The 57,387-nt window shown below is 64.7% G+C and carries 55 protein-coding genes and 3 pseudogenes (1 of these 58 only partly in view); 30 read left to right on the plus strand and 28 right to left on the minus strand.

Going from position 1 to position 57,387, the window contains the following annotated elements:
• The 4 genes and pseudogenes from BST10_RS23875 to BST10_RS16590 form a co-directional block, all read left to right on the plus strand.
• A pseudogene (locus BST10_RS23875) lies at positions 1–348 on the plus strand (mammalian cell entry protein); the annotation flags it as partial.
• Complete coding sequence (locus BST10_RS16580) at positions 348–1,616, plus strand: MlaD family protein (protein WP_083039111.1); 1,269 nt, start codon at positions 348–350, stop codon at positions 1,614–1,616. The pseudogene BST10_RS23875 and the gene BST10_RS16580, both read left to right, overlap by 1 nt.
• 11 nt (positions 1,617–1,627) lie before the next feature.
• Entirely contained in the window at positions 1,628–2,323 is a 696-nt protein-coding gene (locus BST10_RS23880) for a hypothetical protein (protein ID WP_235673553.1), read from the plus strand.
• Between the two features lie 150 nt (positions 2,324–2,473).
• Positions 2,474–3,157: a DUF3298 domain-containing protein gene (locus BST10_RS16590; RefSeq protein WP_235673552.1), complete on the plus strand. Its 684-nt coding sequence runs from the start codon at positions 2,474–2,476 to the stop codon at positions 3,155–3,157.
• Between the two features lie 305 nt (positions 3,158–3,462).
• On the opposite strand, the gene BST10_RS16595 is transcribed toward BST10_RS16590, so the two are convergent.
• From BST10_RS16595 to BST10_RS16605, 3 genes are all read right to left on the minus strand, one after another.
• Positions 3,463–4,503 carry a TIGR03857 family LLM class F420-dependent oxidoreductase gene (locus BST10_RS16595; protein ID WP_083039211.1) on the minus strand — a complete coding sequence of 347 codons (1,041 nt, stop codon included), beginning with the start codon at positions 4,501–4,503 and terminating at the stop codon, positions 3,463–3,465.
• Between the two features lie 205 nt (positions 4,504–4,708).
• Positions 4,709–6,301, minus strand: a complete 1,593-nt coding sequence (locus tag BST10_RS16600) for an ABC1 kinase family protein (RefSeq protein ID WP_163762296.1) — start codon at positions 6,299–6,301, stop codon at positions 4,709–4,711.
• Positions 6,302–6,341: 40 nt separating this feature from the next.
• Complete coding sequence (locus BST10_RS16605; RefSeq protein WP_163762295.1) at positions 6,342–7,007, minus strand: TetR/AcrR family transcriptional regulator; 666 nt, start codon at positions 7,005–7,007, stop codon at positions 6,342–6,344.
• A gap of 204 nt (positions 7,008–7,211) precedes the next feature.
• Between BST10_RS16605 and BST10_RS16610 the strand changes: the two genes are divergently transcribed.
• Positions 7,212–9,239: a tannase/feruloyl esterase family alpha/beta hydrolase gene (locus BST10_RS16610; protein WP_235673551.1), complete on the plus strand. Its 2,028-nt coding sequence runs from the start codon at positions 7,212–7,214 to the stop codon at positions 9,237–9,239.
• A 48-nt stretch (positions 9,240–9,287) separates the two neighbouring features.
• Here BST10_RS16610 and BST10_RS16615 read toward each other — a convergent pair whose 3' ends face one another.
• Entirely contained in the window at positions 9,288–9,485 is a 198-nt protein-coding gene (locus BST10_RS16615; RefSeq protein WP_083039116.1) for a hypothetical protein, read from the minus strand.
• Between the two features lie 230 nt (positions 9,486–9,715).
• On the opposite strand from BST10_RS16615, the gene BST10_RS16620 reads away from it, so the two are divergent.
• Together BST10_RS16620 and BST10_RS16625 are read left to right on the plus strand one after the other, a co-directional pair.
• Complete coding sequence (locus tag BST10_RS16620; protein ID WP_083039118.1) at positions 9,716–10,801, plus strand: phosphotransferase family protein; 1,086 nt, start codon at positions 9,716–9,718, stop codon at positions 10,799–10,801.
• A gap of 146 nt (positions 10,802–10,947) precedes the next feature.
• A complete protein-coding gene (locus BST10_RS16625) occupies positions 10,948–11,184 on the plus strand; it encodes a hypothetical protein (RefSeq protein WP_083039120.1) in 237 nt (78 codons plus the stop codon).
• 35 nt (positions 11,185–11,219) lie between these two features.
• Here BST10_RS16625 and BST10_RS16630 read toward each other — a convergent pair whose 3' ends face one another.
• From BST10_RS16630 to BST10_RS22615, 4 genes and pseudogenes are all read right to left on the minus strand, one after another.
• Entirely contained in the window at positions 11,220–12,041 is an 822-nt protein-coding gene (locus tag BST10_RS16630) for a mycofactocin-coupled SDR family oxidoreductase (RefSeq protein WP_083039122.1), read from the minus strand.
• Positions 12,038–12,880 (minus strand): NAD(P)-dependent oxidoreductase, encoded by an 843-nt coding sequence (locus tag BST10_RS16635; RefSeq protein ID WP_083039124.1) that lies wholly within the window; start codon positions 12,878–12,880, stop codon positions 12,038–12,040. The genes BST10_RS16630 and BST10_RS16635 overlap by 4 nt, the downstream gene beginning before the upstream one ends.
• Before the next feature lie 419 nt (positions 12,881–13,299).
• Positions 13,300–14,121, minus strand: coding sequence for a mycofactocin-coupled SDR family oxidoreductase (locus BST10_RS16640; protein ID WP_083039126.1), 822 nt, complete (start codon positions 14,119–14,121; stop codon positions 13,300–13,302).
• A gap of 210 nt (positions 14,122–14,331) precedes the next feature.
• Positions 14,332–14,508, minus strand: a pseudogene (locus BST10_RS22615) (thiolase C-terminal domain-containing protein); the annotation flags it as partial.
• 195 nt (positions 14,509–14,703) lie between these two features.
• Between BST10_RS22615 and BST10_RS16645 the strand changes: the two are divergent.
• Entirely contained in the window at positions 14,704–15,390 is a 687-nt protein-coding gene (locus tag BST10_RS16645) for a TetR/AcrR family transcriptional regulator (protein WP_083039127.1), read from the plus strand.
• A 451-nt stretch (positions 15,391–15,841) separates the two neighbouring features.
• Here the strand turns inward: BST10_RS16645 and BST10_RS16650 are convergent, their stop codons facing one another.
• From BST10_RS16650 to BST10_RS16680, 7 genes are all read right to left on the minus strand, one after another.
• Complete coding sequence (locus BST10_RS16650; RefSeq protein ID WP_235673550.1) at positions 15,842–17,338, minus strand: class I adenylate-forming enzyme family protein; 1,497 nt, start codon at positions 17,336–17,338, stop codon at positions 15,842–15,844.
• On the minus strand, positions 17,338–18,489 hold the full coding sequence (locus BST10_RS16655) for an acetyl-CoA acetyltransferase (RefSeq protein WP_083039130.1): 1,152 nt from the start codon (positions 18,487–18,489) through the stop codon (positions 17,338–17,340). Before BST10_RS16655 ends, BST10_RS16650 begins: the two co-directional genes overlap by 1 nt.
• Positions 18,486–19,508: an acyl-CoA dehydrogenase family protein gene (locus BST10_RS16660; protein WP_083039132.1), complete on the minus strand. Its 1,023-nt coding sequence runs from the start codon at positions 19,506–19,508 to the stop codon at positions 18,486–18,488. Before BST10_RS16660 ends, BST10_RS16655 begins: the two co-directional genes overlap by 4 nt.
• A 19-nt stretch (positions 19,509–19,527) precedes the next feature.
• Entirely contained in the window at positions 19,528–20,700 is a 1,173-nt protein-coding gene (locus BST10_RS16665; protein WP_083039134.1) for an acyl-CoA dehydrogenase family protein, read from the minus strand.
• 190 nt (positions 20,701–20,890) lie between these two features.
• A complete protein-coding gene (locus BST10_RS16670; RefSeq protein WP_083039136.1) occupies positions 20,891–21,652 on the minus strand; it encodes an aldolase/citrate lyase family protein in 762 nt (253 codons plus the stop codon).
• Positions 21,649–22,473: a 2-oxo-hept-4-ene-1,7-dioate hydratase gene (gene hpaH, locus BST10_RS16675; protein WP_083039214.1), complete on the minus strand. Its 825-nt coding sequence runs from the start codon at positions 22,471–22,473 to the stop codon at positions 21,649–21,651. The genes BST10_RS16670 and hpaH overlap by 4 nt, the downstream gene beginning before the upstream one ends.
• A gap of 10 nt (positions 22,474–22,483) precedes the next feature.
• Entirely contained in the window at positions 22,484–23,395 is a 912-nt protein-coding gene (locus tag BST10_RS16680; RefSeq protein ID WP_083039138.1) for an alpha/beta fold hydrolase, read from the minus strand.
• Between the two features lie 200 nt (positions 23,396–23,595).
• Here BST10_RS16680 and BST10_RS16685 point away from each other — a divergent pair, with 200 nt between their 5' ends.
• From BST10_RS16685 to BST10_RS16745, 13 genes are read left to right on the plus strand one after another with little or no spacing between them, the layout of a single operon-like run.
• The gene (locus BST10_RS16685) at positions 23,596–23,850 is read left to right on the plus strand and encodes a hypothetical protein (RefSeq protein ID WP_083039140.1); all 255 of its coding nucleotides are present in this window, start codon (positions 23,596–23,598) and stop codon (positions 23,848–23,850) included.
• Positions 23,851–23,882: 32 nt separating this feature from the next.
• Positions 23,883–25,001, plus strand: a complete 1,119-nt coding sequence (locus tag BST10_RS16690; RefSeq protein WP_205277462.1) for a thiolase family protein — start codon at positions 23,883–23,885, stop codon at positions 24,999–25,001.
• Positions 24,998–25,447, plus strand: a complete 450-nt coding sequence (locus BST10_RS16695) for a Zn-ribbon domain-containing OB-fold protein (protein WP_083039144.1) — start codon at positions 24,998–25,000, stop codon at positions 25,445–25,447. The genes BST10_RS16690 and BST10_RS16695 overlap by 4 nt, the downstream gene beginning before the upstream one ends.
• The gene (locus BST10_RS16700; protein ID WP_205277371.1) at positions 25,444–26,742 is read left to right on the plus strand and encodes an aromatic ring-hydroxylating oxygenase subunit alpha; all 1,299 of its coding nucleotides are present in this window, start codon (positions 25,444–25,446) and stop codon (positions 26,740–26,742) included. Before BST10_RS16695 ends, BST10_RS16700 begins: the two co-directional genes overlap by 4 nt.
• A 4-nt stretch (positions 26,743–26,746) precedes the next feature.
• On the plus strand, positions 26,747–27,262 hold the full coding sequence (locus BST10_RS16705) for an aromatic-ring-hydroxylating dioxygenase subunit beta (RefSeq protein ID WP_205277461.1): 516 nt from the start codon (positions 26,747–26,749) through the stop codon (positions 27,260–27,262).
• Between the two features lie 5 nt (positions 27,263–27,267).
• A complete protein-coding gene (locus BST10_RS16710; RefSeq protein ID WP_083039219.1) occupies positions 27,268–28,875 on the plus strand; it encodes a class I adenylate-forming enzyme family protein in 1,608 nt (535 codons plus the stop codon).
• A complete protein-coding gene (locus BST10_RS16715) occupies positions 28,872–29,657 on the plus strand; it encodes an enoyl-CoA hydratase/isomerase family protein (RefSeq protein ID WP_205277370.1) in 786 nt (261 codons plus the stop codon). Before BST10_RS16710 ends, BST10_RS16715 begins: the two co-directional genes overlap by 4 nt.
• A gap of 8 nt (positions 29,658–29,665) precedes the next feature.
• On the plus strand, positions 29,666–31,156 hold the full coding sequence (locus BST10_RS16720) for an aldehyde dehydrogenase (protein WP_083039148.1): 1,491 nt from the start codon (positions 29,666–29,668) through the stop codon (positions 31,154–31,156).
• A 24-nt stretch (positions 31,157–31,180) separates the two neighbouring features.
• A complete protein-coding gene (locus BST10_RS16725; RefSeq protein WP_083039150.1) occupies positions 31,181–31,771 on the plus strand; it encodes a flavin reductase family protein in 591 nt (196 codons plus the stop codon).
• On the plus strand, positions 31,772–32,947 hold the full coding sequence (locus tag BST10_RS16730) for an acyl-CoA dehydrogenase family protein (protein WP_083039151.1): 1,176 nt from the start codon (positions 31,772–31,774) through the stop codon (positions 32,945–32,947).
• 22 nt (positions 32,948–32,969) lie between these two features.
• Positions 32,970–33,866, plus strand: a complete 897-nt coding sequence (locus BST10_RS16735; RefSeq protein ID WP_205277460.1) for an LLM class F420-dependent oxidoreductase — start codon at positions 32,970–32,972, stop codon at positions 33,864–33,866.
• A gap of 20 nt (positions 33,867–33,886) precedes the next feature.
• Positions 33,887–34,624, plus strand: coding sequence for an alpha/beta fold hydrolase (locus tag BST10_RS16740; RefSeq protein ID WP_083039154.1), 738 nt, complete (start codon positions 33,887–33,889; stop codon positions 34,622–34,624).
• Between the two features lie 7 nt (positions 34,625–34,631).
• The gene (locus BST10_RS16745) at positions 34,632–36,062 is read left to right on the plus strand and encodes a class I adenylate-forming enzyme family protein (protein WP_083039155.1); all 1,431 of its coding nucleotides are present in this window, start codon (positions 34,632–34,634) and stop codon (positions 36,060–36,062) included.
• A gap of 392 nt (positions 36,063–36,454) precedes the next feature.
• On the opposite strand, the gene BST10_RS16750 is transcribed toward BST10_RS16745, so the two are convergent.
• From BST10_RS16750 to BST10_RS16765, 4 genes are all read right to left on the minus strand, one after another.
• Positions 36,455–36,931 (minus strand): pyridoxamine 5'-phosphate oxidase family protein, encoded by a 477-nt coding sequence (locus tag BST10_RS16750; RefSeq protein WP_083039157.1) that lies wholly within the window; start codon positions 36,929–36,931, stop codon positions 36,455–36,457.
• Positions 36,931–37,743, minus strand: coding sequence for an SDR family NAD(P)-dependent oxidoreductase (locus tag BST10_RS16755; protein ID WP_083039159.1), 813 nt, complete (start codon positions 37,741–37,743; stop codon positions 36,931–36,933). Before BST10_RS16755 ends, BST10_RS16750 begins: the two co-directional genes overlap by 1 nt.
• Positions 37,744–37,781: 38 nt before the next feature.
• Positions 37,782–38,291, minus strand: coding sequence for a cupin domain-containing protein (locus BST10_RS16760; protein ID WP_083039161.1), 510 nt, complete (start codon positions 38,289–38,291; stop codon positions 37,782–37,784).
• 295 nt (positions 38,292–38,586) lie between these two features.
• Positions 38,587–39,606, minus strand: a complete 1,020-nt coding sequence (locus BST10_RS16765) for an NAD-dependent epimerase/dehydratase family protein (RefSeq protein ID WP_083039163.1) — start codon at positions 39,604–39,606, stop codon at positions 38,587–38,589.
• Positions 39,607–40,196: 590 nt separating this feature from the next.
• Between BST10_RS16765 and BST10_RS16770 the strand changes: the two genes are divergently transcribed.
• From BST10_RS16770 to BST10_RS16785, 4 genes are all read left to right on the plus strand, one after another.
• A complete protein-coding gene (locus BST10_RS16770) occupies positions 40,197–40,856 on the plus strand; it encodes a TetR/AcrR family transcriptional regulator (RefSeq protein WP_235673549.1) in 660 nt (219 codons plus the stop codon).
• 91 nt (positions 40,857–40,947) lie between these two features.
• Positions 40,948–41,817, plus strand: coding sequence for a mycofactocin-coupled SDR family oxidoreductase (locus BST10_RS16775; protein ID WP_083039165.1), 870 nt, complete (start codon positions 40,948–40,950; stop codon positions 41,815–41,817).
• A 5-nt stretch (positions 41,818–41,822) separates the two neighbouring features.
• Positions 41,823–42,638 (plus strand): SDR family NAD(P)-dependent oxidoreductase, encoded by an 816-nt coding sequence (locus BST10_RS16780; protein WP_083039167.1) that lies wholly within the window; start codon positions 41,823–41,825, stop codon positions 42,636–42,638.
• Positions 42,639–42,715: 77 nt separating this feature from the next.
• The gene (locus BST10_RS16785; protein ID WP_205277369.1) at positions 42,716–43,552 is read left to right on the plus strand and encodes an enoyl-CoA hydratase/isomerase family protein; all 837 of its coding nucleotides are present in this window, start codon (positions 42,716–42,718) and stop codon (positions 43,550–43,552) included.
• Between the two features lie 210 nt (positions 43,553–43,762).
• On the opposite strand, the pseudogene BST10_RS16790 reads toward BST10_RS16785, so the two are convergent.
• Together BST10_RS16790 and BST10_RS16795 are read right to left on the minus strand one after the other, a co-directional pair.
• A pseudogene (locus BST10_RS16790) lies at positions 43,763–44,209 on the minus strand (NAD-dependent epimerase/dehydratase family protein); the annotation flags it as partial.
• A gap of 209 nt (positions 44,210–44,418) precedes the next feature.
• Positions 44,419–45,639: a cytochrome P450 gene (locus BST10_RS16795; RefSeq protein ID WP_083039171.1), complete on the minus strand. Its 1,221-nt coding sequence runs from the start codon at positions 45,637–45,639 to the stop codon at positions 44,419–44,421.
• Positions 45,640–45,932: 293 nt separating this feature from the next.
• Between BST10_RS16795 and BST10_RS16800 the strand changes: the two genes are divergently transcribed.
• The gene (locus BST10_RS16800; RefSeq protein WP_083039174.1) at positions 45,933–46,562 is read left to right on the plus strand and encodes a TetR/AcrR family transcriptional regulator; all 630 of its coding nucleotides are present in this window, start codon (positions 45,933–45,935) and stop codon (positions 46,560–46,562) included.
• Between the two features lie 98 nt (positions 46,563–46,660).
• Here BST10_RS16800 and BST10_RS16805 read toward each other — a convergent pair whose 3' ends face one another.
• From BST10_RS16805 to BST10_RS16820, 3 genes are all read right to left on the minus strand, one after another.
• A complete protein-coding gene (locus tag BST10_RS16805) occupies positions 46,661–47,860 on the minus strand; it encodes an amidohydrolase family protein (protein WP_083039176.1) in 1,200 nt (399 codons plus the stop codon).
• Positions 47,861–48,409: 549 nt separating this feature from the next.
• Positions 48,410–48,982: a TetR/AcrR family transcriptional regulator gene (locus tag BST10_RS16815; protein WP_083039178.1), complete on the minus strand. Its 573-nt coding sequence runs from the start codon at positions 48,980–48,982 to the stop codon at positions 48,410–48,412.
• Between the two features lie 28 nt (positions 48,983–49,010).
• A complete protein-coding gene (locus tag BST10_RS16820; protein ID WP_083039180.1) occupies positions 49,011–49,991 on the minus strand; it encodes a Rieske 2Fe-2S domain-containing protein in 981 nt (326 codons plus the stop codon).
• 272 nt (positions 49,992–50,263) lie between these two features.
• On the opposite strand from BST10_RS16820, the gene BST10_RS16825 reads away from it, so the two are divergent.
• Positions 50,264–50,776 (plus strand): Rieske 2Fe-2S domain-containing protein, encoded by a 513-nt coding sequence (locus tag BST10_RS16825; RefSeq protein WP_109559554.1) that lies wholly within the window; start codon positions 50,264–50,266, stop codon positions 50,774–50,776.
• A gap of 4 nt (positions 50,777–50,780) precedes the next feature.
• Positions 50,781–51,278 carry a DinB family protein gene (locus tag BST10_RS16830; protein WP_083039185.1) on the plus strand — a complete coding sequence of 166 codons (498 nt, stop codon included), beginning with the start codon at positions 50,781–50,783 and terminating at the stop codon, positions 51,276–51,278.
• A 300-nt stretch (positions 51,279–51,578) separates the two neighbouring features.
• Here the strand turns inward: BST10_RS16830 and BST10_RS16835 are convergent, their stop codons facing one another.
• Positions 51,579–51,773, minus strand: a complete 195-nt coding sequence (locus tag BST10_RS16835; protein ID WP_083039187.1) for a ferredoxin — start codon at positions 51,771–51,773, stop codon at positions 51,579–51,581.
• A 153-nt stretch (positions 51,774–51,926) separates the two neighbouring features.
• On the opposite strand from BST10_RS16835, the gene BST10_RS16840 reads away from it, so the two are divergent.
• The gene (locus BST10_RS16840; protein WP_083039189.1) at positions 51,927–53,561 is read left to right on the plus strand and encodes a pyruvate, phosphate dikinase; all 1,635 of its coding nucleotides are present in this window, start codon (positions 51,927–51,929) and stop codon (positions 53,559–53,561) included.
• Positions 53,562–53,578: 17 nt separating this feature from the next.
• Positions 53,579–54,184 (plus strand): MarR family transcriptional regulator, encoded by a 606-nt coding sequence (locus BST10_RS16845; RefSeq protein ID WP_083039191.1) that lies wholly within the window; start codon positions 53,579–53,581, stop codon positions 54,182–54,184.
• A 241-nt stretch (positions 54,185–54,425) separates the two neighbouring features.
• On the opposite strand, the gene BST10_RS16850 is transcribed toward BST10_RS16845, so the two are convergent.
• The 3 genes from BST10_RS16850 to BST10_RS16860 form a co-directional block, all read right to left on the minus strand.
• A complete protein-coding gene (locus BST10_RS16850) occupies positions 54,426–55,955 on the minus strand; it encodes a class I adenylate-forming enzyme family protein (protein WP_083039193.1) in 1,530 nt (509 codons plus the stop codon).
• Between the two features lie 11 nt (positions 55,956–55,966).
• Positions 55,967–57,160, minus strand: coding sequence for a thiolase family protein (locus BST10_RS16855; protein ID WP_083039195.1), 1,194 nt, complete (start codon positions 57,158–57,160; stop codon positions 55,967–55,969).
• Positions 57,161–57,305: 145 nt separating this feature from the next.
• On the minus strand, positions 57,306–57,387 hold the end of the coding sequence (locus BST10_RS16860) for a MaoC family dehydratase (protein WP_083039197.1). 377 nt of this gene lie beyond the right edge of the window; the window shows 82 of its 459 coding nt (coding positions 378–459); the start codon falls outside the window, past its right edge; the stop codon is at positions 57,306–57,308.

Here is a 57,387-nt window from a genome sequence, read left to right on the forward strand (position 1 = left end):
ACTACGATCACAGGCACACCCCACCGAAGGCGGGGTGATTCAAGGAAATCAGTCCCCGGACTTACCGGGACGGCTCACAACGACGTGTCCCTGGACCCCGAAATCAGGTTGGAGAGGTTCACCTGGATAGACACGCTCTGGGCTGCATCGGCCAAGGGTCCCAACCTCGCGGCCATCGCGGATATTGCACAACTCGCGTTCGGTTCACTACCCGACATGAACTGGCCCGGCGACCCCGCGTTTCACGGGCCCGACGGCACCGATTGGCATGCGCTGATCGGCAGCCTCCGATATGAGTGGAACCTGCTGTTGAGCAGAATCTATGGCCCCGAGCATCTGCCGAGGTGATGATCGTGTCAACGAACCCACTGGAATGGTCGATGCGACTGATCGTCGACGCCATCCAAGCCGTTGCGCGCCGCCGTAACGCCGCGGCCGTGGGCGGTCTTGTCCTCACCTTGGTGGCATCGTTGACCTACATAGTGGTGGGGTCGCTAGGCATCAACCCGGCACGCTCAACGATCGTCGTGCGGGTGCTCCTGCCAGAGTCGGGTGGACTCCTACCGAACCAGGACGTCACGTTGCGCGGAGTGCCGATCGGCCGCGTGAAATCGGTCAACTTCACCGACACCGGCGTGGAGGCCGTGGCCTCGATCGACGCCGGCGTGCGGGTGCCTGACGATGGGATCGTCCGTGTCTCCGCCCTGTCTCCGGCCGGTGAACAGTATCTGGATTTCCGGCCGGTCGACGACCATGCCCCAGCCGTGACCGACGGCGCCGTGATCGACGAGAACCGGACAACAGTCCCGGTGTCGTTGGCGCGACTGCTCGCTGGCGCTGACGGGATGCTAGCTCAGCTCAACCCCGAACAGCTCGCGGCCATCACCGATGAATTGCGGGTGGGACATCAGGGTCCGCAGAAGCTGGCGGCCCTGTTGGACGGCGGCGCCTTCCTCATCTCGACCCTCGATTCGGTACTGCCGCACACCGTTAGCGTGCTCCGTACCAGCCGCACCGTGTTCACGACGCTGGCCGACGTGAACACGGGTCTGCGCCATACCGCACAGAACCTGCAGCAGACTCTGCGCGGCGTCAACACCATGGAGGGCGGCTTTCGCACCCTCGTCGATCGCGGTGATGCGCCTTTGACCGCCGTAGATCACATTGTGGCCGACAATTCCGAGACCATGGTCCAACTGCTGGGCAACCTCACTACCACCGCCCAGCTGTTATATATGCGTATTCCTGCGCTGCGAGAGATGTTCACCGCCCCCCACGGATCCGCATTTGAAGCCATAACAAGCATCTTCCATGACGGCGCTGTCTGGGCGATCGTGGACCCATACCCGCGTTACGGCTGCGACTACAACCTTCCGCGGCTGCCGCCCTCCGTGCCTGACTATCCCGAACCGTACCTTTACACCTACTGCGACAACCCGGACCCTTCCGTGCTGGTCCGCGGCGCCCGCAATGCGCCACGGCCACCTGGCGACGACACCGCTGGGCCTCCGCCCGGCTACGACCCCCTCGCCCGATCCGATCCAACGCCAGTGGGCCCCAACACAATACCGCTTCCATACGGCGGCCCTCCACTGCCCCTCAAACCCCCCAGCTAGAAGAGGCCACCATGACGACGAAAATCTCCAAGCGGGCAAGCGCGGACACCGTTTTCGACCAGGTCACCGAACAAGACGCTCCGGCAGAAGCCGAGACGCCGTCTACCGAAGTCGAACCCCCGGAAAACGCAACAGACCTCGACCCCGCCGAGCCGATCGAATCGCTTGACCGCGATGCCGACCAGGCCGAAACCGAGCAGCATGTTTCGGCGCTCTCTCGCCGCTGGCGTCGGCTTCGCCGCATCCTCCTCCGTGCCGCCGGCGTGGTTGTCGTTGCCGCGCTGGCATTGTCGACATTGTTGGCCTGGCAACTCAAACAGCAAAACGATACCGCCGCAGCCGGTCGCGCCGCGCTGGCGGCAGCGCAAAGCTATGCCAGCGTACTGACCAGCATCGATACGAGTAACGTCGACCAGAACTTCGACCAGGTACTCGACGGGGCGACCGGTGAGTTCAAAGACATGTACAGTCAGTCGGCTAGCCAACTGCGCCAAGTGCTTATCGACAACAAGGCCATGAGCAAGGGTATGGTCATTGACTCGGCCATAAAATCGGCGACCAAGACCAAGGTCGAAGTCTTGCTCTTCGTCGACCAATCGATCAGCAACGTCATCAATCCCGAACCGCGTATCGACCGCAGCAGAGTTGCGGTCACCATGGAACTCATCAACAACCGTTGGCTAGCAAGCAAAGTCGAGCTCAAATAGCCGAACCGACTATCGCCGCGGGCCGCGAGGCAGATAGCCCGACAGCGAACGTAACGAGCATGAGTTACCGCAGTGTCATCTCCTGGACGTGAAGGAAGTGCCGCAATGAAGAGGTTTCGGCGCTCAGTGTTGATATCAGCAGCGGCAGCGATGATCGCGTTGTCCGGAGTGCACACGGCCCGGGGCGAACCGGTCGCCGGTGGTGGCGGCTTCGTGGCCGTGCCCGGTGTGATCACCGGGAGCAGTCCAGATGGGTTGGGCTCCTGGGGCGTCCATTATCAACGGATCGATGGCGGCAACCCGGATATCACCGCCGCGATCAACGACGGCATCGATGCGACGGCGATGCGCGAGGTCGAAAAGAACACCTGGAACGGATCGACGAAGCGTCCCTGGATATTCGACGCAACGGGAACGGCGCACTTCGGCCCGATCACGGTCGCCGAACTCATCGTCGGCAAGTACAACACCGATGAGCCGCACATGCCGATTGACACGGTGGCCACCATCGTGTTCGACAGCCGCAGCGGGATAGTCATTACCTGGGACAATCTGTTCACGGATAAGAGCGCCGGTCTGACTCGATTATCCGAACAGACCGCAGCGATCCTGCCAACCGTGTATGCGCCCCCGCACCCCGGCGATTGGCAACGCAGTGGCGCGCTCGCCCCCATCGAGATCAACTTCAAGTACTGGATTCCCACCAGAGATGGCATCGAACTGCACTTTCCGGATAACCAATTCGGGCGAGGGCTAAAAGTCATCACCGTGCCGTGGGCCAAGGTTGGCGACCTGATCGCGCCGGAGTTTCTGCCCACGACGTCGTGGGCGTGAGCGTCGATGTAACTGACTTTTATCCCCAACTGGAGGTTCGTGACCCTGAAGTTTCCTGAAGCCGTCGACCGGAACGGCGGGCGATTCTTACGACAGTGCGTTGGCGGAGAGGGCAATTGGACTAGATCAGACCGAAGCGATCCGGAAAGACGCCCAGCATCCGGCACGACTCGCTGATCACCGCGCGTGACCCACGCCAATCCGAAGTCCACCACCCAAATGGCACGATCGCCGAGCGTTCCGGTGCCGCCGGGGATCGATTTCACGAGAGGGTGGAAATCTCGCCATGGCGATGATGACCATCCTCAGGAACCTTTCCTACTCCCCCGAAGCAGCGGCCCTAGCTGGTCGGGGGCGCTGCCGTGCAACACCAGTTCGTCAACTCCAGCCTCGCGGTACCGGTCGAAGGTGTCGTGACAGCAGCGTGCCGTCCCGATCGCCGCGGCTCCCCTGGTCCATGCCGCCGGCAGCACCGAGGCCGGCTCGGCGAGTTCTTCGCGGGTGAGCACCGCGTCCGCCGAACCCCGGACGCCCACTAGCCGCGGATGAGCGCGTAACCGCGCCAATGGCTTGGGATCCCAGCCGTTGACGGCGGCCAGTCGTTCACCGAAGCCGGGAATTTGGTAATAGGTCACCGCCCGCGCGCCCACTACGGCAAGCTCCCGTTCGGGAGGCATATCGCAGGCCACCACCACCGTGGCGTACACCCGCACGCTGCCGGGCGGCCGGCCGGCTTGTCGTTCGGCCTCGCGAACGCTTGCTACCGAGCGCCGTACCGCATCCGGCGTGAGAAAGGGGTGCAGCAGCACACCGTCGAAGTGGCCTCCGGCCAACGCCAGGGTTTTCGGGCCGATCCCCGCAAGGACCAGCGCGGGTACCGGCTGATCGGGAACATCGTTGAGCCGCAGCGACGGGAAGGTGCCCGCAGGCCCGTCATAACGCACCTTCTCGCCGCGGCACAACCGCCGGAAGATGTCGGCATGGTCAACAATCGACGCGCCGGTCGATTTCGGTAGTCCCACCGCGGCCCACATGGCATCGACCGAGCGACCCACCCCGATGATCATGCGGCCGCCCGACAGCGCCTGGGCGGTCATCGCCAGCGAGGCCAGGATGGCCGGGTGCCGGGCCTGGAAGTGGGTGATGCCGGAAGCGATCCGAATCGTCGAGGTCACCTGACTGATGGCACCGGCGAGCACGCCCAGGTCCTTGGTGCCCCACCGTTCGCTCAGCCACAGCGTCTGCAGCCCGAGTTCTTGCGCCGCCTGCGCTTGCCCGACTATCGCGCGAGGATCGGCGACGCGCCCGGGCAAGGCGTAGGCGCCAAGGGGGATCCGACCGGCCATGCTGTCCACCACCACCCTATTCTGACACTAATGTTCAGTTAGGCGGCGGAAAGGGGGTGCTGTTCGGCAAGCACGGGGCCGACGAGGGCAGATGACCGCGGCCCGGTCCGGGAAGACGCCCACGACGTCGGTCCTGCGTCCTATCGCCCGATTGAAGGCGCTCCCCGGAGGAGCGAAGGCGTGTGGGTGTCCGTTCGCCAGGGAATCACGTGCTCTTGAAGGCCTGCCGTACGGTGGCGCTGCGCTCGGCTTGGGCTTCCTGAAGCTCCTGGTAGGTGGCCGCATCGCCCTGCACGCCCGTCTGACGGCGCAGGAAATCGGTGAGCACGTCCTGTTCCGGCAGGTCGTTGACGTCGACGAACCCTGCAAGCACATCGGTGTGGGTGGTGGTGAACAAGTCGTACAGGTGGCCCATCTCCTCGAACATGTCGACGTCCGCGGCCACGGTGGAGATGGCGCCGTTCAGGTAGACCATCCCCTTCATGTAAAGGAACATCTCCTTCGGCAATTTGGCGCCGTGCAAGACCAGCCGGTGCATCGTCTCCCGCATCTGGAGCCCGAGCGCCTCCGGTGAGAGATCGTTGGGGTCCATGGACAAAAGCTCGTCGAGTTGCAATTCCTCCGCCAGCGCGGCCACGTCGGCGCCGGGCGGCAATCCGCCGAGGTCGCGGAGGTGGCCCAGCATCGCTACCCCGTCCTGGATGGTCATGGTGATCATCAGCCCGAGCAGCGCCAGTCGCTTCGTATCGGTGAACCGTCCGGTAATGCCGAAGTCGAAGATCGCCGGCCGTCCGCCCGGGCTCACCATCATGTTGCCGCCGTGCAGATCGCCGTGGAACACACCGTGGATCATGGCCCCCTCGAGGAAGGACACCATGAGGGCCCGAAACACCGGAGCGGGATCGATGCCCGCCGCGAGGAGAGCGGCTTCGTCGTCGGTGCGGTGCCCGTGCAGCCGCTCCATCACCAGCACGCGTCGGCTCACCAGTTCCGGATGTGGGCGGGGCACCACGACGGACCTCGGCTCCGTCATCGCGAGAACGGCGGCGACATCGAGCATGTTCTGCGCCTCGAGCCGGAAGTCAAGCTCCTCGACGATCGTCTCGGTGAACAGCTCGATGTAGGCGCCGAGGTTGGCCAATACGGCGAAGCGTGCACGCTTCTCGATGTGCGGGGCGAGCCACGCCATGGTGGCGATGTCGCGGGGCACGATCCGATCGATCTTCGGTCGCTGGACCTTGACCACGACCTCTTCGCCGGTGTGGAGGCGAGCTGCATGAACCTGTGCGATCGATGCGGCGGCCAACGGCGTGGGGTCGAACTCGGCGAACAGCTCGGCGATCGGGCGGCCGAAATCCGCTTCGATCACTTTGCGCACGTGGCTGAAAGGCTCGGGCGGTACCCTGTCGCGGCACTGCTTGAACTCGGAGACGAGCGCCTCGGGCAGCATGCCGTCTGCTGACCCGATCAGCTGCCCGAGCTTGATGAAGGTGGTCCCCAGGCGTTCGAAGGCCGGTCGCAGGCGGCCGGCGAGCCCGGCAAGCTCTTGCTTGGCGGCGGCTCCTCTGCGGCGGCGGAGGGCCCATGGCGCAACGCTCGCGGCCAACCGGAGCGCGACGCGCGCGCTGCGCACCGGCGGCATACGCCGTCCCCGCACCAGATCCGGTACGCGGGCGCTCGCGGCGTCACGTAGCGCGTCGACGTCCTTGCGCCAGGCCATCGACGCCGGGTCGACGTCCCACGGGCCCTCGTCGGTGAAAGCGCCGATGTGCAGATCCGATCGTGCCGAGATGACCAACGGGGAACTCCTTTTTCGGGGGAACAGGAACGCGCCGAGGCTATTGATGCAGGGAGCGCGAGCGCGATGGCTTGGGCTTCGACCGGCCGCCGATGGTGTCGAGGCGAGCCAGGATGTCGAAGGCTTGGCCGAAGGACCGCACGAGGTCGTCGCCACGGCCGGAGGACCACTGGTCCAACGTGGCGATGAGTGCGTTGCGCACGGCCCCTGCGACGATGATCGGGCGCAGATCGGTCGCCGGATCGACGCCGAGCCGCTCGGCGTTGGTCCGCACGAATCGCTCGGTGAGCTCAGCATCGCCGTTGATGGTTTCGACGAGGTCGGGATTGTCACGGACCAGCGTCTTGAGCTGCTCGATCAGAGCGAGGTCCACCTCGTTGCCGCCGCCGAGCGCGATGGCGGCTTCTCGCCAGGAGGTGAGCAGGTCCTCGTCCGCGGGTCGCCGCTCAACGGCGTCGCAGAGCAACGCGAGGCTGCGACGGGGGACGGCCAGGAGCAGGTCGCGCTTTGCGGCGAAGTACCGGAAGAGTGTCCGTACGGAGATGTTGCAGGCTTGGGCGATGTCGTCGGTCGTGACATTGTCGTAGCCCTGTTGAGCGAACAGTCGCAGCGCGACCTGCTCGATCTCGGCGGCGACCAGGCGGCGGCGACGATCCCAGACCCCTTCTCGGGCGAGCGCGGCCGGAGCGGCGGGTTTGGGCGTCACGGACACGACTCTAGACAAATATGGCAGAGGGTGTAAAGGTTGGCAGACACCCGCAAGTTTTGCTTCCGCGGGGAGTTTTGACGTGGCGACACGACTTTTGGGGAGGCACCGATGAGTGAAACCGATCAGCGTTCGGAGATCGGGAACGGCACGATCGACGTTGCGGATTACGTGTCGACGGACAGGTTCTTCGGAACTCCGTACGTGGACGTCGACGAGCAGCGGTCGGAACCGATTGCGCACCGCTACGTCCACGGTGGGTTTGCGGACACCGCTACTCGCTGGGCGTTCTCGTTCCCCGCCGACGGGCAATACCGCGGGCGGATCCTGCAGCCACTCGAAGGCGCGCACGGGGGCCACGAGAACGCTTTCGGTAACCACCTCATGGGGGACTTCCTGGGCGGACTGGCGATGTGCGCCCGCCTCGGTGGTTGCATGGTGGAGTCCAATCAGGGCCACATCGGTGACGACCTTGACCCCCGCGGGGGCGACGACCCGACGCTCTACGGACACCGGGCCAGCGCTGAGACGGCCCGACTAGCCAAGTTCGTCGCCGCCCAGGTCTACGGCGAGGCACCCCACCACGCCTATGTCTGGGGAGGATCGGGCGGAGGGCGGCGGTCGCCGCTGTGCCTCGAGAACGCGCCCGACGCGTGGGACGGCGCGCTGCCGTTCATGGGCGGCGGACCGATCGTGGAGCACGGCAGCACCGAGAAGATCGAGGGCGCGCAGGTGATGTCGTTCGCCACGATGTTCAACTGCCAGCGCCTGCTCGGCGAGAAGACCGATGAGATCGCCGACGCCATGGCGCCCGGCGGGCATGGCGACCCCTTCGTCGGACTGACCAGCCACCAGCGCGAGGAGCTGGCCAGCCTGTACCGGCAGGGTTTCCCGCGCGGCGACGAGTACATGATCGGCAAGCCCCTCGGCCAGATGTGGCTCTGGACCTCGATGGCCACGTCGCTGCTCGAGCAGGACCCCACCTACTTCGAGGACTTCTGGACCAAGCCCGGCTACGTCGGCTTCGACCAGCCGGACCTCGTCGAGCGCGACATCCTGAACACACGGGCCACCGTGGCCAAGGTGCTCACCGGCGCCGATGTTCTGGCGGATCCGCGCTTCCTCGAGCCTGGGCACCAGAACTTCCGGCTATTGATCATGGTGTTCTCCAGCCTCGGAGCAGACCCGTCATTGCCGATGGTGGTCGAGCTCGAGGGCCTCGGGGAGGCGGGCTACCGGCTCGGCTCCAGCGTCACGATGCTCACAGGCGCGGCGGCCGGGCGGCGGCTCTATTGCGGAGCCCATGCCGACGACGTCTTCTACTGCGACGGTGTGGGCGACGCCAATCTGCTCCGGTTCAGCGATGTGCGGCCCGGTGACGAGGTGCAGGTCGACAACCGCGACTTCCTGGCCTTCCATTACTTCGCCCGGCACCACCTGATGAGTGATCCACAGTTCGATTCTCTCCGCGTGGACGATCGACCCGTCTACCCGCAGCACCCTGTGCCGCGGCAGTCGGCCCTCATGGGCGTCGGTTACTCCGGGCTCTACCGCGGCAAGCTCATCTGGGTCCACCACACCAAGGACTCGTCGCTGTGGCCCTCGCAGGGGCTCATCTACCGCCAAGCCGTGCTGCGAGCCCAAGGGGAGGAGGGCGCCAAGGCGCGGTTCCGGCTCCGCTGGGTCGAGAACGCTGAGCACGGCCCTTCGATGATGGTTCCCTCGCTGCCCAACCGGGCCAGCAACACCTGGCTGATCGACTACCTCCCCTACATCGAGCAATCGCTCGCCGATCTGATCTCGTGGGTGGAAGACGGCATCGAGCCCGTCGATACGGCCTTCGACTACGTCGAGAACCAGGTGATCCTGCCTGCTGACGCCGCCGAACGCCGCGGGATTCAACCGGTCATCGCCGTGACCGTCAACGGCGGCGAGCGAGCGGAGGTGCGGGTGGGCGAAGCGGTCGACCTTCAGCTCCAGGCGACCGTCCCGCCCGGTGCCGGCACGATCGTCGCCGCCGACTGGGACTTCGACGGCACCGGCTCCTTCCCGTTCAGCCACGACGGCATCGACGGCTCGGCGACCTCCGTCACGCTCTCCACGAAGCACGCGTTCGACCGACCCGGCGAGTACTTCGTGACCGGCCGGGTCCACTCGCACCGCAACGGCGACCCGGCCGCGACCTCGTGCCGGATCGCCAACCTCGCGCAGGGCCGGGTAGTTGTCACGTGAGTCTTATCGACCTCAGCCGGTACACCTGCACCGCACAGTGTTTGGGCTTCATACACCAATCATCGGCGAGGGCTCTGCCCTGAACTTCGACTCCAGTGGTGTGATCGGCTCGGGAAACAGCAGGCACCGATGAGCATCCGTCCGCGCCGACAGCGCCGAGGCGGTCATCGCCAGCGAGGCCAGGATGGCCGGGTGCCGGGCCTGGAAGTGGGTGCTGCCGGAAGCGATCCGAATCGTCGAGGTCACCTAGCCGATGGCACCGGCGAGCACGCAAGGTCCTTGGTGCCCACCGTTCGCTCAGCCACAGCGTCTGCAGCCCGAGGTGCTACGCCGCCTGCGCTTGCCCGACTATCGGGCCAGAATCGGCGACGCGTCCAGGCAGGGTGTAGGCGCCGAGCGGGATCTGACTGGCCATGCTGTCCACCGTCACCCTATTCTGACACTAGCGTTCAGTTGTGTCGCGAGAAGGGGCGCCGATGGCTTACATGTCGTCACGTGGCGACGTCGGAGCGAACGTCGGCGAGATCATGCGCGGCTGGCTGCCGTCGCGGATCGCGCCGGGTGGCCTGACGTCCTTCGACATCTCCGGGTTTAGCGCTCCGGACGCCGGTTACTCCGGTAAGACCGCCTTCTTCACGGCATCGTGGACCGATCCGGACGGGCAGCACCACAACGACGATCTAGTGTTACGAATGCAGGCCAGCGACCATCAGTTGTTCACCAGACCCGATGCCCCGCGACAAGCGGAGGTGATGAAAAGAGTAGGTCGGCACCAGATTCCGGTGCCGCACATCGTTGCGGTCGAAACCGACGCCGCGGTGCTGGGAGCGCCGTTCTACCTGATGCGTCGTGTCCACGGCCGCACCCCGTCCGACGTCCCGAGCTGGCACAAGCGCGGCTGGACGGCAGACTTGTCAGGAGCCGAGCGAGAGCTACTGTGTGATAACGGTTTGCGCGCTCTGGTCAGGGTCCACTGCATCGACGATGAGAATGATCTCGCGTTCCTTCGCGCTGATCGCCCCGCCGGGGCCACCGCACTACAACGCTACCTGGACATGCTCGTTGGCTGGTACGACTGGTGCCGCGACGACCTGGAGGTGGGCGGTGACACGCTCGCGCGTGCGCTACAGATGATCCACGATTGCGCTCCGGACGACACAGCCGAGACCATTGTCTGGGGCGACGCGCGCGTCGGGAATATCTGCTTTGCCGACGATCTGTCGGTGGTGTCACTGTTCGACTGGGAAGCTGCCACCACCGGGCCGCCCGACATCGACCTGGGCTGGTGGCTGATGTTCGAGCGGTTCCTCTGTGAGTCCCTCGGCTTCACCCGGCCGCCGGGCATCCCCGACGACGACGAATTCGTCCGCCGCTACCAGGAATTCGGCGGGACTCTGGGCGGCGACATCGTCTATTACCAGCTGCTGGCGGCGTTCGTGCTGTCGCTGATCAACAACCGGCTCGCACTGTTGCTGGTCCGCAACGGTCTCGACCCGGGCACGGCCCGACGCTACCCGCAGACCGCGGTTGACCTGGTCGAGCGCTATCTGCGGCAGCTGTAAGCCCCGTTCAGGCCAGCGCCACCGTGGTCAAGACCTCCGGTGTGTACGCCGCTGCGGGAGCGGCCCACGGCCTGCCATATACGAAGTCCAGGGCCCCGCCCAGCTCGGGACGCCGTCAGCGCAAGCGCAGCATCCGTGATCGCTGCGTGATCGTCATCCTCGAAGACGTCCCGACCGGCCATATCGCGCGAGGCGCCACCGAAGCCCGCACCTTCGTGCAGAGCGCCCTGCGCCTTGCACCGGGTGCCAGCTATGAGGTCCTTGCGGCACTGGTCAATGGTGAGCAGTTCGCGGTGGAGTGGGTGATGCGGCCAGCCGGTCTGCACGGTGCGTCCGTCGGGACGGCGCGCACCGGCAATGTGACAACAAGCCGGGACTTCTAGGATGCCTCGCCGACGAGGAAGTGAGCCGAAAAACCTCAGTACTGCGCCATGCCCTGGTCGACCGACAGGCGGGTGGCTGTCACATAGCGCGACTCGTCGGACGCCAGCCAGCACACGGCGGCGGCTACGTCTTCCGGCTCAGCGGCCCACTGCGGTAGGAACGGCGTCCCCATCGCGTTGAGCGTCGGATTGGTCTCGATCGCGGCGAACAGCGCCGCGATCATCTCGCCGCCGCCCATCGGAGTATTGACCGGCCCAGGATGCACACTGTTGACCCTGATGTCGTGCTTGCCCAGCTCCGCGGCGAAGGCCCGGGCCATGCCCGTCACCGCATGCTTACTGGCGGTGTAATGCACCATGTACGGCTGCACCTTGACCCCGGCATAGGAGCTGATCAGGATGATCGACCCGCCCCGCCCGCCGTCGATGATCCGCTGCGCGCCGGCCATCACCGTGTTCCAGGTGCCCATCACGTTGACCTCGATGATGTCGCGGAACGACTCCGGGGTGATCTCGTTCCACGCCGCCGGTATGCAGATGCCGGCGTTGGCGACAATGACGTCCAGCCGTCCGTACGCCTGCACCCCCTCATCGACGGCCGCTCGCAGTGCTTCCAGATCACGGATGTCCGCGACAGCAGCGGTGATTCGGCCCCCTGCGGCCTGCACGGCACGCACGGTCTCCGCGAGGTCCTCGGCGGTGGCGGACGGGTAGCGCACCGAGTCGGGCAACGGGCCGGCCAGGTCGACGGCGATGACATCGGCGCCTTCCTCGGCCATCCGCACCGCGTGGGCACGGCCCTGTCCCCGGGCGGCTCCGGTGACGAACACCACCTTCCCCACCAGCCGACCTGTCATCGCGAGCTCCCTCCGCTTGCCGAATCGCCGTCGTCGAGGGCAAGCGGGCCTGTACGCGCCACCGTGCCCAGCAGGCCCAGGTCCACGGCGGCCTCGGCGGCCGCCTGCCTGCAAGCAGCGATGTCCTTGCGCAGGAACGGTCCCCCTAGCTCCGCGAACCGGTCTATCCCACCGATGCGGTCGGCATGCGAGGCGGCACCGCTTCGGGCGCTGCACACCTGAAGCGCCGACAACAGCGCGCCGGGTTCGACGCCCAGGTCATCACCTAATTGCGTTGCCGCAGCGAGAAGCTGGGCGTTGGCGGCGAACAGCAGATTGTTGATGAGCTTGATGGCCAACGCGCTGCCCAGGTCGCCGGTGGCGACCACCGGATCCGCGTAAGCGGCCAGCACGGGCGTCACCGCAGCGACGGCATCGTCCGGGCCACCGACTAGCACCGTCAACGTGCCCGCGGCGATGTTCTCCGCAGTGCCGCTGACCGGTGCATCCAGGATGACCGGTGCCGCGGCCGAACTGTCCCGCAACGCCTCCAGGGTGGATATGGTGCCGGTGGTGTGCGAGACGAAGACCGAACCGGATTTCGCATTGGCGATGAAACCGTCGCGGCCCAGGCCGGTTTCTCGCAGCTGTGTGTCGGAGAACAAACACGAGATCAGAATGTCGCTCTCCGCTGCCAACTCGGCCACCGATCCGACCGATGCGGCACCGCCGGCCGTCAGCCGGTCCCGAACTTCGTTGCGGCGGCTGTACACCAGCACGTGGTGTCCGGCTCCCACCAATCGCATGACCATCGGCTCCCCGAGCTGGCCCGCACCGATGAATCCGACCGACTTGGTCACCGTGTCCTCCTAAACATGGACAGCTGGGACTCTCACTACCGTCGGCACCCATCGTGAGACCCGGTCCCACAGGTGCGCTCGGTAGCTAGCGAAGTTGTGGCCGTGAGCTGAGTTCGCGACAACGTGCACACCACGAGTGTCGGCGGGCAGCTCGGGCGGGAAACACCTAGGCATGCGGAGCGCACTTCTGTGAGCAGGCAACGGCGACGGCAGCGACATCGGCACAACCGGCGATGTCACCCCGCTGAGCACCCGCTGCGGCAAATCATCGGAATTACCATCAGGCACAACCATTTCCACCCGGCCGGCCAAGACACCAACCGGCACAGGGTGACAACACCGGCCAAACCCGCCGTAGCGTCGCCGAAGGCGAACCAGCCGCGCAGATTTCGTTGCCGCCGGCACCATGGATATCGCCCTTACCCCTGCCGCACCGCGAAGCCGGCATCGAGCGGCCAGGCGGTGCCAGTGATGAATTTCGCCTCGTCGGAGACCAGGAAGGCCACCGCGCCGGCGATGTCTTCGGGCATCAAAACCTCTATCGGCAGCGCGTTTTTCATAGCCGCCACGGCCACATCGCCTGCCTCGAGCAGCGCTGCCATGGCTTCGTTCATCACCATACCGGTCGCGACGCCGGTCGGGTGAATAGTATTGACGCGAATGGAATACTGCGCCAGTTCATTTGCCCATACCTGCATCAGTCCGACCAGGCCACGCTTGGCTGCGGTGTAGGCCTGTCCCCCGGCCCGGTCGGTGCCAGTGCCCTTGAGGCCGGCACTCGAACTGGTGAGGACAATCGAACCACCGCGGCCTCCGTCGATCAACGCAGGGGTGGCTGCTTCGACGGTGTTCCACACGCCGATCAGGTTGACATCGATGATGTCGCGGAAGATCTGACGACGATCACCGTCACCGGTGAGCCGGATGATACCGGCGTTGGCGATCACAATATCGAGGCGGCCGAATTCACGTACACCCTCGTCGACGGTCTGCTGCAACGCGTCCGCGTCGCGAACGTCGGCTTGCCGAGCAACGATCCGCCTGCCCTCGTTCTCGACGAGCTTGATCGTTTCCTCGAGGTCGTCGGGCGTCGCATTCGGGTAGTCCATCGAATCGATGTCGCGGCAGACGTCCAGCGCGATGATGTCCGCCCCGTCTGCGGCCAGTCTGACCGCGTGTGCGCGACCCTGACCGCGTGCGGCACCGGTGATGAACGCAACTTTGCCTTCGAGATTAGTCATTACTGTCAGCTCCCTATCGTGTCACCGGTCAGGCTGCCGGTGTGAATTGTGGCCTGGCCGTCGCACGTTCCGCTCGTGTTGGCCTTGGCGGTGAGGAACCACCAAACATCTCCGGTTGGTGGCAGCCCAGAACGGCTTCGGCATCCTTGTCCACCGCGATCTGGATGTGCTGGCCGGCAGAGGTGGTCGCCAGCGTGACGGTCGGAGCGTTCACCCCACCCTCTCCAGGATCAGTCCGCTGACCGAAATGCTGGCGGTGATGCCGGTGACGAGCGCCAGCTCGGCGTCGATGATCTGGGTGGTCGCGGTACCGCGCATGTGTTCGACGCCTTTCAATATGTGGGCCATGCCGATGATGTAGGCCTCCGAAAGTTGACCGCCGACTCCATAAAGGGGGAGTCATCCGAGTTCGTCAGATCACGCTCGTTGCTCCCCCTGCGCTGGTCCTACTCCCTCAGAATCATGATGCCAGCCACGGGATCCGAAGTCCAGCATTTCTAATGGCTTGTCATTAGCATGTCGGCGAAGGGATCATGTCGACGAAGGATTCAGAGCAAGCCGTGCAGGCCAAGAGGAGGGCCGATGACCGGGCAGGGAACCGATGTACCCGCCGCCGGCCGGCGCCGCAATGCCTCGGGCGAGTCCACGCGGATAATGTTGATGGAGGTCGCTGAGCGACTGTTCGCCACCCGCGGGATCGAGGCCGTGACCCTGCGCGAGATCCAGGAGGCGGCCGGTCAGTCCAACACCTCGGTGATCCGCTACCACTTCGGTTCCCGCGATGGCCTGATCTGCGCGCTCATCGCGCACCGTCAGCGCGCGCTTGGAACGGACCGCCAGCAGATGCTGAAATCCATGCACGAGGAGGGGCGGGAAGCGGATCCGCGCGCGGTGGTGTGGCTGCTTGTGCGGCCGCTGGCGAACAGCATAAGGGCAGGCGAGATGTTCGTGCCGTTCCTGGCCCGAATCAGTGAGGATCCCCAAGCACACAGCGACTATTGGCCGCAGCATCTCGAGGACGAGTGGACCCAGGAGAGGCTGGAGGAGCTCGTCGACGCCGCCCTGCAGGATTTGCCCGAGCGGATCCGGCGCGGCCGGACGTTCCAGCTGTACACCAGCCTGATCAATGTGCTGGCCGCGGCGGCACGCTCCGGGCACGGGCTGGGCGAGGCGCAGTTACACAACTACGTCGACACCTGGGTCGGCATGCTGACCGCGCCGGTATCTTACGAAACCCGTGCGCTTTTCGCCAGCCGCAACGACGGCTGAGCTACTCAACCGCCGCTGATTACGTCACCCGCCGGCAGGGCCCCTTGCCACGTCGCATCGGCCAGTTCGCCCAGCAGGCCGAGCTCATATCGAGACTCAGATCGAGGCGATCGGCAGTGACGTGTCTCCAACGGCTGTGACTCAAGGCGTCTCCGCGCGATGCTCTCGTGCGCGCAGTCCGGTTACCGCCGCAATTAATGCGTATGCATTACTCCTGCTATCTGACACTTCGGAACGGCGGTGGCGCCGTGCAGGGCGGTGCGATCCCGCTGCTGTTCGATGAAGTCTTGCGCCGGTTGACCAGACCTCGTGGTGCGCAGCTGGTTCGTCAGCGGACGGGGGCGCAAACGCTGCGGGCTGAATCACCCACGGCAACGCGGTGTGCGCCGAAGCCGAGGGTGCCTGTACACGCGCTGCGACCGGGGCAATCCCTGAACCAAGGCTATCGCTGCTATCCAGTCGTTCGGCGACGCTGAATATCTTTGTCGTGCAGCGTGATCAACTCGCGCAGCGCGACGCGGTCAGGTTTGAGCATCGCTGTCAACGGCAGCTCATCGACGATGAGCAGTTCATCAGGGGCCTTGTAGTCGGCCAGCTCACGCGCCACATGCGTGCGTAGTTCGGCCAGTGTCGGCGGGCTGGTCGGGTCGGCCGCAACCACACATGCAACGCCGATCTCTCCGATCACCGGCGTCGGGCGCCCCACCACTGCGGCCTGGTTCACACCGGCGTGGCTCACCAACACCCGTTCCACCTCGACCGGATGCACGTTGTAGCCACCGCGGATATACATGTCGCCGCTGCGACCGACGATCGACAGGTTGCCATCCTCGCGCAGCACCCCCATATCACCGGTCCGCAGCCACCCATCCCGCAGCACTGACGCGGTCAACTCGGGGTCACGCCAGTAGCCGCGCATCAGGCAGGGGCCACTGACCTCGATGACACCGTCGCCGGCCACCCGCACCGTCATACCGTCGGCCGGGCGTCCGACCGTTTGAGATTGGACGTCGGGGGGATCGTCGGGGGCGGTGCCGCAGATCGTCGGGCATTCGGTCATCGCGTACCGCACGACCAGCGGAACCCCGATCCGCTGCGCCACCCGGCGCACCAGATCAGGCGACGCCGGCGCGGTCGCCGCTACCCCAATCCGCAGGTGCGGCAACGCTTCCGGGCAGACCCCGTCGACCTCGAGCAGCTTCGCCCACTGGGTCGGCACCGCCCCGGCCACCGTGACCCGCTCGGTACGGAGGATCTCGAACATTCCCGCTGCCGACCACGGCGACGGAGGCACTACCAGTGTGGTGCCCCAAACCAGCTGGTCCCAGAGCTTGAACATGTAGCCCGCGTGGGCGAACGGTGTGGACGTGAGCCGCCGGTCATACGGCGCGCTCATCACGCCTGCCGATAGCGCGCCTGCTTGCAGGCCGGAGGCGTCGAACACGGCACCTTTGGGCGCGCCGGTGGTCCCACTGGTGAAGATGAGGGCGACGGGGTCACGACGATCCAGCGTGACGGCGGGCGGCTCGCTTCGGCCCGAGGCGATCGACAGTGACCCGCGCGACAGCACCGGCTGCCCACCCGTCGGAATCCGCCCAAGTTGATCGTCAGCAACAATTAACGCCGGATCACTGTGATCCACAATGAATTCGATCTCCCGCGGCCCGAGCCGCGGGTTCAGCCCGGTGGTGATCGCACCGATCATCACCGCCGCGGCGTAGCAGATCGCGTAGTCGATTCCCGACGGCAGCCAGAGCGCCACCACGTCCCCTTTGCCGACCCCGAGGTCGGCGAACTGGACCGCGACGGCACGGGCCCGGTCGATCCATTGGGCGAAGGTCATTCGTCCATCCGGTTCAACATAGGCTTCCCGGTTGCCATGGGTGTCGGCGGCGGCCTCCAGCACTGACCGGGCGTCGAGAAAGACTTTGCCCAGCGGCGGAGCCACTAGGGCTCCTCGGCGCCGAGGATCATAGTGCCGCTGGAACAGAACCAGCCGCCGGTGCCGCTGACGCAGGCGATCCTCGCATCGGGGACCTGACGCGGTCCGCATTCACCGCGCAGCTGACGGACCGCCTCGACCAGCAGGAAAAGGCCGCGCTGCCCGGGGTGACAAGCCGACAGACCACCGCCGTCGGTGTTGGTGGGCAGTTCCCCTCCGAGACGCAACGTTCCCTTCTCGACGAAGTGGCCGCCTTCCCCTTTCGGGCAGAAGCCGAGATCCTCCAGCGTCAATAGCAGCATGTAGGTGAACGCGTCGTAGAGTTCGGCGACGTCGACGTCGGCGGGCCGCACCCCGGCCCGCGCGAACGCCAGCGGACCGCTGACGGATGCCGGGCCGACGGTCATGTCGTCCCACTGCGAGGTCAACATGTGCGAGGTGGTTTCGGCGGCCCCCAGCACCCACACCGGGCGCGATCGCAGATCTTTGACCCGATCGGCATTGACCAGTACGACGGCGGCGCCACCGTCGCTGCGTATACAGCAGTGCAGCTTGGTGAAGGGGTCGGCGATCATCGGACCGGCCAGCACATCGTCGATCGCGATGGGGTCGCGATAGTGCGCCTCGGGGTTGTCGGCGGCGTTGAACCGGGCCGAGACCGCGACCTCAGCGAGCTGCTCGATGGTGGTTCCGTACTGGTGCATGTGCCGCCGGGCCGCCATGGCGTATTTGGAGATCAACGTGTGACCGTAGGGGGCCTCCCATTGCAGCGGCCCACGCGCGCCCCAGTTGATGCTCGCCCCGCGCAGTCCTTTCCGGAGATCCGACCGCGCGGTGGAACCATAGGTGAGCAGGACGACGTCGGCGTGGCCGGCGGTGATGGCGTCCACGGCGTGCGCGGCCATCACCTCCCAGGCTGCGCCGCCGACGGCTGTAGAGTCCACCCAGCGTGGCCGCAGCCCCAGGTACTCGCCGACGTCGACCGGGGGCAACGTACCCTGTCCGGTCGACGCCAGTCCGTCGACGTCGGCGGGCGACAGACCCGCGTCCGCCAACGCCCGCCGGCTGGCCTGGGCGATCAGCTCGTACGGGCCCTTGTCGTCGACGCGCCCCACGTCGGACAGTGCGACGCCGGCGACCGCGACTGCCCCGCTCACTGCGCGCGTTCCTGGGCCAGCAGTTCGGCCAATACGTCGGTGGGCTCGGCAATCAGGTGGCGGAGCACGTGCGCGCGTTTGAGATACAGATGCATGTCGCTTTCGAAGGTGTATCCCATCCCGCCGAAAACCTGGATTCCGGCGGCCGCGTTATCCACCGCCGCCGATCCCGCCACCGCGACCGCCGACAGCACCTGAAGCAAGGCATCGGCGCGTTGGCTGTCCAGTGCTATTGCCGCGAACAGGGTTTGCGCGTGAGCGGCCTCGGCGGCTAGTTCCATGTTCACGCAGGCGTGTTTGACCGCCTGGTGGACGCCGATCGGCTTGCCGAACTGCTCTCGCGTTTTGGCATGCTCGGTCGCCAGAGCGGTCGCCGCTGCGGCGAGACCGGTGAGGAACGCCGCCGACAGCACCATGGCGCGGCCCCAGATCCAGTCCTCGTCGGTCGCCAGCCAATGCAGCGGTTCGGCGGACTGCACTGTCGCCGACGCTATCCGGGTGCCCGGATCAGCGGATTCCACGACAACGGGTTGGCCGAACTCGGCGATGTCGACCAGCGCGGCACCGCTGCGTGCCAGCACCAGACCGTAGCCGGCCCCGGCGGGATCGAACAGATCGAACGTGCCTTTGACCGGACGGGCCTCGCCGTCGCCGCGCAGGACCGCCAGCGCGACTAGGGCGTTGCCGGTGCCGATCCGGTGTGCCAATTCCAGATCACCGCATTTGGCCGCCACTCGCGCGGCGAGTGTGCCGGCCAGGAACGGCCCCGGGGCAAGCCGTCTGCCCAGTTCCACGTGCAGCAGCACCTCGTCGTCGATGTTGCGGCCCGACCCGCCGAGCTCTTCCGGTAGTGCAAGCGTCAGCAGTCCGAGCTCGGCGCCTTCCCGCCAGGTACTGTGCGGTACCGCTGATTCCGCGTCACGGCTGCAGCGGATATGGTCCACCGGCATCCGCTCGGTAAGAAAGTCGCTTGCGGCCGCGATGATTTCGAGCTGTTCGGCGTCAGGCAGCAAATTCACGAAGTACTCCCGGCTTTGGTCATCGAGGTAGTCCCAACACGCGCTCGCCGATGATGTTGCGTTGGATTTCTGATGTGCCCCCACCAACGGACTGCGAGAACGCGTAGTAGTAGTAGCCCACCCAACCGTCGGGATCCCATCGCGACGAGCCCCGGATCGCGGCGGGCCCGAGGATGTCCATAGCCAGCTTGCCGATCTCTTTGGCCAACTCGGCGTACATCAGTTTCACAATCGAGCCGCGCGGGCCAGGGGTTTCGGTCTCCATCGCCTCACAGATATTGGTGTAGGTCAGTGCCCGCAGCGACGCGACCGATGCCCGGGCTCGGGCCAACCGTCGCGCGATCTCGTCGTCGGCGATGGCCGGGCGGCGACCATCCGGGCCGACGTGATCGCGGGCATAGTCGATGAGGTCTTCGATGATCTTGGCGAGCCGCACCTGGTGGGCGGTGAAGGCGGTGCCCCGCTCGAATGACAGTGTCGCCATCGCGACCGACCAACCGTTGCCGATGTCGCCGACGACATTCTCCAGTGGGATGCGCACGTTGTCGTAGAACACCTCGCAGAACTCAGAGCCGCCCTCGATGGTCTCGATCGGCCGGATATCAATCCCCGGTGTCGACATATCACAGATGACCCAGGTGATCCCGGAGTGTTTGCTGCCGGTGTTGTCGGTGCGCACCAGTAACTCCTGGTAGTCGGCGAGGGTGGCGAAACTCGTCCACACCTTCTGCCCCGACACGACAAGTTCGTCACCATCGATGACCGCCTTGGTTCGTAGCGCAGCCAGGTCGGACCCGGCGTCCGGCTCAGAGAAGCCCTGGCACCAGATCACCTGACCTCGCAGGATCTTCGGCAGATGAAACGATTTCTGCGCGTCGGTGGCGCGGGTGATCAGGGTCGGTCCGGCGTGCGAGAGACCGACGAAGCACGCATCAATACCCGGGAAGCCGCGAGCGGCGTACTCCTCATACCAGATCAACTGCTGCAACAGGGTCAGTCCCCTGCCGCCATACTCAGTCGGCCAGGCGATGCCGGCCCAGCCACCTTCCCACTGGGTGCGTTGCCAGGCCAGGTCGTATTCCCGGATGCCGGCATCATCGCGCGGCCGCGGTTCGGTTGGCTTGTTCTCGTCCAGCCAGGTACGGACCTGATCACGGAAGTCGATCTGGTCAGGAGTGAAGTCCAGGTCCATAACCGTCGAGTATAGGTGACAGGATAGTCAGAAATAAAGCATCTTCGCGGCTTCCCGCCCCCGACCACAACGAACCGTCTCGCCCTCAACAAGCATGGACCATCGCGAATACCTCGTACAACACCATGGGAATGGGCCTTCCCTCACGCTGGTGACGTAACAGTCAGAACTGCCGCGTTCATGGCTGGGTTCAGCGCCGGTACCTCTCGGCTAACTGCTCAGCACCTCGGGCCAGCAGTGCTACGTCGGCACCAACGACCACAAAACTCGCCCCCGCAGCCACATATCGTCGCGCGATGGTCTCGTTGAATGCGTTCACCCCGGCGCACTTGCCGTGCGCCACGATCGTCGCCAGCGCATTCTCGATGGCGCTTACCACATCCGGGTGTTCGGGCTGCCCCAGCTTGCCCAGCGAGGCGGCCAGGTCGGCGGGGCCGATGAACACCGCGTCCACTCCGTCGACGTCGGCGATGTCATCCAGCCGAGCCAGACCCGCCGCCGTCTCCACCTGAACGGTCAGCGACACCGAGTCATCGGCGGTGCTGAGATAGTCGGTTATTCGATTCCACCGGGACGCGCGCGCCAACGCACTGCCGACCCCCCGGATTCCCGCCGGCGGGTAACGGGTGGCCGCGACCGCCGCGGCGGCCTCCTCGGCGCTGCCGATCATCGGGACGATGATGTTTTGCGCCCCGATGTCGAGCACTTGCTTGATGAGCACCGGGTCGGCCGCCGGCGGACGCACCACCACCCCGACGTCGGGATAGCCGGCCAGCACCTGCAATTGGTACAGGGTGGTGCGCAGATCGTTGGGTGCATGCTCCTGGTCCAGCAGCACCCAGTCGATGCCTGATCCGGCGCAGATCTCGGTGACGTAGCCGCTGCCCGAGGCGACCCACATGCCGAACTGAGGACGGCCACCGGAAATCCGTTGCGCCCACGGGGTACTCATGGCGCCACCTGACGTTCGAACATCACCGACACCGTGCCGAGCGGACCGTAGTCGCCGACAAAGGTGTCCCCCGGTTCGGCGAACACCGGCTTGGTGAACGATCCGGACAGGATCACCTCACCGCGTTGCAGTGAAACCCCATGCGGAGCAAGGCGATTTGCCAGCCATGCCACGCCGTTTCCCGGATGGTTGAGCACTGCTGCGGCCACCCCGGACTCCTCGATGGTGCCGTTGCGTGACAACAGTGCGGCTACCCAGCGCAAGTCGACGTCGAGCGGCCGGAACACCCGCCCGCCGAGCACCAGGCCCGCGTCAGCGGCGTTATCGGCAATGGTGTCAACGATCGTGCGCAGATGACCCGTGTCAGGGTCGGACATTTGTACGCGGGCATCGAGGATCTCCAATGCGGGGGTAACGAACTCGGTGGCCCGCAGTACGTCGAACAGCGTCACGTCCGGTCCGCGCAAAGTCTCCCCGAGCACGAACGCCAACTCCACCTCGATGCGGGGGCGAATGAAGCGGCCGGCCGGCACCCGCCCGCCGTCTTCGACGAACATGTCGTCGAACAGTGCGCCGTAGTCCGGCTCGTCGATGGAGACCGCACGTTGCATCACCTTCGAAGTCAGACCGATCTTGCGGCCCTTGACCACCCGCCCGTCGGCGACCTTGAGGTCCACCAACGCACGCTGCACCGCGTAGGCGTCGTCGATGGTCATCTCCGGGTAGTCCAGGGACAACTGGCGGATCGGCGTGCGGGTCTGCTCGGCGACGTAAAGGCGTCGCGCGATGTCGTCGATTTCAGCGGGGCCGGGCCGGCTCATCGGCACAGTCTCACTTGCTGAGGAACGCGACGGCGGCCGGATTGAACAATTCGGGATCCTCGAAATGCGGCCAGTGCCGCACATTCGGCATCTCGAAGACCTCCGCCTGGGGGATCAGTTTGGCGATCGAAGTAGCCGTCTCCTGATAGACACCGTGGTCGCGGCCCGAAGCAACGACCATCACCGGCGCGGCGATCGCCTTCCAGTCCTGTTCGGGAATGAGGTTGCGATCGCGGGCGGCGGCGTCTTGCAGGATCAGCAGATGGTCGATGGTTTCTCTGGTGTCGTCGCGCCGGTAGATCGCCTGGCGTAGCCCGATGAGGTCGGGCAACCGGTTGGCCTCATCGGCGATCAAGTGGGCAAACACCGCATGCAGCGACTCCCAGGTGGGTTCGTTGACAGCCTTCGTGCGTTCGGCGCGAATCCGCGCCATATTCGCCGCCGCCGCCTCCTTGCCCGCCGGCGACATCAGGATCACCTTCGACACCCGGTCGGGTTGGGACACCGCGATCGTCGCCGCGACCCAAGCGCCGAGCGACATCCCAACAAAGTTCGCTCGCTGGATGCCGAAGTGGTCCATCACCCCGAGCACATGCTCGACGTAGACGGGGATCTCGTAGTCGTAGTCGGGCTTAGCGGAAAAGCCGTTGCCGACCATGTCGATCGCCACGCAGTGGAAGTGTTCGGAGAGCGCCGCCAGGTTCGGTGCGAACGTCTCCCAATGTCCACCGGTTCCGTGCAGCAGCATCGCATGCGGCTTATCGGGCGATCCTGCCTCCGCGTAGCGGGTGCGCACGCGAGCACCGTTGACCTCGATATCGACAAATCCCTGCCGGACGGCAACCTCCTTGAGATACATCCAGATGCTGCGGTAGTCCTCGGTGTCGATCACCGACGCCTGCAGCGCTGCCCCTTCGCTCATCCCGCCCTCCCTCGCAACGTTGATTTCTGACATTAGTGTCAACTGATATGGCTGGCCGTCGATGACCGTCTCCAAGTCCTACTAGTCTGCATGTTCCCATGTAGAGAAAGCAACGTCGGCCCCCCAGTGCCCGCAGTTCGCCGTCGGCAACGACGTTCGATTTATTGATTCTGACAGTCGTATGCGGTATTACTGAGGGGGTGAACAGCCCCGCAGCGGGACGCCGCGTACTCGTCGACTTGATCAACGAGTTCGCGGCCGTGCGGTTGTCGCTGGACGTCAGCGGCAACGGCCCCCGACTGCTGGTCGAGGACCTCGAAAGTGGCGACCAGATCTTCTTGTGCCCGCTGGAGCTGTCGAGCTTCACCCTGGCCACCGCGCAGGACCGGGAAGACTGGCTGAAAGTGGGCAGCTACCGGGGCGATCGGCGGCCCAGAGGTGGTCAGCAATCGTGACGGCGCCACAGGTGACCCTCGTCGGGCTGGGCATGACGGCGATGTCACTACGACCCGGCGCCACAGCACTTGAGCTGGCCTGCCAGGCGACGGCCGCTGCGCTTGCCGATGTCGGCCTCGAACCTGCCGACGTCGACGGGCTGCTGGTGGGTTCATCTCAGGGCATCCGGCCGGACCGGTTGGGCGTCGGCTTTGCCGCCCAGGGCGGCTTCGCCGACTTGCGTTTGCTGGAGCACGTCGAGATCAAAGGCGCGACCACGATCGCGATGATCCAGCGCGCCCGGCACGCAATCGCGACCGGTGAAGCATCGACGGTGGTGTGCGTGTTCGCCGACGCACCGCTTGCCGAAGGCAAAGGGTCGGGTTCGCTGTACGCGCACAGTGGTGGCAATACCGGGGTGCGCGGACTGGAACGTGCCTCCGGCTTGCTCGGGTCGGTGCCGACCTACGCGTTGCTGGCCCAGCGCTGGCTGCATATCACCGGCACCAGCACCGACGCGCTCTGCGCGGTGGCCACCACAGCGCGACGCTGGGCGGCGGGGAATCCCGACGCGGTCAACCGCGAACCACTCGACGAGGACGGTTACCTCGCCAGCACGATGATCGCCGAGCCGCTGCGCTTGCTGGACTGTGCGCGACCGGTCAACGGCGCGGTCGCCGTCGTGCTCACCGGACAAGAATCGATCGGCACTACGCGGCTGAAGATCCGCGGCGCCGGCCGCGACCATCCGGTGCGACGCCGCCGCGCCGGAGCGGAATCGTGGTTCGGTGGCGGGCGTCGCGCCGTCGATAACGCACTGGCCGAGGCCGGTATCGCGCGAGCCGATCTGGACATCGCCGAACTCTACGATCCGTTCTCCATCGTCACCCTGGTGTTGCTCGATGAATACCGGCTCACCGGGGATACCCCGGTGGGGACCTTCGTCCGCGACGGTCACACCGGCCCCGGTGGAACGCTGCCGACCAATACGGGCGGCGGCCAGCTGTCCGGCTTCTACCTGCAGGGCATGACGCCGCTGGCCGAGGCCGTGATCCAGCTGCGGGGCGCCGGCGGCGGCCGTCAGGTGCCTGACGCGGCCATCGCCCTGGTCGGCGGCATCGGTGGCCGGATGGACCACCATGCCGCGCTGGTGCTGGAGCGGGCGGCATGACGACCGTTACCGATGTCGCCGACCAAGACTGGCTGCTGGAGTCGGTGCTGGCCCCGGCGATTGGGGGGGACGCGATTCGCCCGCTATACGACGCAGCCGCGCGTGGTGAGCTGGCACTGCCATTCTGCGGATCCTGCGCCCTGGCGCTCGAGCTTGAACAGCTGGTCTGTGACGGCTGCGGCCACACCGGACGGCAGTGGAGGGCGGTCGAACCACGCGGCACGGTGCACGCCGCGACGGTGATGCACCGCCGCGAGCCGGGGCTGGTCCGCTCCGCGGATCCCTACCCGATCGTCGACGTCGAACTGGACAGCGGGCATCGGATCGTGATGACCCTCATCGCACCCGGTTCCGCCCCGGACATCGGCACACGCGTTCGCGTCGGATTCCGCCACCTCGGCGACGCTGAGCTTCCCGCCATCGAGATCCTGGAGGTCCCTGAATGACGACTGCGGCAAACCCCGTTACCTTCAATCAATTCGACGATTTCGACGTCACCACGGTGGTGCGGAACGACCGTGTGCACGGCTCGGTGTACACCTCGCCGGAGATCTTCCGTCGTGAAATGAACACCATCTTCAAGACCGGCTGGGTCTACGTCGCCCACGAGAGCGAAGTCAGCGAGCGCGGCGATTACCTAACCCGGATGATCGGTTACAACCCGGTCGTAGTGGTGCGTAGTAAAGACGGTGTCGTGCGGGTGCTGCTGAACCGCTGCTCGCACCGCGCCAACAAGCTGTGCAATGCCGAGAAGGGTAACGCCAACGCGTTCCGCTGCCCCTATCACGGGTGGACATTCGGCAACAACGGCGCGCTGCAAGGCGTTCCGATGAGAGAGTGCTACGGCGACAACTTCAACGAGGTGCGTTCCGAGCTCGGGCTGGCACAGGCGCCGCGGGTGGACAGTTATGGCGGTTTCATCTTCGCGTCGCTGACACCAGACGGTGTGACACTGCGCGAACATCTCGGCGGAGCCACCCGCGCCATCGACCGGCTACTCAACCTGTCGCCCTCCCGCTCGATCGATCTACGAGCGAACTGGATGAAGCACCTGCACCATGCGAACTGGAAGATGGTGGTGGAGAACAACGTCGACGGTTATCACGCGCTGTTCACCCACGCATCGGTCTACGACGCGATCCGGCCGGCCAAGGTCTCGCACGTACCAACCAAGGTCGACGTGCTGGTCCGTGACATAGGCAATGGGCACTCCGAGATCGACTACAGCAACGAATACCGCAACCTCGACGAGGAATTCGTCTGGTACGGCCGGATCCCCCGAGCTAAGTTGCCACGCTACGTCGATGCGCTGGAACAGGAGTATGGCCCGGATCAAGCCCACGATGCGCTGGTGGTCGGCCCGCCGCACACACTGATATGGCCCAACCTGTTTCTGGCGGAGATGAACGTAATGTTCGTTGAACCGCAGTTGCCCAACCGCACGATCGCCTACACCACCGCCGTGCTGATTCCCGGGCAGGACGAGCTGAACGAGCGAACACTGCGTCGATCAGAGGGCGCCATGGGGCCGGCGGGCTTCCTGATCGCCGATGACGGCGAGATCGGCATGCGAAACCAAGCGGGGCTGGCGGCCGAGCAGCCGGAGTGGCTGGTGTTGTCGCGCGGGATGGGAAATGACGTGACGGACGAGACCGGAATCATCAACAGGGACAAGAGCGCCGAGACGCCACAACGCGGCTTCTATGCGCGCTGGGCCGAAGTTGTCGGCGGGAAGGCGTGAGGCGATGACTGTTGAATCTCAACCGGTGACCCGCCCCGCAACACGGCCGATGCCGGATGCCGACATTCTGGCATTTCTCTACCTTGAAGCCCGGCTGGCCGACGAGGGTCGCTACTCGGAGTGGGAATCGCTGTGGGCCGACGATGATGACGCGGTCGTATACCGGGTGCCGATGCACCCGGATGACGACCCACGCACCACCCTTGCCTACATCAATGACAACCGAAGGCGGATCAAAAGCCGGGTGGCCCAACTGAACACCGGCAATCGACATTCCCAGACCCCGCCATCGGTGATGCGCCGGCTGATCTCAAACAGCGAGATCATCGATCAGACACCCGACTCGGTGACCGTCGAGTCCAACTTCGCGCTGTTCGAATACCGTTTGCGTCAACGGTTCTGGGCTGGCCGAGTGATTCACACCGTTCGTCGATCGGGAGAGGAGCTGCGCCTGGTACGCAAGGTGGTACACCTGATCGACGCCGGCGGAGCGCTCGACACGCTGGCATTCTTGATATGACGGCCATGCTGATCGGAGATATCGCCACCAACAACGCCCGGCGCTATCCGAGCAAGCGTGCCCTGGTCGACACCGACCGGGAACACACCTGGTCAGAGGTCGACGAGCGGGCCCGGCGGCTGGCGTCTTTGCTGGCCGACCGGGGGCTGGCGCCTGGGGATCGGGTGCTGGTGATCGCCCGTAACTGCATCGAGTGGCCGGAGATCTCGTTCGGGCTGGCCAAGGCGGGGCTGATCGCGGTCCCCGTGAACATCCGGCTCGCGCCTGACGAACTCGCCCACGTCCGCGACGATTCCGGGGCGCGTGCCGTGATTATTCATGCCGACCACCTCGAGCGGTTCATCGACGAACTGGCGGGTTTGGCTGTGCTGTTGGGCATCGGTGCGCGCCAAGCGATCGGCGATAATGCGTTGATCACCGACTACGAGACCGCGTTGGCACACGCCCGGCCCGCCGCGCCGCAGCTGCGCCCCTGCCCCGATGACGTCGCGGTCATCCTGTATACCAGTGGCACCACCGGACGGGCCAAGGGCGTGATGCACACCCATCGCGGACTGCTCTACCAGGCTGCCGACACAAACCTGGTCACTGAGGCCAACCGATCCGATGTGATGCTGGCCACGACGCCGTTCTTCACCGCGGGTGGGATGGTGCGCACCGTATCGTGGCTCTACCTCGGTCAAACCATGGTGATCCACCAGCGGTTCGACCCACAGGCCGTGATCGACGAAATCGAGCGTAGCAGAATCACTTTCACGACGTTCATTCCGACCATGTTGCACCGGACGCTGTCCATCCTCGAGGAGGGTCCACGCCGCGATATGTCCAGTCTGCGCCGGATCTCCTATGGCTCGGCACCGGTTCCGCCGGGACTGGCGCGCAAGGCGATGGACCTTCTCGGCTGCGATCTCCAACAGCGCTATGGCTTGACCGAGTGTGGCGGCCAGGCGACGATCTTGACTCCGCGGGACCATCGCGACATCGTCGCCGGCAAGACCTCGATCGCCACGTCGTGCGGTCAGGAGACACCGATGTGCTCGATACGCATCATCGATTCCGAGGGAAATGAGGCTCCCGCCGGAGACGTTGGCGAGATCGTCATCGTCAGCCCGGCCAACGCGATCGGGTACTGGAACCGGCCGGAACAGACCGCCGAGGCATTCCGCCCCGACGGGTTGCACACCGGCGACCTGGGTTACCTCGATACCGAGAACTACTTGCATATCACGGGCCGCATGACCGACATGATCATTTCTGGAGGCTTCAACGTCTACCCCGCGGAGATCGAACGGGTTATCGCACAGCATTCCGGCGTTGACCTGGTCGCGGTGGTCGGCGTACCCGACCCGGAGTGGGGGGAGACGCCCGTCGCGGCGGTGATCCCTAAGCCACACGTCACCGACCTGGGCGAACTCACCGCTGAACTGACCGTGCTGTGCCGAGCAGAGCTGGCCGGCTACAAGCAGCCCCGCCGGTTCGAGTTCTGCGAGGAGTTCCCGCTAGGGCCAGCCGGCAAGATCCTCAAACGGGAGATAGTTAGTCAGGTCATCGAGGGCAACAGCGCGGCTGCGAGAATGTCGGTGCTATCCGGGCCCAACAAGGAGCGGCCGTGACCGACTTGGACAAGCTCACCACGATCGAGTTCGACGTCGCCGACCACGTCGCCACGGTGACACTGAATCGGCCCGACAAACTAAACAGCTTCAATAAAGCGATGGCCGGTGAACTCTGCGCGGCATGGGCCCGGGTCCGTGGCGACGACGACATCCGCGTCGTAGTGCTGCGCGCCAACGGCGACCGGGCGTTCTGCACCGGGATCGACGTCTCCGAGGGCACCTGGTGGACGCACCAGCCGATCTTCAACCAGGAAGATCCCGGAGCCGTCCTGGGGCCGAAGGCACACAAGGTGTGGAAGCCGGTGATCGCCGCCCTGCACGGGATCGTCGCCGGTGGTGCGATGTACTTCGTCAACGAATGTGATTTCTCGATCTGCGCGGAGACCGCGACCTTTTTCGACCCGCACGCCAACGTAGGCATCGTCTCGGCCCTGGAGCCGATGGGCATGCTGGGACTCGGGGTTCCCTACGGCGAGGTGATGCGGTGGGCGCTGCTCGGCAGCGAGGAGCGGTTGACCGCCCAGACCGCGTTGCGCATCGGACTGGTTACCGAGATCGTGCCCGACGAGCGGTTGCGCGACCGGGCCGCCGAACTGGCCGCCGAGATCGCCGCCCGCCGCCCTCAAGGTGTTCAGGGCACGGTGCGAGCAATGTGGGAGGCCCGGGATCTCTCGCCGAGCCTGCGGCAGCGCCATGGCATGGCTTACACCCACCTCGGAAACGCCGGTGACGGCCGCAGCGACTCGCGTACCAACAAGAAACCGCCACGGACGCGCTGAGGACGATGATGACCGAGACAGCGACTCAACAACTGGCTGCGTTCGAGCTACTAATCGGCGGTGAGCAGACCCCCGCCGTCTCCGGTGCGACCTACGACAGCGTCGATCCGTTCACCGGCCGTACGTGGGCCAGGGTCCCCGATGCGAGCGCCGCCGACGTCGACCGTGCGGTGGCTGCCGCACGAGCCGCGCTGAACGGGCCGTGGGGCGAGCTCACTGCGACCGCCCGCGGCAAACTTCTGTGGAGGCTCGGCGAAATCGTCGCACGCGAGGCCGAGAGCCTGGCCGATCTTGAGGTCCGCGACGGCGGAAAGCTGGTGCGCGAGATGGTCGGACAGATGCGCTCACTGCCGGACTACTACTTCTACTACGCCGGACTCGCTGACAAGCTTCAGGGCGAGGTGATCCCGACCGACAAGCGAAACTACTTGGTCTATACCCGTCATGAACCGGTCGGGGTGGTCGGCGCGATCACGCCGTGGAACTCACCGCTATTACTGCTGACCTGGAAGCTGGCTGCAGGCCTGGCAGCGGGATGCACGTTTGTGATCAAACCCAGTGACCACACACCGACTTCGACGCTGGCATTCGCGAAGTTGTTCGCCGAGGCGGGTTTCCCGCCCGGGGTGGTCAACGTCGTCACCGGATGGGGGCCCGAGACGGGTGCCGCGTTAGCGGCACATCCGGACGTGGACAAAATTGCCTTCACCGGCTCGACGGCGACCGGCATTCAGGTCGGCAAGACCGCGATCGAGAATATGACCCGGTTCAGCCTCGAGTTGGGCGGCAAATCGGCTCAAGTGGTTTTCGATGACGCCGACCTCGATGCGGCCGCTAACGGTGTCATCGCGGGCGTGTTCGCCGCCACCGGCCAGACGTGCCTGGCCGGGTCACGGCTACTGGTGCACGAAAACGTCGCCGAGGAGTTGGTGCACAAGGTCATCGCGCGGGCATCGACGATCAAGCTCGGCGACCCGAAAGATCCCGGCACCGAAATGGGCCCAGTGGCCAATCGGCCCCAGTACGAAAAGGTGTTATCGCATTTCGCTTCCGCACGCGAACAGGGTGCAACGATTGCCTATGGCGGCGAACCCGCTGGCGACCTCGGGGGTTTCTTCGTCAAGCCGACAGTCCTGACCGGGGTGAACCCGTCGATGCGGGCGGTGGCCGAAGAGATTTTCGGCCCGGTTTTGGCGGTGATGCCGTTCAGCGACGAAGACGAAGCAATCGCAGCGGCCAACGCCACCGAATTCGGCCTGGCCGCTGCGGTGTGGACCAAGGACGTCCACCGGGCGCACCGGGTCGCGGCCAGGCTCCGAGCGGGGACGGTGTGGGTCAACACATATCGGGTTGTCGCACCCCACGTGCCATTCGGCGGCGTCGGGCACAGCGGCATCGGCCGCGAAAACGGCATCGCGGCCATCAAGGATTTCACCGAGACCAAAGCGGTGTGGGTGGAACTGTCCGGGGCAACCCGTGATCCATTCACGCTCGGATGAGCGTCGAACCAACAAGGAGACCACATGACTATCGACTTCGATGCGGCCAACAGCGTTCTGGCCGGCTTGCGGCCGTTTCCGGTTGCCGTCACCACAATCGACGACGACGTCGCCAACGGACTGATGTCGCTGTCGGCCGGCTCGGCGGGCATTGTGCCGGAGCTGCCGCGGGCCACCGTCAGCCTGACCAAGTACAACAAGACCCACGACATGCTGGTGAACTCCGGAGTTTTCGCGATGCACATGCTGTCCGCAGGTGCTGACGAGATCGACAAATCGCTGGAGATCCTGATGACGCTCGGCGGCAGTTCGGGGCGCGACGGAGACAAGATCTCGAAGCTGCGGACCAGGGCAGGCGTCACCGGCTCCCCGATCCTGCTGGACGCGCACAGTTATGTGGAATGCCGGGTCACCGGCGCGCTGGATAATGACGAAAACACCATTTTCGTCGGTGACGTGGTAGCCGCGGAGCTGTTCAGCTCGGCGCAACGGCTGCGGATCGGCGAGGCCTGGAGCAAGCTGCCGCAGGAGTGGATCGAGCAGTACGAGGCCAACCACGTTCCGCAGCTGGAAAATGCGCGTCAGCACCGGCTCGCCGCGGCGCAGCGAGCATAGATGCCCGGTCTGGACGCGGCAACGGCCGGAGCCTGGGAGCTGCCGGAGGAGCTGATCATGCTCCGCGGCACGGTACGGCGGTTCATGGCGGCTTACGTTCATCCCCTTGAGGCGAAGCTGGAACACGACACCGTCGGCCTACCGCGCGAAGAGCTCGTCGAATTGCAGGCTAAGGCACGGGAGCTCGGCCTGTGGGCACTACAGACACCAGAGGAGTTCGGCGGCGCCGGACTCAGCGTTCTCGGTCAAGTCGTCGTCGCCGAGGAGGCGTCCAAATGCCGGATGGGGGCATTCTTCCCGGCCCTCGGTGCGTTCGGCGGAAACCCCCCCAACGTCATGTTCAAGGCGTCACCCGAGCAATTCGCCAAGTACGCCCGGCCCATTATCGACGGCGCGATGACCAAGGCGTATACCGCTATCACCGAGGCGGCGGGCGGATCCGATCCGGCCCGGGCGATTCAGCTCAAGGCTGTGCGCGACGGGGATGCTTATGTGCTCAATGGCTCGAAGATGTGGATTTCGCACGCACCAAGTGCCGACTGGGGGGTGGTGTACGCCCGTACCGGTGAGGGACGCAACGGGATCTCCTGCTTCATCGTCGAAAAGGACACGCCTGGACTCACTTTCCACCGGATCGGGGTGATGGCGTCGTTCGCGCCCTACGAGCTGCATTTCGACAATGTCCGCATTCCTGACGACCAACTGATCGGCGAGGAGGGGCAGGGCTTCGCCCTAGCCAGTGACTTCCTCGTGCACGGCAGGATCATCTACCCGGCCGGCCCCATCGGCATCGCGCAGTCAGCCCTCGAAGAGGCCTGTCAATGGGCCCGCGACCGAGATGTGTTCGGAGGCAAGCTTGCCGACAAGCAGGGCATCCAATGGATGCTCGTCGACAGCGAGGTGGAGTTGCGCGCCGCACGACTGCTGATGTATCAAGCGGCGTGGAACATCGACCTACGCTACGCTGATGTGCGAACAGACGCGTCCATCGCCAAGCTGTACGGTACCGAGGCTGCCTACCGGGTGCTCGATCGCTGCATCCAGATCCACGGCGCCTTGGGACTGTCCAAGGAACTACCGCTCGAGCGCTGGTTCCGCGACCTGCGGGTCAAACGTCTAGGCGAAGGTTCCAGCGAGGTTCAGCGGGAAATCATCGCCCGCTCACTGTTGCGATAGGAGCGCTGTGCGGTACAACCTGATGTTCCCGATGCGAGCGGTCAAGCACTGGGCCCAATGGAGCCAGGGCGCGAGCCTCGGCGACGTGGCCAAGCTGGTGGAACAGGCTGGTTTCGACGGTTTTTCGATGTCGGAGCACCCATACCCCGACCGCGAGTGGCTGGCCCGCGGCGGTCATCACGCGTTCGACCCGTTCGTGTCGCTGAGTTTCGCTGCGGCCGCCACCACCCGTATCCGAGTGATGACTTACATCCTGGTGTCGGGCTACCGCAGTCCCTACTTGACCGCCAAATCGGCCGCCAGCTTGGACCTGCTGTCCGGCGGCCGCTTTACGCTGGGAACCGGCGCCGGCTACCTCAAGTCGGAGTTTGACGCCTTGGGCGCTGACTTCGGCCGGCGGGGCGCGTTGCTAGATGAGGCGATCCAAGCCTGGAAGGCCACTTGGGCTGGTGATGAGCACGGCGGTCCGGAGTTCGGGGTGAGCGACCATGTCGCCCTTCCGCTGCCGGTGACGCCGGGTGGTCCGCCGATCTGGATAGGCGGCAACAGCGCTGCTGCCCGGCGCCGCGTCGTCGAGGTCGCCGACGGCTGGATGCCGATGGCGGCATCCGGTGAGATGGCGGCGATCACCCGCGCCCAGCCCTTGGAAGACATTGCCACCCTGGCTGAATGGATCGCCGTCGTCAACAAGCGCCGCGCCGAACTGGGTCGCGGCCAGGCCGACGTGTCCTTCGTCCCGTTCGAAGCGGACCTGCTGGTCAGCGGCGACTGCGAGGCGTTCTGCTCGGCGGTGCGGCCCCAACGCGCCGCGTACGGCGACGCCGGTGTCACCTGGATCACCGTCGAACCGGCCAGCCGCAGCTTCAGTGACTTTCGCACCGACATCGACGCCCTGGCGTCACAACTGATCCACCGCTGACCATTGAAGGACCCGCTGCCATGCCACTGCCGGATTTGGTGCTCGTCCACGGCGGCGAACACGCAGGCGATTGCTGGGATCTGACCGTCGCCGAGCTACGTCGGCAGGCACCGGAATTGCGCACGCTCGCGGTGAACCTGCCCGGCCACGGCGGCAAGCCGGGAAACCTGGCGACGGACACCATCGGCGACTGGGTGAATTCGGTGGTCGCCGACGTCGAGGAAGCCGGGCTCGGTGACATCGTGATCGTTGGTCATTCGATGGCTGGAGTGACGGTGCCCGGCGTCGTCACCAAACTGGGTTCACCGCGCGTTCGGGAGATGATCCTGGCCACCGCCTTCGTACCACCGCAGGGTTCGGCCATCGTGGACACCCTCGACGGACCGCTGGCCTGGTTCGCCCGACGTGCTGCGAGGATCGGCAGACCGATGATGGCTCCGAAGCCTGCGGCCCGGTACGCGTTCTGCAACGGTATGACGCGGGAACAGCGCAGATTCACACTGTCCCGGCTGTACCCGGAGTCGACGCGCATTATCGCCGAGCCCGTCGACCGCAGCGGCCTGCCCCAGGACGTGCCGCGGACGTGGATCCTGACCACCAGCGACCGGGCGCTTTCCGTCCAGTCCCAGCACGCCAGCATCGAGGCGCTCGGCGGCGTGCAAACGGTGATCGCCCTCGACGCCTGTCATGACGTGATGGTCAGCCATCCAGAGCTGCTGGCGCGCACGCTGATCGAACGGTGCAGAGTGTATTGCTGACGAAACCATGACGTGGCTGCAGCAGGTAGTGGCGATGCACGCGGACAATGACCGGCCCGCCGTGATTGACGACTCGTCGGCCGTCAGCGGTCGGGAGCTCATTCAAAAGGCCTCGCGCGCCGTTGATCTCATTGCCGAACTGGCGGTCCCGCCCAATCATGCGGTCCCGGCTTTGCTGACAACCAATTCCGACTCGCTGGCACTGCTGTTGGGCGGGGCGGTAGCCGGCTCGCCGCTAGCTCCGCTGGGACCGCTCCTGTCAGCGGATGAGTTGGCACCGGCGGTACGCGACACCGGTTCACCGGTTTTGCTCACCGAATCAGCGTTCCTCGCGACGGCACATGCGGTCGCGGAGATCACCGGTGTGCGGGTCGTCGTGGTGACCGCCCTATCCGTAACAGCGTCAGCTACACCGCTGGCATCGACTCCGCCGGGGCCCGCCTTCTATCTGCACACGTCGGGAACGACGGGTACGCCCAAAGCCGTGGCATTCACCCAAACAGTCCTTGAGGCCCGTGCCGCGCTATTGCGCGAACTCATCGCCATCGGCCCAGGCCACTGCTACGCCACGGGCTCGCCGATCCACCATATCGGCGGACTGGGCAATACGCTCGTCGCATTACACGCGGGCGCTACCATCGTTGCTACTCAACGATTTTCGATTGAGTGGTGGCGGAGCCTGCCCCCACTGGGCGTGACACACTGCCTGCTGGTTCCCTCGATGATCGAGATGTTACTGGCAGAAAATCTGCTCGATACGGTGCCCTTGCAAACGCTGATCTACGGTGCGTCCCCGATCTCCCCCGCCACTTTGCGCCGACTGCTCGACGCGCTGCCCGAGGTCAGCCTGGTCAATCTCTTCGGCCAGACGGAAGGCAGTCCGATCACCTGTCTTTCGCCGCAGGACCATCGCCGGGCGGCGGAGGGGCGAACCGACTTGCTGCGTACCGTCGGTCATCCGGTTCCCGGCTTGCGTCTGCGCATCGACAACCCCGACGAGTCTGGCACCGGCGAATTGCTGGCCGCAGCACCGCATCTGTCGTTCCACGGAACCGACGGGTGGCTACACACCGGAGACCTGGGGGCGGTCGACGCCGAGGGGTATGTGCACCTGCGAGGTCGCCGCCACGACATGGTCATCCGCGGCGGTGAGAACGTGTACCCGCTCGAGGTCGAGAACGTGCTTGCCAGCCATCCGGGGGTCGCCGCAGCAGCCGTGGTCGGTGTCCCGGATTCGCGGCTCGGAGAGGACTTGGCCGCCTTCATCGTGAGCGCCGACCCCATGCGTCCGCCCGATCATGGGGACCTGCGGACCTTCACTCGCTCCCGGCTTGCTGGTTTCAAGGTGCCAGCCTACTGGTATGACGTTTTTAGCTTGCCGCTGAACCACGCGGGAAAGGTCAACCGCGTCGCGCTACGCGGCCGGCACGAAACTTAGTAGGCAACTCACCGGGGCAGCCTGGCCGGGGCGATCATCGGGTGACGTTGGCGAAAGAAAATGTAACCGTACGAGCGAGCGCAACCGCGACGGTCGGCCGGGGCGACCCACTGCGCGGAGTGGACGCAATTGAACCTTGCGCGATGACTCCGCGGATGGACTCGTACGAAGAGAAGCGATCGGCAACAACGCACGCGGCCGTCCCGGGCGCAGGCAGCATGTCCAGTCCACTGATCTCGACCTTCAAGAGATCATCTTGGTGAGAAAGCACACGCGCGGGTACTGCTAGCAGCGCACCATCGACGTCGGTCAAACAGATCGCCCCCGTCGGTTCCTCGCCCAGAAACGATGTCAATTCGTCGGCTGACATACGGACGGGACCGCCTCTTCGCTCACCTGGCACGATCACTCGGTCCCGCATCGGCACTCGAGAATCGCGCTGCGCATACCTCATCGACCGCAATACGGATAATGCAGCGCTTGCCGCTGATCAACCGGTCCCGAACCTTGGCCACGACTGACTCGCCGATACGGTGGTCCGGCGGCCTGGCACCAATCATCGCATCGACCTCCGCAGCCGATGGCTGATAGATCTCGGCGGTACCGCGCACCGAGACCCACGGCCCATCGTGACCATCGTGTTGACCGACCACGACGCACGCCACTGCGGGGTCGGCAATGAGATGCTTCACTTTCGGACTCTTGACGTAGGTCGTGAAGTACAGGTGTCCGGGCTGGCATCCCACGGAGTGCATCGCATAGCCGATCGGCCGCCCCGACTCGTCCCGACAGAAGAGAAACGCTCGGGGATTGCGCCGCATAAATTCGACCACCGCAGGTGAGCCGACAGCGGGTAGCGTCGCGTCCATCAAGCCACCATCAGCTGGCTTTGCTCCCAGAGGCTGGCGCTGAGTGCCACCTCGTCAACTGCACGGTTTGCTTTTGCGGGTCGCCGCTTCTTGTAGTGCAAGCCGGGAGACCAGTCGGGTCCCGGCGTTGTGTCGGCCAACCACACCAAGGTGTCCGCGCCTCGTTCAGGCGCCAGCATAAGACGGTTCGCAACGGAGTGGTACAGCAGGCGCATCAGCAGCGTCGAATCGGCGCCGAAATTCGACGCCACGGGACCAGGCTCGAATGACACGGCGGCAACCCCGGCTTCGGCATATCGTCGGTGAAGCTCTCTGGTGAACAGGATGTTCGCCAACTTGGCGGCCGAATATGCGCTGGTGGCCGAGTATTTTCGGTGCGCATCAAAATCATCTGGTCGGATCCGGCCGCTGCGGTTGACACTGCTCGACGTCGCGATCACCGTTGCTTTATTCGCGACGAGCCGCGGCAGGACCAATGTGGTCAGCAGGAACGGCGCCAAGTGATTAACTTGAAGGGTCGTTTCGTATCCGTCCACCGTGATTTGACGCTTGCCCATGATGCCGCCGGCATTGTTGCATAAGACGTCGATAACCGGGTATTGCTCCAGTAACTCCGCTGCCAGTTGCCGAACATCGTCGAGACGGGCGAAATCACACAGGTGGTACGGCCCGCCAACTTCGTCGGCCACCGCCTTCGTCTTATCGATCGTACGTCCCACCACGACGACCGTGTGTCCGGCTCGGTGAAGAGCACGTGCCGCCGCGCGTCCGATCCCGTCACTGGCGCCGGTAATGATGATCGTCTTCGCCATCGGCTACCTCATTCAGTTTTGTCCGTGGTACCGACCACTCAGCCCATCTTCGGGGGGAATGGCAGGTGTTCTTCCAAGTGCTTCAAGGCGTTGTTGGCTCGGCATTGCTCGATGAAGCCAGCCATCCCCACCACCGGCCCGGGTGTGCCGTCCTCGTTGAACTCCTGTGTGTTGCCGTAGTTGATGACCAGCATGATCAGGTCCTCGTCTTGGGACGCCACCGGTTCATGCACAGCGAACGGATATTCGAATCCGTACCCGTTGGCGCCCACAACGCCCGCCTCGTAACCAAAACTTCCCTGCAGCACGAAGAACTCCGTCGCACCTAAATGGGTGTGTACCGGCACGGTCCCGCCCGCCGCCAGCTTGTACAGGACGGTGTACTTGCCGCTCGCCGGATCGAAGTTCAAAAGTTTTCCCCATTCGCCGGGGCGCACGGGTGTCCACGGAACGTCATCGCAGTTGACGATGTAGGTGCCCTTGGAGTCCCAAAGGTCCACATTCGGGTTTGTCTTTGCTTTTCCGCGGTAAACCAGGTGATCGTCCATCGGCTGTCCTTCCTGGATTCTGTTGAGTGCGAATGCGCAGCGCCCTATCTGGCGAGCTCCGGGTCGGAGTGGCTGGGCGTTTCACATGCTGCACCGGGGATGCTACCCGAACAGGCACAATTGTAGAACTATTTCACTATTTCCATCTCGTGTAGGTTTTCGACCGGCGTTATTTCCGAGTTCCGGCGCCGCCAGCGAAGTACCCGAGCAGATGGCTGCGCACCCGAATCGTCAACCCGGGCAGCCCGCACCATCCAGGTTTCCATCGGTTGCCACAAGCGTTCACGCACCCGAGCTATCGCGCCCGCGAGTCGGAGCGGTCCGCGGCCGCTCGGCTGCGATAGAAATGGACTGCTTTTCGAATCGAGTCGTGGATCGGTTCGGGATGCCAGCCCAGTTCCCGCTCTGCTTTACTGTGATCCATCGGCGACATGATGTGCATTAGCCGCACGGCCAGCGTCGAGAGCAACATGTCGCGGCGAAGCACGGTTGCGGCCACGTCTCCGCAAAATCCCAAGGCGTACATGGCTTTGAGCGGGATTCCGAACCGTGGCCGCTTGACGCCGGCGGCGTCAGCGGCCGTTGCATACAGTTCGCGGGCACTGATGAACCGTTCGGAAATAATGTAGCGCTCTCCGACACGGCCTTTGTCGGCAGCGAGGATCAGCGCGCGTGCGGCATCTTCGATACCGACCACTTCCATCGCCATGTCCTTGACATAGACCGGCATCTTTCCCGCGGCAGCCATGGCTACCAACGATCCGTGCGGGGTCGGTTGCCAGTCGCCGGGGCCATAGGTGTTGGAAACACACAGCGCAACCGCCGGCACACCGCGGTGGCGCGCATAGTCCAGCACCAGATTCTCGGCCTCGACGCGCGAGCGGATGTAGTCACCGCCCCGGTCGAGCCAGTTGAACGGCTCGTCCTCGGTAGCGGGCCCGTCGTCCGAAAGCGCGATGGTGCCGATCGTGCTGGTGAACACGAAACGACGAAGTTCGGCGTTGGTTGCGACATCCAGCACCTGACGCAGCCCTTCGACGTTGGTGCGAAACAGGTCGGTGGGGTCACGCAGCCAGGCCCGGGCATCCACGACGCAGTAGTAGACATCGTCGCAACCATCCATGGCCTCCCGCACCGCGGTGCAATCGAATATGTCGCCGTACCTACGTTCGACTTCGAGGTCGTCGATAGCCTTGGTGGAACTGGTGCGACGGAGCAGAACTCGTACCGCCTCGCCCCGCTCGACCAGTTGGCGTACGACATGCGACCCCAAGAACCCGCTGGCACCAATCACCAGCTTCTTGCGACCCGCCACCGTCCACCCTCCTTTGTCAGTCAACTGCCACAGTGAGCTTAGTGGTTGGACCGCCTCGATAGTACGAAATGCAACTGGCCCGAAGAAACACACCCGGGGGCCGGACGAACGCGCCAAGGCCCATCGCGCCGCTAAAGCCTCCGAAATCTGGCGTAATGCTCGCTGATCTTCGAAGAAAACGCGCGGCTGGATGCCAACTATCCGCGAGCCCAGGTGGGCTCACCGGCAGGGCAAGCCAGAGCACGGCGGCGACGAGCGGCCAGTCGCTCGTCGCCGCCGAACTCACCCAAACGCGCCGCCGAGTTGCTCGCTGAGGTGCCCGACGACGATCGACCGGATCATGTGCTGGAGGTCGACTTCCCGCACAGCGACTCCAACTGGCCTAGGCCTCCCGCTGACCGCGGTTACCAACGATGCCACACCGTAACGATGATTGTCTTCGCCATCAGTCGTCTTGTTCAGTTGCCGATGCGGCGGCTCGACACAACACCCACCACGGCATCAAGGATGCGTACCGACCGCCCGGCTATCTGACAGTACACTGACACGCGGTTGGCGCGTGGCTCCGTGTTGGTAGGACCCAGGGTGCAGTGCCCGAGAGCGCGACCCGCGCGGCCATACCGACGAAGATGCAGAATGTGCCGGTGTCGGAAGTATCGAGCGCCCCGGGATGGCAGCGACGGCGGCGTGTGTTGTTTGACGAGTACGAGCGGATCGCACTCACGCTGTTTGCCGCGCACGGTTTTCGCAGTGTCACGGTCGACGAGATCGCCGAAGAAGCGGGCGTTTCGGCGCGCACACTCTTCCGGTATTTCCCGACTAAAGAGGACTTCCTGCTCGCCTATGCACGACGCGAGTTAGCGGCCACCGTCGACACAATCGCATCGCTCGAGCCCAGCCCGACGCCACTGACCACAGCATGGGAGGCGATCCGTTCGCGTTTCGGCGCGGAAAGAGCTGACCTCGATGCCGTGAACTTATGGCGTGCGGCCGCCGCGGAAGCGCCGGATGTCCTAGCCCGCACCCGGGGTGAACGCCAGGAAGGCTTACTCGACGCCTTGGCGGCATACTGCTCGGTGTCCCTGGGGGTCGACGGCGCCCGCGACGCCCGCCCGCGACTCTATGCGGGGGTCATCGCCGGCGCCGACATGGCCGTGATCGAACTCTGGAGCCGCTCGACTCTCACGCCCGCTCAAGTCGGCCAAGCCGCGGAGAGTTTCTTCGCATCGCTGAGCGCATCGCTGAGGTAAGTCCGGCACGTCACTTGCCGTGGCGACTTGTGTCCGGCGCCACCGACGGCTACTTTGTCATTAACTGACAGAATGACGAGGTGGGATTTCAATGAGCAGCCGTCTTGCAGGAAAAGTCGCGTTCATCACCGGCGCGGCCCGCGGTCAAGGACGCGCGCACGCCGTCCGGATGGCCGAGGAAGGCGCTGACATCATCGCGGTCGACATCTGCGAACAGATCAAATCCAATAAATACCCGCTGGCCACCCAGCAGGACCTCGATGAGACGACCAAGTTGGTCACCGAGCTGGGCGCTGGCATCGTCGCGGTGAAAGCCGATGTCCGCGAGCGTGACCAGTTGCGGGAGGCCGTGGAGGCGGGCATCGCACAGTTCGGCCGACTCGACATTGTCGTCGCCAACGCCGGCATCCTGCCGATGGCGCTCGGCGACCCGCACGCATCGGATTTCGTCGACTCGACCGATGTGGACCTTGTCGGCGTCATGAACGCCGTCGCGGTCGCGATCGCGCACCTGGGCGACGGCGGGTCGATCATCGTGACCGGTTCTACCGCAGGGATGATGCCGGGCACCACGTCGAACCCGGTCATGGGCCCCGGCGGGGCCGGATACTCCTGGTCGAAGAAGACGCTGATCGGTTATGTCGAAGAGATGTCGGTGCATCTGGCGCCACGGTTCATTCGGGTCAACGCCATCCATCCGACCAACGTCAACACCCACCTGATGCACAACGATGGCATGTACGGCATCTTCCGGCCTGACCTCGAGCACCCGACCCGCGAGGACGTCGAGCCGGCGTTCACCCACTTCCAGGCGATGCCGATTCCGTACATCGAACCGGTAGATGTCGCCAATCTGGCGGTCTTTCTCGCCAGCGACGAGGCTCGCTACATCACCGGGCAGCAGATCCGCGTCGACGCGGGTGCACTAGTCAAGTTCCCCAACGGGCCAACGTCGCTGTAATACCGATGCGAGTCATTGTCACCGGCGCCAACAGCGGGGTCGGGAAAGCGACCGCGACCGCACTGGCAGCAGCGGGTCATCAAGTGGTGATCGCGTGCCGGACCGTCACCAAAGGCAAACAGGCCGCCGCCGAAATGACGGGAGACGTCGAGGTACGCCACCTCGACCTCGCCGACTTGTCCAGCGTGCGAACGTTCGCCGATTCGGTGGATTCCGTAGACGTTCTGGTGAACAACGCCGGCGTACTGGGTTTGCCGCTGACCCGAACGGTGGACGGCTTTGAAGCGCACATCGGAACCAACCATCTCGGCCACTTTGCACTGACGTGTCTGCTGGGCGACCGGATCCGTGATCGCATCGTGGTAGTTGCCAGCAGTAACTACGCCCTAGCGCGCCTGCACCTCGAAGACCTGAACTGGCAACACCGACGCTACAATCCCTGGTCGGCTTACGGCGAGTCCAAACTCGCCAATCTACTGTTTGTCCGGGAGCTGGTTCGGCGTGGCCGCACCGCGTATGCGGCCGATCCGGGAATGGTCGCCAGTAATATCACGCGCGACGGCAGCCGCCTGGTGCGCTGGGCAGGCAGAGTGATCGCGCCGTACGTCGGACAGAGCACCAGCGATGGAGCGCGGTCAACCATCCAGGCAATCAGTACTGACCTGCCCAACGGTACCTACCTCGCGCCACGAGGACTCGCCCACCAGTGGGGTAAGCCCAGGCCGGCGCGGCTGCGGGCACACGCTCTTGATCCCACTGATGCGCAACGTCTTTGGAAACGGTCCGCCGAACTCACCGGTTGCGATCTTGTCGCCGACTAGCACCGGCGTCGAGATATCTTCGAGGCCGGATATGACCGGTAAATGTCACCCATTTGTCTGCCCCTACAGGAGAGTCGATGTCTGAAACCACCGAAATGACCCACACTGCGCCCCGCCCGCCCGAAGGCGACTGGCTCGGCACGCCCTACCTGAGCTTCGAGCGCCAAGGGCCGTTCGCTATCTGCACGCTCGACCGCCCGCAGGCCCGCAACGCGATGACCCCGGCGATGTACTTCGGCATCCGGTACGCGACCACCCGCGTCGAGAACGACAAGGACCTCGCAGGCCTGATGATTACCGGCACCGGCGACGTATTCGCTCCGGGCGGGGATCTCGGACAGAACGGTGTCGACGACTGGATGGACTTCGCCGCCACGTTGTCGATGGATGTGACACCGTTCGATACCCTCCGCCAGTCCTCCAAGCCGGTGGTGGCAGCGGTCAACGGGCTCTGCCAGGGCGGCGGCCTGATGATTGCGATGTGCAGCGACATCGCCGTCGTCAGCGATCGCGCCACCTTCCGGGTGCCCGAACTGTTTCGGGGCATCGCCGATACCTACTACAGCCACCTGCTGGCCCGGCTGATCGGGCCCGTCCGCACCCGTGACCTGATGTTGACCGGCCGGACCCTGACGGCGCAGGAAGCCCTCGACTGGGGCATGGTTGCCCGGGTGGTGCCCCATGGCGACTTGATGGACTCCGCCCGCGAGATCCTCGCTCAATGCTGCCGTACCGCCCCCGGCGCCCGCCGGGTGGTCAAAGGGAGCCTCGACAGCTACCTGGGCCTCTACGACCGAGTGGGTATGCGTACCAGCCTCGAAGGCAAAGAGGCAATCGAGGGGTTCCTGGCCTTCAAAGACCGCCGTTCCCCGGCGTGGGTCCATCCCGACCTACAGATCGACGGCCGGTTGTGACGCGGGGCCGCGGATACCGCTGACTCCCTTCTCCTTTGCGGTCGCTATGCCGTGGCGCTCGCTCATCGCCGCCAACGCTTGACTGTGGTGCGGGCAGCCACAACAACGGCAGCACCTGGGCTACCGTGCCCGCGAAGCACGATGCTCGGCGACTGCTTGGCTGCGATAGAAATGGACGACTTTGCGAATCCACTGTGGATCGGTTCGGGATGCCACGGCCACGTCTCCGCAAAATCCCAAGGCGTACATGGCTTTGAGCGGGATTCCGAACCGTGGCCGCTTGACGCCGGCGGCGTCAGCGGCCGTTGCATACAGTTCGCGGGCGCTGATGAACCGTTCAGAAATAATGTAGCGCTCTCCGACACGGCCTTTGTCGGCAGCGAGGATCAGCGCGCGTGCGGCATCTTCGATACCGACCACTTCCATCGCCATGTCCTTGACATAGACCGGCATCTTTCCCGCGGCAGCCATGGCTACCAACGATCCGTGCGGGGTCGGTTGCCAGTCGCCGGGGCCATAGGTGTTGGAAACACACAGCGCAACCGCCGGCACACCGCGGTGGCGCGCATAGTCCAGCACCAGATTCTCGGCCTCGACGCGCGAGCGGATGTAGTCACCGCCCCGGTCGAGCCAGTTGAACGGCTCGCCCTCGGTAGCGGCGCTCGGGTGTCCACGACGCAGTGGTAGCCGTCGTCGCTGCCGTCCATGGCGTCACGGACCGACCCTAAAAATCCACTGGCGCCCATGACCAGCTAGACGCGACCAGTCACCGTCTGCCCTCGTCTGCCAGTCCGCTGTGATCCCGGGCTCCCAACTCAGGCCTATCGCTGACGATCGTCCGGCAGGATGAGGGATCTCGTTCGATATCAGCCGATACGGGTTCCGGGGGTGAATTTTATGGGCAGCTCCCGCACCGCGTAGACCTCGCCGGCATCCTCGAAGAATCTTGGCTCGCCCGCGAGTTCGAAGTCGGGTAGCCGTTCCAGTATCTGACTTAGCATGACCTCGAACATCATCTTGGCGTAGTGCGAGCCCAGGCAGCGGTGCATCCCCACCCCGAATGCCATCTGCTTCTTGGCATTCGTGCGCGATAGGTCCAGTGTCTCGGGGTCTTCGAACATGGCAGGATCGCGGTTGGCGGCCGCCCACATCAGGATCGCCCGGTCCCCCTTGCACAGCGACTGTCCGTGGAATTCCGTGTCACGGGAGACGGTGCGGGCCAATCCGAGGGTGGGAGTGTAGAGCCGAAGCAGTTCGTCCGTGCCCTTCTTGATCAGGCTCGGGTCGGCGATGAAGCGTTGACGCAGTTCGGTGTCCTGGCACAAGCGCAACAGCACATTGCCGGTAAACCCGCTGGTGGTATCCATGCCGCCCAGCATCATCAACACCGTGTACATGGTGATCTGGCCGTCGTCGAGCGGTTCGCCGTTCAGTGTGCCCCGCAGGATGTCACTGAACAATTCGTCGCCGAGGCCTTCGGCGCGCCGCTGTTCCATGTGTTTGACGATCTCACCGAACATCTCCATCCCGGCCACACCGGCTTTTTCCGGGTCGTGGGAACGGTCGTGCACGGTGGTGTGCACCCAGTTCACCCATTCCATGGCCCGGCCTTCATCGAAGTCCAGCAACCGCAGGATCAATCGCGCTGGCAGCGGTGTAGTCAGCTCCCCCACTACGTCGCACTGACCGCGTTCGATGAAGGCGTCGATCGCCTCGGTGGTCATCTCGATGGCGGCAGCCCGGAACCGCTCCGCCGACCCCGGGGAGAACCGCCGCAACGTCGCCTCACGCAACTCCTGGGTCTCCGGCGGGTCGGATTCGATCGGGAGAATCGGCAACGGCAGCTCACTAGCCGGCACACCCACCGAAGGATACGAGTTGAACAGGGCATCGTCGCGGGCTGCTTCGAAGACCGACGCATAGTCCGTCAATGCCCAAAAGCCGCCATAGTGGGGCGAATACGCGACCGGACAACCTGATTCCCGCATCTGACGAAATGCTCCGTGCGGATCCTCCCGGAATTCGGCCGAATGATGGTCGAGGTCGACCTCGGCACGCCGCTGCGGTTCGGTACGGGTGTCGGTCATTGACTACTCCTTAAGTTGTTCTCCGTGAAGCCAGCGGCGCCACTGTCCTTGTGACACGCAGCGGCCAAGGTCGATATCGATTCGGGCACACCACTATCAACGCAGAGACATAGGCGATGCTCAATAGTCACACGCAAAATCCTCTCACCGCGTCACCACCACAGCGAACGCCTCACACCGCGCCGTAGGCGACAGCGATCGATTAGATGTAGTGTACACAACAGATTATGGACGAATGTCGTGTCGGTCAAGACGGTTGTCCTGAACAGCCGGCAGCTGATGGGATATCCCTTATGACCATGCACAGCGGCACCGCGCGGGCGGCGCGCTGGGGCGCCGATCTGCCCGTCGACGAGGAGCAGGCACGTGAACGGCTGCTCCAGGCCGCCGAGACCTGTTACGGCAGACACGGTCCCAGCCGCACAAAGATGACGCATATTGCTCAGGAGGCTGGAGTACACCGCACCACGGTCTACAGCTACTTCCCAAACCGCGATGCCGTCCTCGCCGCATGCTTTGTGCGTGCGGTCGCCGGCGTCATCGCCGCGGCGGACCCGTGCTTCGACTCCGACGAGCCATTCTCCGAGCGGTTAGTCAAGGCCTTGCTGGTAGGACTGGAGGCAGCGCGCAACTCTCCGGCTATGAAGATGCTCATCGCTGGGGATGAATTGGCGCGGACCCATCGCGCCGCCGAGGCCTCGGAAATTTGGCGTGAAGATTTACGCGCAAGCCTCGGCCAACGTTTTGCCGAAGCTGCCGCAAAAGGCGAAGTCCGCGATGACGTCCCGCCAGAAACGCTGGCGCACTGGGCGACCCGCATCTGCTTTAGCCTCATCGCCGATCCGGGCAAACCGGAGCACGGCGGCGACGAAGGGCTGCTTCGCGCTTTTCTGCCCGCCGCCCTGGCCCCACCTGCACGCTGACGGACTCCTCCCCGGCCTTCGTACCGGGCGATCGCGCGCGTCGCCGTGTTCTGAAGAGGGGCGACGCGGCCTCTCAGCCGCGTCGCCCGCAGTCGCGGTTAGTGAGAGGTCAAAGCTGGTGAGTCCGCCTGCACGCGCGGATAGTTCAGCATCCGTCGGGCGTTGCCTTCCACGATCAACGCGCATTCGCCGTCTGGCACGTCGGCGAGCACCTCGGCAGCGCGTTTGCGTGAGTTCGGCCAGTTGGAATCGCTGTGCGGGAAGTCGATCTCAAGCGTGATCCGGTCGATGCCGATGCTGTGGCGGTTCGCCAGACCATGCTCGTCGTCGATGAAGCAGCCCCAGAAGTGCTTGCGAAACAAGTCCGAAGGGCGGGTGTCGAAGTCGATGTTCTGGTAGTAGCGGTGCCGCTCCCACACGTAGTCGGCGCGTTCAAGAATGTAGGGCACCCAGCCGATCCCACCCTCGGCCAGCGAGATCTGCAGATCCGGGTACTGCTGTAGCTTCCCGGAGAACAGCAGATCGACCGTGGTCCACATCAGGTTTGTCGAGAACAGCGTGGTAGCGACCGCGAACGGCGCGTCAATGACGGGCGTCTGCCCAGGAACTGGCTTCATCGAGGAGAACGAGAATCCCGGCACGTAGGAACCGGAGCCGAAGTGCAGTGACACGGGCATCTTCGTCTCCGAGCACACCCGCCACAGGCCGTCCCAGTGATCGGAGTGGAACGACGGCAGGCCCAGCGGCACCGGGCTATCGGGGAACGAAACCGTGCGCGCCCCCTTGGCAGCCGCCCGCTCGGCTTCAGCGATCGTCGCGTCGATATCCCACACCGGCAGAATTGCCAGCGGCACATACCGCTCGGGGGCGGTCGCACACCATTCGTCAATGTAGAAGTCGTTCCAGGCCTTAACGCACAGCAGTGCCAATTCCTTGTCGTCGGCGCGGATGAATGTGCCGCCGGCGAAGCCGGGAAACGATGGGAAACACAACGCGGCCTGCACCCCGTCGAGGTCCATATCCGCCACTCGGGCGACTGGGTCATAGCAGCCGGGGATCATGTCCTCGTAACGGACCGGATCCATTCCCCACTCCTCCGGCGGTTTGCCCGCCACCGCGTTCAGGCCGATAGTCGGGAAAATCTGGCCATCATAAGACCACAGATGTTTGCCGTCCTGCTCGACGATCCGTGGGCCGGCCTCACGGAACTTCTCCGGTAGTCGGTCCTGCCAAACGCGTGGGTGCTCCACAAGGTGGTCATCCACCGACACGATCTGGTGGTCATCTCGAAGTGGCATGGTGTCTCCCTCAATCAATGCTTCCAAATCTGACGCTCCGTCTCATTTTCTGACGGTCTATCTCACTGAAGATATATGATGGTGGTCACAAAGGTCCAGCCCTCGAAGGGAGGGGCGCGCCTGCAACGGCTGCCGGATCGGCGAACGACCATGCCCCGGGAAAGCCGACCAAGACGACCACGACCTGCTCACCTCCGGCGAGGCCGGCGAGCGGCAGCGTCTCGGGATCGCAGCCGCCGCTGCCAATCGCAAACGGCTGCAGATTTCGGGTACGCCTGCCGATGTCGAGGCGGCTCGCGCGCGGCTGGCGGCGCTGCGTACCGCGGCCGAGCGCAACGCGGCCCAGCCATCAACGACGCGAACTCCGAGAAATTCGTCGGCTATGCCGGGAAAGCGAAGCGCAATCTGCCCGGCCCTGCGGGAAACTGACCCGTGGATGACCCGTTACGCCCGGCTGTGTTGCCGATCCCGACGCCGACTCCCTTCAGTCTCACCAACATTGGCGTCTAAAACAGCCGCGCCAGAATGTCGTGACGAGGTGTGAGTCGGCTAGTGCATCAGCTGGGTCAAGATCTCGGCGTTGCTGCGAATTGCGGCTTCAGCTGAGATCGGCACATCGGCAGTGTTGACTAGGAGCCAGCTGCGTTCGAGCATCGCCATCACCGTCATACCCAGCGAGACCGGCGAACTCAAGTCAGCGCTGCTGCGCGCCACAATGTATTCGCCGAGGGTTCGGGCAGCACGCTTATGCAGCCGTGACACCGTCGCCGCGAACTCAGTGTCGTCCGGTAGGTCGCCGATCGAGCGCGCGACGAACGCGCCGTTACGCTCCAGGTAGTCGAAGTAGCCGCGGACCCATTGCAAGACGTCCGTGATCGCGGGGGATCCGTCCAACTTGTCGAAAGCCTCGATAACGATCAGCGATTCACGGTAGGTTTCGGTGCCGAGTTCGATGAACAGCTGCTGTTTGTCACGAAAATAGTAGTAGAAATTGGCACGGGTCACGTGCAAGCCCGCTGCGATGTCCTTCACGCTGGTGCCGCTGTAGCCTTTGCGAGCGAACGCTGCCCGCGCCGCCTCCAAGATCGCCCGGCGTGTCACCGCTGACTTGGCGGTCGTCATGGCGCCGGCCGCTGCACACACAGCCCCGTCACGCCTGGGCCGCGGCCTGTTGTGGATAGAAGCTGCGCGCCCAACGGCGTAACTGCTTGAAGCCGGCCGCCTCCGACGGCGCCAGCGCCGGCTGGTCCATGTACTTTTGGTGGTCCCAAATCTTGATGTCGTCAGGCAGTGCCGCCTTCGCCGCCCGCAGCCGTTCGTCATAGTCGGCACCCTCGGAGATCCAATAGGTCGCGAAGATGTCCGAGGTGGTCTCGTCGACCGGCGTGGCGCAGATCGCGATGATCCGCACCCCGTCTTTGGTTTGCTCGCCGTTGAAGCTGACCCCCAGCCCCGACCAATGGATTTCGATGGTGTTGACGCTGTCGCCGGGACGGTCCACACCGTCGGCCCACCGCTTGCCGAAGCCGACCTTGGCGTGCCAGGTCGACGCATCAGTGTGCTCGGACAGCACCACCGGGCTGATAGGGGTGCGGTGCACGAACCGAAAATGATGCGGATCAACGGCATTCTCGGCAATCACCTGCGGATGCACATGAATACCGCGGTAGACCTCCTGCTCGTCGACTCCAAGCCTGCTGTAGCGCTGACTGCGGATGTGCTCACCAAGCACATCGAGAGCCGCCGGTATCTGCCACAGGGGATCGCGGCGTTCGACGTCATGCCAGACGTAGATGCATTCGTTTAGTTCGGCCACCGGATAGGAACGCATTCGGCGGCCCCGGTTGGGCCGGTCTTCGTACGGGATACGAACGTTGCGACCCTGCCCACTCCACACCCAGCCGTGGAACGGGCACTGGATACCGCCCTCGACGACGCAGCCGCCGACGGACAGGTTCGCCCCCAGGTGCTGACAATGTGCGTCGAGAACGTTAACCGTCCCATCGAGGTCGCGAAACGCGACCATCTCCGTGCCGAAGTAGTTCAGCGGCTTGACATCGCCGACGGTGAGATCCGTGCTCCAGGCAACCTGGAACCAACCGGTCGGCTGCATGCTGGGAAGTCCCGTCATCACCGTGCTTTTCCCTTTCCCGGAGCGGATGCCCCGATACTTACATCTTTTGACACGGTTGTCAAAAACTGGAGTAGCGAGTGCCCCCCCGGCCCGCGCAGGCGTCTTAGACCCGTCACGCCGAAGCCGAGGTCCGGCCCGGTCGCCCGTGTTCCCCCAATCCGGTATTTTCTGATTCTGTTGAGCCAACTACGCAGTGCGCGTGCTGTAGTAACCTGCGGCCAAGCCCGCGGAAACCCCGTTCGACCGACGGGAGAGAGCTGGTGAACAAGATGGTCGACCGCTCGTTGACCGAGCCGGCACCGACGTTCGTCGAGCGCGGCTTCCCCCATGAGGCCTTCCCGAGCCGCTGGTTTCAGGTGGGATGGTCGCACGAATTCGCGCCGGGCGACGTCACCGCCGCGCGCCACTTCGGCGCAGACCTGGCGCTGTATCGAGCCGCGGCCAGCGGTGACGTCCCCGATCGCATAGCGGCTTTCGGCGCGTACTGCCCGCACATGGGAGCCCTCCTCGGCTCTGGAGAAGTGGCCGCTGCCGAACCGGACGCCCTGGCCAAGTCGATCACCGCGGCCAACCCGGCCGAGGTGTGCAGCCGGACCGCCGACCGTCGCAGCTGGGAGAACCAACGTTGTAGGCCGGATCCGATCTCGGTGGGTTACGAAGCCACCTACACTCACCAGTTCCGTAAGCGGTCGCAACAGTTCGATCCCGCGACATCACCGACAGCGGGGCCGAAGACACGAGATGTCGGGGTTCTCGGCGGACAGTCAGCTTTGCGGAGCTGACCATATGGAAGAGATCTGCAGCGAATGCGACTTTGACGAATCGGCGGCGTTGCCGGGAGAGGTCGCCGCTGCCTTGCCGCCACTGGCGAAGGCCGTCGCCGCCAGTATCCGCTCCATCCCTGACGATATGGTCCGGCACCGCCCCGCGCCCGACATATGGTCACCGGTGGAGTACCTCGGGCATCTGCGGGAATCGATGGCATTTCACCGCTGGCTCATCGAAAGGGCACTTGCTGAGGACAATCCGCTGATACCAACGGTGGATCCCGACGAATCGGTCACCCAAGCCGGCTACCGCTCGGTCGACACCGACGAGTTGATCGGTCAGTTCGATCGGCGAATACGGCGACTCTGCACACTGCTGACGACGCTGGACGACAAGCTAATTCATCGAACGCTCAAACTGGACGGACGACAAATCCCCGCAGCTCTCGTCGCCCGCAGTGCGTGGCATGAATGTCACCACCACCACGTTGACATCCGCCGGCTCCGCGACCTCTAACCCGCCAACCCGGCCCAACACCACCAGTCCCCCAGGATGCGCAGCCAACGCTGATCGTCGATCTGATGCGTACCATCGCGGACAACGGTCCGGCCCACGTCGAGCCCCCGAAGACGGCGGAGACGAACGAGTGCTACCGGCCTTCCTCATCACTTCCATCGGCCAGGACCGCCGTCGTTGATCGACCAACTCCTTCTTGGGCGTGTGGCAACAGACGCTGCGTGGGCGCCGCGTCAACTTGGTTATGTTCCTGAAGCAGACTGACGCACAACGGGACTGGGCGTTGGCCAGCTGGTGCGGTCAGCCTTCTTCGAGAGTCAGGGCGCCCTCCGGGCAGGCCGCTACGCCGTCCTGAGTCAACTGCGCGTCCTCCGGCTTCACCTCACGCTCTTCGAGGATCGAGTAACCGCAGTCATCGATCGGGAACAACATCGGATCGACGGCGTAACACTGGGCATGCCCCACACACTTGGACCTATCGAGACGAACCTTCATGCAACCTCCTCGCTTTCAAACGCCCCAGCGCATGCTGGACCACCGGCGGGCTATGATCACATTAGACTAAATGATTAACTATTTCGGTAGCTACGCTGGGTGACCGGTTAACCAAGTTCGGTACGCGACTCTGCTAGGACTGTGACAGACGCCATGGATGACAACATTTCGACCGATGTCCGCCGATCCCCGGTGGTGGCCCTCGACGGCAACTGTGAGCTAGGCCGCGCGGCACTGGGCAACAAGGCCTACGGCATCAATCTGATGCGCGGGCTCCGACTGCCCGTGCCACCCGCCTTCTGCCTTACCACCGATGTGTGCGCACAATTCTTGGCCGGCGAGAGCCAGGCATTGGATCAGGTGTGGCCCGAGGCGCTGGCCAAGCTGCGTTGGCTGGAACGCGAAACGTCGCGTACCTACGGCCGAGGCCCGCGACCACTGCTGGTCAGCGTCCGGTCCGGGGCGGCACAGTCCATGCCGGGGATGCTCGACACCGTGCTGGACCTGGGCATCGACGACACGGTGCACCATGCGCTTGCCCACGAGGCAACACCGAAGTTCGCCGACGACACGCGCGCCAGATTCCACGACATGTACCAGCGCATTGTGCTTGCCGGTACCGGGTCCGTCGTCGTCCCCGACGATCCATACGCCCAATTACGCGCGGCGATCGAGGCGGTGTTTCGCTCGTGGAACAGCCCGCGGGCCGTGACCTATCGCGACCACCACCGACTCGGGGACAGCGGCGGCACGGCGGTGATCGTGCAAGCGATGGTTTTCGGCAACCTGGGCCGCACGTCGGGCACCGGCGTACTGTTCACTCGCAATCCGACGACCGGCGCCGATGAGCCATTCGGCGAATGGCTGGCTGGAGGACAGGGTGAGGACGTGGTGTCCGGCACTTTCGACTGCGCACCGATCAGCGCCTTACGGGAGGAGCAGCCCGCCCTCTTCGCGGAGCTGATGGCCCATGCGGAAAGCCTCGAACGGCTCGCTGGTGACGTGCAGGATATCGAATTCACAGTCGAAGAAGGTCGGCTGTGGCTGTTACAGACCCGGATCGCCAAGCGGTCCGCCCAGGCCGCGGTGCGACTGGCCCTGCGGATGCGTGATCAGGGCCTGATCGACGACACGGAGGTGCTGCGCCGCGTCGGTCCGGAGCAGATACGAATGCTGCTGAAGCCGGCACTGCAGCCCGAGATACGCTTGGCCGCGACACTTTTGGCCAAGGGGCTGCCGGCAAGTCCCGGCGTTGTCTCGGGCAAGGCGTACAGCGACGTCGACGCCGCGATCGACGCCGCCGACGACGGCGAGGATGTGATCCTGGTACGGCCATTTACCAGCCCCGATGACGTGCAGGCTATGCTGTCTGCCCGCGGAGTCGTCACCGAGGTCGGCGGCGCTACCTCACACGCTGCGGTGGTCAGCCGCGAGATCGGCCGGCCCGCGGTTGTGGGCTGCGGTGCCGGGGTGGCAGCGGCCATCGAGGGCAAGTCAATCACGGTCGACGGCGCCGAAGGCGAAGTGCGCGAGGGCGTGCTGCCGTTGGTCGTGTGGTCGGAGGAAGACAGCCCGGATCTTCGGGAACTGGCCGACATCGCACGCCGGGTCAGCCCGCTGCGCGCCCACCATGCCGGCGATTACCCCGTGCTGCCCAACGATTCCGACGTCGCGGTGCGCGACGCATTGACGGCTGGGCACACCGACGTGGTGTCCGCCAGCCCGCTCATCACCATGCTGACAGCACAACGGATGGCCAAGACGGCGCCAAAGGCGTTCACGTCATGAAGTATTGAGGATCAATCATGGATAGCTTGGACATATTGCAGGCAATTCGGCTCAAAGGCCGGGCCGCCCCCGCGGACATCGCCGCCACTCTCAACCGAGACGAAGCATCAGTAGCAGCGGCGATCAGCGAGTTCGTCGACGCGGGGATACTCGTTGGGGGCAAAGCCGTGCGACTCGCCCCGGCTGGTCGGGATCGGCTCGGCCAACTTCTCGCCGACGAACGCGGCGGCGTCGACACCGCCGCAATGTCTCACATCTACAAAGGCTTCGGCAACGTGAACGCCGAATTCAAGTCCTTGGTGTCTGACTGGCAGCTCAAAGACGGAGAGCCCAACAACCACGAGGACGCCGAGTACGACACAGCCGTGCTGGCGCGTCTTGATCACGTGCACGAGTCGGTGCTGCCGATCATCGCCTCGGCGGCCGCGCAGATCCCCCGGCTGGCCCGCTACGCCGACAAGCTATCGGCCGCCCTGCAGAAGATCAGAGCGGGCGACACCACGTGGTTGACCCGACCGATCATCGACTCGTACCACACGGTGTGGTTCGAACTGCACGAGGAATTGATCTTGGCCGCCGGTTTGACCCGGGAGGCCGAGGCCAAAGCCGGCACTGCGGAATAGCTCCGGTCACCGGACCAGTTCTGTTCGCCGTCCAGACCCAGTCGACCACAACTGTCTGTCCGGTGATGAATGTGTCGCATCGCTAGCCAACAACAAACAGTGGCGGTATGGCCTCCCAGCGCGGGCAGCCACGCAAGGTTGTGCGAACACCGCGATCGGTGTGGTCGAAGAACACTCTGATCGCAGCGTGGTGGTCGCAGCGTACGGCCAACCCGCGGCGCCCTGACCGCCGTCGACTGGTCTAGGCACTCCCAAGTTCGGTACGCAACCGCTTCTTGTCGATCTTCCCGCTAGCCAGCACCGGCAACTCGTCGACGGTCACCAGTCGGCGCGGCACCTTGTATCCGGCCAGCTTCTGTCGCACGTGGTTCTGAACCGCGTTGAGCGTGATGATGGCCCCGGGACGCGGTACCACGACGGCACAAACGGCTTCGCCCCAGCGATCGTCGGCGACGCCGATCACGGTGCAGGCCGCCACGCCCTCGAGCTCGCAAACCACCTCCTCGACCTCCGGCGAGTACACGTTCTCTCCCCCGGTGATGATGACGTCTTTCTTGCGGTCGACCAAGTACAGGAGACCCCGCCCGTCGAATCGGCCGATGTCTCCGGTGTGGCACCATCCGTCGCGCAGCGTCGCCAGGGTGGCGGCATAATCATCCCAGTAGCCGCGGAACATCAACTCCGAGCGGATGATGATTTCGCCGGGCTCCCCCGCCGCGACATCACGGCCGTCGTCACCAACGATGCGGACCCGCACCCCGGGGAGCGGGAAGCCGACCGACCGCAACCGGTCGGGCGCGTCGGGATGTTCGCGGGCGTGTAGTTCCCGCGGCAACCCCGACACGATGGCTTCGGTCTGCCCGTACAGGTTGAGGAAGCCGGCACCGGGTAGTACGGCCAGCGCCCGTTCCAACGTGGTCACGCTCATCGGCGCGGCCGAATACACGACTGTGCGTACGCTGGCGGCGGCACGGGCGTCACCGAGTTCCTCGATCAGGGCCCGCAGCATCACCGGCGCGAGATGCAGCACGGTGATCTGTTCGTCTGCGAGCAATCGGATGGCTTCGGCCGCGTCGAATTGCTGCTGCAACACTACTGTTCCGCCGCGAGCGTGCAGCCCGCCGATGATGCCGATCGCACCGAAGTGAAACATCGGCATGTTGATCAGGCCCCGATCCTCGCTGCCCGAACGTAATTCGGTGTTCATCGTCAACGCCACGCGCCGCAGTTCTCGCTGACCGAGCACACAGCACTTCGACGCACCGGTGGTTCCGCTGGTGAACAGCAGGCAGGCGATGTCCTCGGGTTGCGCGACGAATGCCGGCTCGCCGGCATCCCCGCCGGCGACGAATCCTTCATAGTCGACCATGTCGGGGCGCCCGACTTCGCCGATGGACACCAGCAGCGGTGGCGACGGTAAGCACTGCACGAGTTCTGCGATCATCAGAGCGAATTCATCGGCGCAGAACACGACGGACGGCGACACCCGGCGCAACACGTCAAGCACTTCCGGCGGCGACAACCGGAAGTTGACGGTCGCCATGATAATTCCGCTCAGCTGAGTTGACGCCATCAACTCGCCGAACTCCACGCTGTTGCGGCTTAACACGGCGATGCGGTCCTGCCGTCGCACACCGGCCTTCGCCATCGCCGACACCAAACGCACCGCGCGCTCGCGCAGCGCCCCGTGAGTCACCGAGCGCTGCCCCAGCCGGTATGCGGGCACATCGGGATACCGCAGCGCGTTGTCGGTGACGATATCGCTCAGCATCTGAGCGGGCGCTACCGACTACTCAGCAACATCGATCCGGCAACCGGCCCGCCGCCGACGCCGACGGCCACCACCTCAGGCGTCTTCGACGCCTGCCGGTCACCGCCCTCCCCCCACATCTGGACACATGCTTCGTGAAGAAACCCCATACCGTGCAATCGACCACCCGACAGTTGCCCGCCGCTGGTGTTGATCGGCAGCGAACCATCGAGTGCGATGCGTTCACCGCCCTCGATGAAGTTGCCCACCCCGCCGCGCTCACAGAACCCCATGGCCTCCAGCCACATCACCGTCAGGAAGCTGAAGCCGTCGTAGAGCTGAGCCATGTCGACATCGGCCGGCCTCAGCGCGGTGTTCTCCCACAGTGTCGCGGCCGAGTCATGGGCTGCCATCGTTGTGACGTCCGACCGTTGTTCCCAGGTGGCGCGTTCGAACATGCCCGGCCCGACCGACTCCACTGTCAGCGGGTGCCGGGGCAGGCCGTTGGCAGCATCGCGGCGCGACACGATGACCGCGGTCGCGCCATCGCAGGGGACGTCACAGTCGTAGAGGCACAGCGGCTCGGAGATCATCCGGGCGCCCAAATAGTCATCCATCGTCATCGGCTCGCGATAGATGGCGTCTGGATTAAGCCCCGCGTTACGACGCGCGTTGATGGCGATGTAGCCGAGATGCTCGCGCGTCAACCCGAAATCGTGCATATACCGCTGGGCCGGCATGGCCAGCCAGTTCGCCGCCGAGAGCGCACCGAAGGGCGCGACCCACTCCAGGTGAGGCGGCAACTTGCCGCCGGTGAACAGCACCGACGCCCGGCCACCGCCCGCCTGCTGTGCGGCCGTGGACTCCCAGACCGACCGGTAGACCACGACGTGGTTGGCCAGCCCGAGCGCGACGGCCATGCACGCCTCGATCGCGGGGCCGATCTGCCCTGCGGTCTCCATCGCCGAGACATACCAGCGACTGCGCAACCCCAGCGCATTGCGCACCTCGGTGATGGTCGCCCCGGAAAAGCCCGGGTCCGGAACCCCCGGCCCTGGATAGCTGGCGATACCGTCGATGTCGTCCACGCTCAAGCCCGCATCGGAGATCGCGCGCAGGACTGCCTCCAGCGTCAGCTCCAAGCCGGTTCGGCCCAGCCGGCGACCGACCTGCGACTTGCCGGCCCCGGTCAGGACCGCCTTCCCGTCAAACGGACCGCCCGTCATGACGCGGCCACCGGTGATACAACAGCTGAGACGTTGAGAATCATCGGACCTTCCAAGGGGTTACGAGCTCAAGCCGACCGCGACCGCAGTGTAGCGCCCACGACCGGTATCCCGAAAAATATTTAACGGGTTCCGTCAGAGGTAGTCAGAACACGAAGCGCGCAATGAGGTCGGCCACCGCGGCCGGTTTGTCGGATCCATCGAGCTCGACAGTGTGACGAACGGTC

The sequence above is a fragment of the Mycolicibacter algericus DSM 45454 genome (assembly GCF_002086455.1).
GTDB classification, from domain to species: domain Bacteria; phylum Actinomycetota; class Actinomycetes; order Mycobacteriales; family Mycobacteriaceae; genus Mycobacterium; species Mycobacterium algericum.

Bases quoted from the DNA above. Each gene is read 5' to 3' on its own strand.
- BST10_RS16580 (WP_083039111.1), top strand. From the start codon at position 348: ATGATCGTGTCAACGAACCCACTGGAATGGTCGATGCGACTGATCGTC.
- BST10_RS23880 (WP_235673553.1), top strand. From the start codon at position 1,628: ATGACGACGAAAATCTCCAAGCGGGCAAGCGCGGACACCGTTTTCGAC.
- BST10_RS16590 (WP_235673552.1), top strand. From the start codon at position 2,474: ATGATCGCGTTGTCCGGAGTGCACACGGCCCGGGGCGAACCGGTCGCC.
- BST10_RS16595 (WP_083039211.1), bottom strand. From the start codon at position 4,503: ATGGCCGGTCGGATCCCCCTTGGCGCCTACGCCTTGCCCGGGCGCGTC.
- BST10_RS16620 (WP_083039118.1), top strand. From the start codon at position 9,716: ATGGCTTACATGTCGTCACGTGGCGACGTCGGAGCGAACGTCGGCGAG.
- BST10_RS16630 (WP_083039122.1), bottom strand. From the start codon at position 12,041: ATGACAGGTCGGCTGGTGGGGAAGGTGGTGTTCGTCACCGGAGCCGCC.
- BST10_RS16640 (WP_083039126.1), bottom strand. From the start codon at position 14,121: ATGACTAATCTCGAAGGCAAAGTTGCGTTCATCACCGGTGCCGCACGC.
- BST10_RS16645 (WP_083039127.1), top strand. From the start codon at position 14,704: ATGACCGGGCAGGGAACCGATGTACCCGCCGCCGGCCGGCGCCGCAAT.
- BST10_RS16665 (WP_083039134.1), bottom strand. From the start codon at position 20,700: ATGGACCTGGACTTCACTCCTGACCAGATCGACTTCCGTGATCAGGTC.
- BST10_RS16670 (WP_083039136.1), bottom strand. From the start codon at position 21,652: ATGAGTACCCCGTGGGCGCAACGGATTTCCGGTGGCCGTCCTCAGTTC.
- hpaH (WP_083039214.1), bottom strand. From the start codon at position 22,473: ATGAGCCGGCCCGGCCCCGCTGAAATCGACGACATCGCGCGACGCCTT.
- BST10_RS16680 (WP_083039138.1), bottom strand. From the start codon at position 23,395: ATGAGCGAAGGGGCAGCGCTGCAGGCGTCGGTGATCGACACCGAGGAC.
- BST10_RS16690 (WP_205277462.1), top strand. From the start codon at position 23,883: ATGACGGCGATGTCACTACGACCCGGCGCCACAGCACTTGAGCTGGCC.
- BST10_RS16695 (WP_083039144.1), top strand. From the start codon at position 24,998: ATGACGACCGTTACCGATGTCGCCGACCAAGACTGGCTGCTGGAGTCG.
- BST10_RS16700 (WP_205277371.1), top strand. From the start codon at position 25,444: ATGACGACTGCGGCAAACCCCGTTACCTTCAATCAATTCGACGATTTC.
- BST10_RS16705 (WP_205277461.1), top strand. From the start codon at position 26,747: ATGACTGTTGAATCTCAACCGGTGACCCGCCCCGCAACACGGCCGATG.
- BST10_RS16710 (WP_083039219.1), top strand. From the start codon at position 27,268: ATGCTGATCGGAGATATCGCCACCAACAACGCCCGGCGCTATCCGAGC.
- BST10_RS16720 (WP_083039148.1), top strand. From the start codon at position 29,666: ATGACCGAGACAGCGACTCAACAACTGGCTGCGTTCGAGCTACTAATC.
- BST10_RS16725 (WP_083039150.1), top strand. From the start codon at position 31,181: ATGACTATCGACTTCGATGCGGCCAACAGCGTTCTGGCCGGCTTGCGG.
- BST10_RS16730 (WP_083039151.1), top strand. From the start codon at position 31,772: ATGCCCGGTCTGGACGCGGCAACGGCCGGAGCCTGGGAGCTGCCGGAG.
- BST10_RS16735 (WP_205277460.1), top strand. From the start codon at position 32,970: ATGTTCCCGATGCGAGCGGTCAAGCACTGGGCCCAATGGAGCCAGGGC.
- BST10_RS16740 (WP_083039154.1), top strand. From the start codon at position 33,887: ATGCCACTGCCGGATTTGGTGCTCGTCCACGGCGGCGAACACGCAGGC.
- BST10_RS16745 (WP_083039155.1), top strand. From the start codon at position 34,632: ATGACGTGGCTGCAGCAGGTAGTGGCGATGCACGCGGACAATGACCGG.
- BST10_RS16750 (WP_083039157.1), bottom strand. From the start codon at position 36,931: ATGGACGCGACGCTACCCGCTGTCGGCTCACCTGCGGTGGTCGAATTT.
- BST10_RS16755 (WP_083039159.1), bottom strand. From the start codon at position 37,743: ATGGCGAAGACGATCATCATTACCGGCGCCAGTGACGGGATCGGACGC.
- BST10_RS16760 (WP_083039161.1), bottom strand. From the start codon at position 38,291: ATGGACGATCACCTGGTTTACCGCGGAAAAGCAAAGACAAACCCGAAT.
- BST10_RS16775 (WP_083039165.1), top strand. From the start codon at position 40,948: ATGAGCAGCCGTCTTGCAGGAAAAGTCGCGTTCATCACCGGCGCGGCC.
- BST10_RS16780 (WP_083039167.1), top strand. From the start codon at position 41,823: ATGCGAGTCATTGTCACCGGCGCCAACAGCGGGGTCGGGAAAGCGACC.
- BST10_RS16785 (WP_205277369.1), top strand. From the start codon at position 42,716: ATGTCTGAAACCACCGAAATGACCCACACTGCGCCCCGCCCGCCCGAA.
- BST10_RS16795 (WP_083039171.1), bottom strand. From the start codon at position 45,639: ATGACCGACACCCGTACCGAACCGCAGCGGCGTGCCGAGGTCGACCTC.
- BST10_RS16800 (WP_083039174.1), top strand. From the start codon at position 45,933: ATGACCATGCACAGCGGCACCGCGCGGGCGGCGCGCTGGGGCGCCGAT.
- BST10_RS16805 (WP_083039176.1), bottom strand. From the start codon at position 47,860: ATGCCACTTCGAGATGACCACCAGATCGTGTCGGTGGATGACCACCTT.
- BST10_RS16815 (WP_083039178.1), bottom strand. From the start codon at position 48,982: ATGACGACCGCCAAGTCAGCGGTGACACGCCGGGCGATCTTGGAGGCG.
- BST10_RS16820 (WP_083039180.1), bottom strand. From the start codon at position 49,991: ATGACGGGACTTCCCAGCATGCAGCCGACCGGTTGGTTCCAGGTTGCC.
- BST10_RS16825 (WP_109559554.1), top strand. From the start codon at position 50,264: ATGGTCGACCGCTCGTTGACCGAGCCGGCACCGACGTTCGTCGAGCGC.
- BST10_RS16830 (WP_083039185.1), top strand. From the start codon at position 50,781: ATGGAAGAGATCTGCAGCGAATGCGACTTTGACGAATCGGCGGCGTTG.
- BST10_RS16835 (WP_083039187.1), bottom strand. From the start codon at position 51,773: ATGAAGGTTCGTCTCGATAGGTCCAAGTGTGTGGGGCATGCCCAGTGT.
- BST10_RS16840 (WP_083039189.1), top strand. From the start codon at position 51,927: ATGGATGACAACATTTCGACCGATGTCCGCCGATCCCCGGTGGTGGCC.
- BST10_RS16845 (WP_083039191.1), top strand. From the start codon at position 53,579: ATGGATAGCTTGGACATATTGCAGGCAATTCGGCTCAAAGGCCGGGCC.
- BST10_RS16850 (WP_083039193.1), bottom strand. From the start codon at position 55,955: ATGCTGAGCGATATCGTCACCGACAACGCGCTGCGGTATCCCGATGTG.
- BST10_RS16855 (WP_083039195.1), bottom strand. From the start codon at position 57,160: ATGACGGGCGGTCCGTTTGACGGGAAGGCGGTCCTGACCGGGGCCGGC.